Annotated in this window: 42 protein-coding genes (1 of these 42 running past the window's edge); 15 read left to right on the forward strand and 27 right to left on the reverse strand. The window is 67.8% G+C overall.

The features are described from left to right. Nucleotides 1-463 carry the 5' portion of a response regulator gene (locus H7X47_RS04905; RefSeq protein ID WP_319633531.1) on the reverse strand. Its footprint begins 200 nt before the window's first position, so the window shows 463 of its 663 coding nt (coding positions 1-463); its start codon is at nucleotides 461-463; its stop codon lies off the left edge, out of view. A gap of 139 nt (nucleotides 464-602) precedes the next feature. After that, on the reverse strand, nucleotides 603-1142 hold the full coding sequence (locus H7X47_RS04910) for a MarR family winged helix-turn-helix transcriptional regulator (RefSeq protein WP_193367453.1): 540 nt from the start codon (nucleotides 1140-1142) through the stop codon (nucleotides 603-605). 219 nt (nucleotides 1143-1361) lie between these two features. Here H7X47_RS04910 and H7X47_RS04915 point away from each other — a divergent pair, with 219 nt between their 5' ends. Together H7X47_RS04915 and H7X47_RS04920 are read left to right on the forward strand one after the other, a co-directional pair. Continuing rightward, nucleotides 1362-2255 (forward strand): branched-chain amino acid aminotransferase, encoded by an 894-nt coding sequence (locus H7X47_RS04915; protein ID WP_193367454.1) that lies wholly within the window; start codon nucleotides 1362-1364, stop codon nucleotides 2253-2255. 102 nt (nucleotides 2256-2357) lie between these two features. Beyond that, complete coding sequence (locus H7X47_RS04920; RefSeq protein WP_193367455.1) at nucleotides 2358-2858, forward strand: GreA/GreB family elongation factor; 501 nt, start codon at nucleotides 2358-2360, stop codon at nucleotides 2856-2858. 9 nt (nucleotides 2859-2867) lie between these two features. Here H7X47_RS04920 and H7X47_RS04925 read toward each other — a convergent pair whose 3' ends face one another. Then, nucleotides 2868-3305 carry an Lrp/AsnC family transcriptional regulator gene (locus H7X47_RS04925; RefSeq protein WP_319633532.1) on the reverse strand — a complete coding sequence of 146 codons (438 nt, stop codon included), beginning with the start codon at nucleotides 3303-3305 and terminating at the stop codon, nucleotides 2868-2870. 66 nt (nucleotides 3306-3371) lie between these two features. Between H7X47_RS04925 and H7X47_RS04930 the strand changes: the two genes are divergently transcribed. After that, nucleotides 3372-4610: an MFS transporter gene (locus H7X47_RS04930; protein WP_193367457.1), complete on the forward strand. Its 1239-nt coding sequence runs from the start codon at nucleotides 3372-3374 to the stop codon at nucleotides 4608-4610. Nucleotides 4611-4743: 133 nt separating this feature from the next. Here the strand turns inward: H7X47_RS04930 and H7X47_RS04935 are convergent, their stop codons facing one another. The 10 genes from H7X47_RS04935 to msrB form a co-directional block, all read right to left on the reverse strand. Then, nucleotides 4744-5367 (reverse strand): hypothetical protein, encoded by a 624-nt coding sequence (locus tag H7X47_RS04935; RefSeq protein WP_193367458.1) that lies wholly within the window; start codon nucleotides 5365-5367, stop codon nucleotides 4744-4746. Between the two features lie 3 nt (nucleotides 5368-5370). Then, nucleotides 5371-5844 (reverse strand): molybdenum cofactor biosynthesis protein MoaE, encoded by a 474-nt coding sequence (locus tag H7X47_RS04940; RefSeq protein WP_193367459.1) that lies wholly within the window; start codon nucleotides 5842-5844, stop codon nucleotides 5371-5373. A gap of 2 nt (nucleotides 5845-5846) precedes the next feature. Beyond that, nucleotides 5847-6098 carry a molybdopterin converting factor subunit 1 gene (gene moaD / locus H7X47_RS04945; protein WP_193367460.1) on the reverse strand — a complete coding sequence of 84 codons (252 nt, stop codon included), beginning with the start codon at nucleotides 6096-6098 and terminating at the stop codon, nucleotides 5847-5849. A 71-nt stretch (nucleotides 6099-6169) separates the two neighbouring features. Further along, nucleotides 6170-7426, reverse strand: a complete 1257-nt coding sequence (gene moeA, locus H7X47_RS04950; RefSeq protein WP_193367461.1) for a molybdopterin molybdotransferase MoeA — start codon at nucleotides 7424-7426, stop codon at nucleotides 6170-6172. Nucleotides 7427-7430: 4 nt separating this feature from the next. Further along, the gene (mobB, locus tag H7X47_RS04955) at nucleotides 7431-7988 is read right to left on the reverse strand and encodes a molybdopterin-guanine dinucleotide biosynthesis protein B (protein WP_437126546.1); all 558 of its coding nucleotides are present in this window, start codon (nucleotides 7986-7988) and stop codon (nucleotides 7431-7433) included. After that, on the reverse strand, nucleotides 7985-8557 hold the full coding sequence (gene pgsA, locus H7X47_RS04960) for a CDP-diacylglycerol--glycerol-3-phosphate 3-phosphatidyltransferase (RefSeq protein WP_193367462.1): 573 nt from the start codon (nucleotides 8555-8557) through the stop codon (nucleotides 7985-7987). The genes mobB and pgsA overlap by 4 nt, the downstream gene beginning before the upstream one ends. Before the next feature lie 208 nt (nucleotides 8558-8765). Continuing rightward, nucleotides 8766-10694 carry an excinuclease ABC subunit UvrC gene (gene uvrC / locus H7X47_RS04965; protein ID WP_193367573.1) on the reverse strand — a complete coding sequence of 643 codons (1929 nt, stop codon included), beginning with the start codon at nucleotides 10692-10694 and terminating at the stop codon, nucleotides 8766-8768. 559 nt (nucleotides 10695-11253) lie between these two features. Continuing rightward, on the reverse strand, nucleotides 11254-11664 hold the full coding sequence (locus tag H7X47_RS04970) for a dihydroneopterin aldolase (protein ID WP_193367463.1): 411 nt from the start codon (nucleotides 11662-11664) through the stop codon (nucleotides 11254-11256). 86 nt (nucleotides 11665-11750) lie between these two features. Continuing rightward, a complete protein-coding gene (locus H7X47_RS04975; protein ID WP_227010154.1) occupies nucleotides 11751-12770 on the reverse strand; it encodes a calcium/sodium antiporter in 1020 nt (339 codons plus the stop codon). Nucleotides 12771-12973: 203 nt separating this feature from the next. Then, complete coding sequence (msrB, locus tag H7X47_RS04980) at nucleotides 12974-13393, reverse strand: peptide-methionine (R)-S-oxide reductase MsrB (protein WP_193367465.1); 420 nt, start codon at nucleotides 13391-13393, stop codon at nucleotides 12974-12976. Between the two features lie 253 nt (nucleotides 13394-13646). On the opposite strand from msrB, the gene H7X47_RS04985 reads away from it, so the two are divergent. Then, nucleotides 13647-14582 carry a GGDEF domain-containing protein gene (locus H7X47_RS04985; RefSeq protein ID WP_193367466.1) on the forward strand — a complete coding sequence of 312 codons (936 nt, stop codon included), beginning with the start codon at nucleotides 13647-13649 and terminating at the stop codon, nucleotides 14580-14582. A gap of 12 nt (nucleotides 14583-14594) precedes the next feature. Here the strand turns inward: H7X47_RS04985 and H7X47_RS04990 are convergent, their stop codons facing one another. Both H7X47_RS04990 and uvrB read right to left on the reverse strand, forming a co-directional pair. Further along, nucleotides 14595-15062, reverse strand: a complete 468-nt coding sequence (locus tag H7X47_RS04990) for a YaiI/YqxD family protein (RefSeq protein ID WP_322096456.1) — start codon at nucleotides 15060-15062, stop codon at nucleotides 14595-14597. Nucleotides 15063-15081: 19 nt separating this feature from the next. Next, nucleotides 15082-17241 (reverse strand): excinuclease ABC subunit UvrB, encoded by a 2160-nt coding sequence (uvrB, locus tag H7X47_RS04995; protein WP_193367468.1) that lies wholly within the window; start codon nucleotides 17239-17241, stop codon nucleotides 15082-15084. A 422-nt stretch (nucleotides 17242-17663) separates the two neighbouring features. Here uvrB and H7X47_RS05000 point away from each other — a divergent pair, with 422 nt between their 5' ends. Beyond that, a complete protein-coding gene (locus H7X47_RS05000) occupies nucleotides 17664-18452 on the forward strand; it encodes a c-type cytochrome (RefSeq protein WP_193367469.1) in 789 nt (262 codons plus the stop codon). Between the two features lie 131 nt (nucleotides 18453-18583). Here H7X47_RS05000 and H7X47_RS05005 read toward each other — a convergent pair whose 3' ends face one another. From H7X47_RS05005 to H7X47_RS05015, 3 genes are read right to left on the reverse strand one after another with little or no spacing between them, the layout of a single operon-like run. Next, entirely contained in the window at nucleotides 18584-18730 is a 147-nt protein-coding gene (locus H7X47_RS05005; protein ID WP_193367470.1) for a hypothetical protein, read from the reverse strand. A 5-nt stretch (nucleotides 18731-18735) separates the two neighbouring features. Then, entirely contained in the window at nucleotides 18736-19416 is a 681-nt protein-coding gene (locus tag H7X47_RS05010) for a class GN sortase (protein WP_319633533.1), read from the reverse strand. Next, the gene (locus H7X47_RS05015) at nucleotides 19409-21790 is read right to left on the reverse strand and encodes a marine proteobacterial sortase target protein (RefSeq protein ID WP_193367471.1); all 2382 of its coding nucleotides are present in this window, start codon (nucleotides 21788-21790) and stop codon (nucleotides 19409-19411) included. Before H7X47_RS05015 ends, H7X47_RS05010 begins: the two co-directional genes overlap by 8 nt. A 319-nt stretch (nucleotides 21791-22109) precedes the next feature. On the opposite strand from H7X47_RS05015, the gene H7X47_RS05020 reads away from it, so the two are divergent. From H7X47_RS05020 to H7X47_RS05035, 4 genes are all read left to right on the forward strand, one after another. Continuing rightward, nucleotides 22110-23315: an aspartate transaminase gene (locus tag H7X47_RS05020; protein WP_193367472.1), complete on the forward strand. Its 1206-nt coding sequence runs from the start codon at nucleotides 22110-22112 to the stop codon at nucleotides 23313-23315. Between the two features lie 17 nt (nucleotides 23316-23332). Further along, a complete protein-coding gene (locus tag H7X47_RS05025) occupies nucleotides 23333-24763 on the forward strand; it encodes an amidase (RefSeq protein ID WP_319633534.1) in 1431 nt (476 codons plus the stop codon). 218 nt (nucleotides 24764-24981) lie between these two features. Then, nucleotides 24982-26706, forward strand: coding sequence for a methyl-accepting chemotaxis protein (locus tag H7X47_RS05030; RefSeq protein ID WP_193367473.1), 1725 nt, complete (start codon nucleotides 24982-24984; stop codon nucleotides 26704-26706). Nucleotides 26707-26878: 172 nt separating this feature from the next. Then, a complete protein-coding gene (locus H7X47_RS05035) occupies nucleotides 26879-27493 on the forward strand; it encodes a glutathione S-transferase family protein (protein ID WP_193367474.1) in 615 nt (204 codons plus the stop codon). Nucleotides 27494-27529: 36 nt separating this feature from the next. Here H7X47_RS05035 and argC read toward each other — a convergent pair whose 3' ends face one another. Further along, nucleotides 27530-28495 (reverse strand): N-acetyl-gamma-glutamyl-phosphate reductase, encoded by a 966-nt coding sequence (gene argC / locus H7X47_RS05040; protein WP_193367475.1) that lies wholly within the window; start codon nucleotides 28493-28495, stop codon nucleotides 27530-27532. 365 nt (nucleotides 28496-28860) lie between these two features. Here argC and H7X47_RS05045 point away from each other — a divergent pair, with 365 nt between their 5' ends. After that, nucleotides 28861-30894 carry an elongation factor G gene (locus tag H7X47_RS05045; protein WP_193367476.1) on the forward strand — a complete coding sequence of 678 codons (2034 nt, stop codon included), beginning with the start codon at nucleotides 28861-28863 and terminating at the stop codon, nucleotides 30892-30894. 68 nt (nucleotides 30895-30962) lie between these two features. Here the strand turns inward: H7X47_RS05045 and H7X47_RS05050 are convergent, their stop codons facing one another. After that, a complete protein-coding gene (locus tag H7X47_RS05050; RefSeq protein WP_193367477.1) occupies nucleotides 30963-32456 on the reverse strand; it encodes a sensor histidine kinase in 1494 nt (497 codons plus the stop codon). Between the two features lie 298 nt (nucleotides 32457-32754). Between H7X47_RS05050 and msrP the strand changes: the two genes are divergently transcribed. Beyond that, a complete protein-coding gene (gene msrP / locus H7X47_RS05055; protein WP_193367478.1) occupies nucleotides 32755-33741 on the forward strand; it encodes a protein-methionine-sulfoxide reductase catalytic subunit MsrP in 987 nt (328 codons plus the stop codon). A gap of 442 nt (nucleotides 33742-34183) precedes the next feature. Here the strand turns inward: msrP and H7X47_RS05060 are convergent, their stop codons facing one another. Together H7X47_RS05060 and trxB are read right to left on the reverse strand one after the other, a co-directional pair. Next, nucleotides 34184-35074: a LysR family transcriptional regulator gene (locus H7X47_RS05060; RefSeq protein ID WP_193367576.1), complete on the reverse strand. Its 891-nt coding sequence runs from the start codon at nucleotides 35072-35074 to the stop codon at nucleotides 34184-34186. A gap of 197 nt (nucleotides 35075-35271) precedes the next feature. Beyond that, complete coding sequence (gene trxB / locus H7X47_RS05065; protein WP_193367479.1) at nucleotides 35272-36243, reverse strand: thioredoxin-disulfide reductase; 972 nt, start codon at nucleotides 36241-36243, stop codon at nucleotides 35272-35274. 276 nt (nucleotides 36244-36519) lie between these two features. On the opposite strand from trxB, the gene H7X47_RS05070 reads away from it, so the two are divergent. After that, nucleotides 36520-38274, forward strand: coding sequence for a SulP family inorganic anion transporter (locus tag H7X47_RS05070; RefSeq protein ID WP_319633535.1), 1755 nt, complete (start codon nucleotides 36520-36522; stop codon nucleotides 38272-38274). Between the two features lie 6 nt (nucleotides 38275-38280). Here the strand turns inward: H7X47_RS05070 and H7X47_RS05075 are convergent, their stop codons facing one another. Then, nucleotides 38281-39531, reverse strand: coding sequence for an MFS transporter (locus H7X47_RS05075; RefSeq protein ID WP_193367480.1), 1251 nt, complete (start codon nucleotides 39529-39531; stop codon nucleotides 38281-38283). A gap of 258 nt (nucleotides 39532-39789) precedes the next feature. After that, nucleotides 39790-40230, reverse strand: a complete 441-nt coding sequence (gloA, locus tag H7X47_RS05080; protein WP_193367481.1) for a lactoylglutathione lyase — start codon at nucleotides 40228-40230, stop codon at nucleotides 39790-39792. A gap of 85 nt (nucleotides 40231-40315) precedes the next feature. Here gloA and H7X47_RS05085 point away from each other — a divergent pair, with 85 nt between their 5' ends. Continuing rightward, the gene (locus H7X47_RS05085; RefSeq protein ID WP_193367482.1) at nucleotides 40316-40753 is read left to right on the forward strand and encodes a DUF5412 family protein; all 438 of its coding nucleotides are present in this window, start codon (nucleotides 40316-40318) and stop codon (nucleotides 40751-40753) included. Here H7X47_RS05085 and H7X47_RS05090 read toward each other — a convergent pair. From H7X47_RS05090 to H7X47_RS05100, 3 genes are all read right to left on the reverse strand, one after another. After that, nucleotides 40750-42660 carry a hypothetical protein gene (locus H7X47_RS05090; RefSeq protein ID WP_193367483.1) on the reverse strand — a complete coding sequence of 637 codons (1911 nt, stop codon included), beginning with the start codon at nucleotides 42658-42660 and terminating at the stop codon, nucleotides 40750-40752. The two genes, H7X47_RS05085 and H7X47_RS05090, sit on opposite strands and share 4 nt — an antisense overlap. A gap of 22 nt (nucleotides 42661-42682) precedes the next feature. Next, complete coding sequence (locus H7X47_RS05095; protein ID WP_227010156.1) at nucleotides 42683-43342, reverse strand: 2OG-Fe(II) oxygenase; 660 nt, start codon at nucleotides 43340-43342, stop codon at nucleotides 42683-42685. Nucleotides 43343-43452: 110 nt separating this feature from the next. After that, on the reverse strand, nucleotides 43453-44478 hold the full coding sequence (locus H7X47_RS05100) for a mitochondrial fission ELM1 family protein (RefSeq protein ID WP_227010157.1): 1026 nt from the start codon (nucleotides 44476-44478) through the stop codon (nucleotides 43453-43455). 228 nt (nucleotides 44479-44706) lie between these two features. Between H7X47_RS05100 and H7X47_RS05105 the strand changes: the two genes are divergently transcribed. Together H7X47_RS05105 and H7X47_RS05110 are read left to right on the forward strand one after the other, a co-directional pair. Continuing rightward, nucleotides 44707-45207, forward strand: a complete 501-nt coding sequence (locus tag H7X47_RS05105) for an Lrp/AsnC family transcriptional regulator (protein WP_193367484.1) — start codon at nucleotides 44707-44709, stop codon at nucleotides 45205-45207. A gap of 214 nt (nucleotides 45208-45421) precedes the next feature. Then, nucleotides 45422-46666 carry an ABC transporter substrate-binding protein gene (locus H7X47_RS05110; protein ID WP_193367485.1) on the forward strand — a complete coding sequence of 415 codons (1245 nt, stop codon included), beginning with the start codon at nucleotides 45422-45424 and terminating at the stop codon, nucleotides 46664-46666. Nucleotides 46667-46762: the final 96 nt, after the last annotated feature.

Raw genomic sequence — 46762 nt, forward strand, 5'->3', positions numbered from 1 at the left:
AGGCCTCGGCGGTGGTCAGGCGCACGAAGGAGCCGGCCTTGGTCAACTCCTCGCGCTCCAGATCGAAGCAGAACTCGCCGAAGGTGATCTTGGTCCGCGCCGCGGCGGCGGCCGGCGGCGGCACGCGGCGCAGGATGGCGTTGATGCGCAGCACCAACTCGCGCGGCTCGAAGGGCTTCGGCAGGTAGTCGTCGGCCCCGCACTCGAAGCCGGCGATGCGGTTCTCGGTTTCGTTCATGGCGGTGAGCAGCAGGATCGGCACGGCGCTCTCGCGGCGCAGGGTCTCGGTCAGCTGCAGGCCGGTTTCGCCGGGCATCATGATGTCGAGCACCAGCAGGTCGAAGGCGATGGAGGCCAGCTTGGCCCGCGCGTCGGCGGCGTCCACCGCGGTGGTGACGCGGAAACCCTGCTCGCTGAGATAGCGCTGCAGCAGGTCGCGCAGGCGCGTATCGTCGTCCACCACCAGGATATGCGGCTGCTCGCTCAGGGGGGGCCTCGCTCAGAGTAGACTCGCTCGGGCGTCCTTGGTTATGGAGGCGGAGTATAGGCCCGGCAAAGGCCGCTCGCGAGGGTTTAAAGCGGGCCAGATCCTGTGCTCGGCGCTAGCGCCTGGCCGCCGATTTCGGGGGCGCCGCTTTGGCCCCCTGCTTGCCGGGCGCCTCGGGGCGCTCGAAGCGGCCGCGGTCGGCCTCGTCGATGATGTTGGTCAGCACGGTGCGGAAGCCCTCCACCGCCTCGGCCCCGGCGGTGCGGTAGGCGCGGGCGATGCGGATGCGCTGCTGCTCGGTCAGCTTGTTCTCCAGCTCGCGGCCCTTGTCGGTCAGCTCCAGCAGGCGCTGGCGCCGGTCGCGCAGGCCCGGGCGCTGGGTGATGAAGCCGTCGCGCACCAGCTGGCCCAGGACGCGGGAGAGGGACTGCTTGGTGATGCGCAGGATGGCCAGCAGCTCGGAGACCGTGATGCCGGGATTGCGGCCGACGAAATAGATGACCCGGTGATGGGCCCGCCCGAAGCCGTAGTCGGCCAGGATCTGGTCGGGCTCGCCGGTGAAGTCGCGGTAGGCGAAGAACAGCAGTTCCATCGCCTGGCGCAGTTCCTCCTCGCGCAGGAAGAGGGGGTTGGGACCGCCTTTTACGTCAGCCATGTTGACATATCTACCTAATCTTGTTACATAAGGCCAGCAAGATTTGATCGAAAGTATCAAATCGGAACTATTAACGGAAAAAAATCTCTGATTGGTTAGTGTTACTGACTGATCTGCCGTCAAGAGCAGGCGCTTCTGAATAAGTGGGGGCCGGACCGGCGCGGGCGCCGTTCGGGGTACCGCACCGACTAACAAGGGTTTTTAGGGACGAGACGCGAGATGTCCATACTTCCTTTCGACGACCGTGACGGCGTCATCTGGTACAACGGCGAGCTCCTGCCCTGGCGGGACGCCAAGCTGCACGTCCTCAGCCACGGCCTGCACTACGCGAGCTGCGTCTTCGAGGGCGAGCGCTCCTACGCCGGGCGCATCTTCAAGATGGAGGAGCACCACGACCGGCTGCTCAACTCCGGCAAGATCCTGGGCTTCAACGTGCCCTACAGCCGCGCGGAGATCGACGCCGCGGCCATGGCGGTGCTGGAGGCCAACGGCATTTCCGACGGCTACGTCCGCCCGGTGGCCTGGCGCGGCAGCGAGATGATGGCGGTTTCCGCCCAGCAGACGAAAATCCACGTCGCCGTCGCCGCCTGGCAGTGGCCGGCCTACTTCAGCCCGGAAGCGCGCATGAAGGGCATCCGCATGGATTTCGGCGAGTGGAAGCGTCCCTCGCCGGAGACCGCGCCCTGCCATTCCAAGGCCGCCGGCCTCTACATGATCTGCACCATGTCCAAGCACGCCGCCGAGGCCAAGGGCTATGCCGACGCCCTGATGCTCGATTACCGCGGCTTGATTGCGGAGGCGACAGGTGCCAACGTATTCCTGGTTCAGGACGGCAAGATCCACACGCCGACCCCGGACTGCTTCCTGGACGGCATTACCCGCCGCACGGTGATCGACCTGGCCAAGCGCCGCGGCTACGAGGTCATCGAGCGGGCGATCAAGCCGGAAGAACTGGCCAAGACCCAGGAAGTCTTTCTTACGGGCACGGCCGTGGAGGTGACCCCGGTGGCCGAGATCGGTGACTACAAGTTTGAGGCGGGCGAGATCACCCGCAACCTGATGAACGACTACGACGCCCTGGTGCGCAAGCACGCGGCGGCCAGCGCCGCCTAGCGCCGCTCACATCGGTCTGACGAAAGACCGGGCGGCGCGAAGGGGGCGCCGCCCGGTTTTCTTTTTTGCGGCCGCGTTTGAAAGAGATTGGAGACGCAAGAGATGTCCCGTGCCTTCGTGAAGGAAGACGACGCCGGTGCGCCGGAAGAAAAAGTCGACCTGCCGATCAGCGAGCATCCCAACTTCGTGACCCCGGCGGGCCTTCAGATGCTGAGAGACAAGGTCGCCCAGTACGAGGCCGAGCGCGCCGAGCTGAAGACCCACGACGACGAGCTCGCCAGCCAGTCGCACCTGCCGCGCGTCGAGCAGGAGGTGCGATACTGGGAGGAGCGCCTGCGCACGGCGATCCCCGTGGACCTCGCCAAGCAGCCGCGCGACAAGGTCGCCTTCGGCGCCGTGGTGACGGTGGAGGACGACGACGGCAAGACCCACGACTACCAGATCGTCGGCGAGGACGAGGCCGAGCCGCAGAACGGCAAGGTCTCCTACGTCTCGCCGCTGGCCCGCGCCCTGGACGGCGCCGAGGTCGGCGAGGTCATCATCTGGAAGCGCCCCGCCGGCGACCAGGAACTGGAAGTCATGGCGATCAAGTACGAGGGGTGACGTCTAATCCTAAACCCCGGGGCCGCGTTCCAGGTAGGTGTTGAGGACGATGTAGGACTGGGTGCGGATCACGCCCTTGATGTTGTAGAGGCGGTGGAGGATGTCCTCCAGCGCGCGCGTCGACTCGCAGCGCACCTTCAGCACCAAGCAGGTGTCGCCAGCGACGGCGTGGATCTCCTCGACGCGCGTGTCGTCGTAGATCGCCATGAGATCCAGCGTCTTGCACCAGCCTTCGGTGTCCACGTGAATGAAGGCGGAGAGCGGGCGGCCTACCGCCTCGCCGTCCAGGCGCGCCACGGTGCCGCGGATGGCACCCGACTTCTTCAGCTTCTTCACCCGCTCGTGCACCGCCGGTGCCGAGAGGTGCAGCCGCTCGCCCAATTCCTTGTAGGAGAGGGTGGCGTCCTCGGCCAGCAGGCCTAACAGCTTTCGGTCCATCGGGTCCATGGCCGATACCTTACTAGGTTCGGCAGCGAACGCCATTCGTAATTATCATGACGGGTGTACTTGCGCTTGTGCCGAACAGCATTCGGAACCATATCCTGTCTCACCCTCTTGTCCGCCGGGCAGACCCGAATGACAGACGTCGCCGTCCCGCTCCGCTTCACCCCCGCCCTCAGCCGCCGTCTGCTGTGCCTCACCCTGGCCATCGCCACGGTCGGCCTGCAGGCGCTGCTGGTGGCGCCGCTCCTGACCGACATGGCCCGCGACCTCGGGGTCGGGCCGGCGGCCATCGGCCGCGCCAACGGGCTCTACGGCGTGGGCGTGGCGGTCGCCGCGCTCCTCACCGCGCCGCGGCTGGATGCCTGGCCGCGCCGGCGCGTGCTCTCCCTCGCCCTGCTGGCACTCGGGCTGGCGCTGGCCGGCTGCGCGCTGGCGCCCGACGCGATGATGCTGGCGGCCGCCATGGCGGCCTGCGGCCTGGCCGCCGGGGTGGTGCTGCCGACCACCTACGCGCTGGCCGGCGACCTGGCGCCGCAGGAGCTGCGCTCGCGCGCGGTCGGCCGCGTCATCGTCGGCTGGTCGCTGGCCATGGTGGCGGGCGTCCCCGCCGCGGCGCTGCTGGCCGAGCAGCTCGGCTGGCGCGGCGCCTACGCCGTCGTCGCCGGGATTGCCGGCGTTGCGGGGCTGGCGGTGCTGACCCTGCCACCTGCAGCGCGGCCGGCGGGCGCCGGGCTCGTGCCGTATCGCATCGCCCTGGCGCAGCCGGGTGTGCTGCGCCTGCTCGCCATGACGCTCGCCTATATGATGGCTTTCTACGGCTGCTACACCTTCCTCACCGATCACCTCCGCGCATCAGAGGATCTTGGCCCCACGCTGGGTGGCTGGATCTCGCTCAGCTACGGCCTCGGCTTCGGCCTTGCGGTGGTCGGCAACGGGCTCATCGACCGCCGCGGCCCCTGGCGGGTGGCCGCGCCGACTTTCCTCCTGCTGGCCGGGCTCATGCTGCTGCTGGCGCTGGCGGCGAGCGAGTCGCCGTGGCTCGTGGTCGCGCTCGCGCTGCCCTGGGGCGTGGTGAACCACTTCGGTCTCAATGTCCTCGTCTCGCTGCTGTCGAGCGGCGAGGCGAAAGTACGCGGTGCCGTCCTCGGCCTCTACAGCGCCGTCACCTACGTCGCGCACTTCATCGCTGGCGCGGGGTTGGGGCTCGTCTATGCGGGGGCGGGGTTCAATGCTGTTGCGGTGGTGGTAGCGGTAGGGCTTGCGGTGGCGGCAGGAATGGCTCTGACAGCATCGCGGCGAGAAGCGTAGCCAGCTTGCTCGATGGCGCCGAGGTCGGCGACTTCATCACGTGGAGCGCCCCGCCGGCGACCAGGAACTGGAAGTCGTGGCGATCAAGTACGAGGGCTAGGAGGAGCGGCGGCCTTCCTCCCTCCTATCCCGATCAGCCTTTCTCCAGTTCCTTGAGCCAGTTCTGCAGAAATTCCGCATTGTTCGGCACACTCGCATCGGTGCCGGCTTCGCTCTCCGCAAGCAGCTTTTCGAACCACCAGATCGTGCGCTCCCTGATGTGCGGATCGGCTTCGGCGCAGAGGCCGAGCAGGTCGATGCAGCAATAGCGTTCGTGGTGCGTGCCGTTCTCCAGCAGGTGGAAGAACAGCGCGGCGCCGTAGCAAAGCTCTCGGCGGCAGGCTTCGGCAAGTCCCCTGTTGCCATGCTTCAGTTCGGCCTCGCTCGGCTGGCCGCCGCCGATCTCCACCAGGACCTCGAGCAGAAAGGGGCGCGCGACCTCGGTGCAGGCGTGCAGCGCCGCCAGGACGCAGCGCACGGTGGGCAATGCCGACTCCGCGATGACCTCGTTGAAGACGGCGTGATGATCGATCTGCCAATAGAAGCGCTCGGCCTCTTCCTTGTCTCGGGCGGCCGCCAGGGCCGCAATCCCGCCGGGGATCGACTCGGCGCTTTCCTCGCCCAAGGTGTAGTGCTTGAGGGCCCTGAGCTTCTTCCAGTCGTAACGCTGCAGTTCCTGAAGCAGGGGGCGTCTCCGAGAGAGCAGTCTGTGGAGCATGCGCTACTCCGCCGCGTCGGGGTCTTTCTTCACCCAGCGGGCGGCGGCGGTGTCGTCGCTGTCGCGGGCATCGACCCACTGGGCGCCCTGGTCGGTTTCTTCCAGCTTCCAGAACGGCGCCTTGGTCTTCAGCCAGTCCATGAGGAACTCGCAGGATTCGAAGGCGGCCTGGCGGTGCGCCGACGCGGTCGCGACCATCACGATCTGATCGCCGGGTTCGAGACGGCCGAAGCGGTGGATGATCAGTGAGGCTTCCAGCGGCCAGCGTTCTGTCGCTTCCGCCTCGATCTCGGCGAGCATCTTCTCCGTCATGGCCGGATAGTGTTCGAGGGTCATCGCGGAGATCTCGGAACCGCCTGCGAGATCGCGCACCAGGCCGACGAAAACGGCGACACCGCCGATGGCGTGATTGCCGTTCGTCAGCTGTGCGAGTTCCTTGCCGACATCGAAGTCTTCTGCCTGAACGCGAACCGCCATGCTCAGCCTCCCGTCACCGGCGGGAAGAGGGCGACCTCGTCGTTGGGGCCGACGGGATCGCCGGGCTTGGCGTAGCTCTGGTTCACCGCCACGCGGATGGCGCCGCGGTCGGAGAGCGCATCGGCGAAGTTGGCGCCGCGGCCTTCCAGCCAGGTCAGGAGTTCGCCCACGGTGGCGACGTCCTCGGGCAGCGCCACGTCCTCCTCGGCCATACCGGTTTTGGTCTTCAGCCAGGCAAAATACAGCAGTTTCACGGGTACTCGTTCCTAAGCTTCATCATCGGGCCCGGAGGCCCGTCGAAGGATGGGCAACCTCTCTAATATAGTCACTGCGCCACTTCGCTGAAGGGCAGGAATTCGACCATCGCGCCGGCCTCCAGGCGGGTCAGGTCCTCGGGCAGCTCGATGAGGCCGTCGGCGGCGACCAGGGAGGAGAGGATGCCGGCGCCCTCGCGCGGGAACTTTTCCGCCGTAAGCCCGCCGGAGGCGTCTTCCACCAGATGGGCGCGCACCCACTCGCGGCGGTCCTTCTTCTTCTTGTGGTCGAAGCCGGCGCGCACCTTGAAGGTATGCGGCGGCGTGTCGTTCCCGCCCATGAGGCGCAGGATCAGCGGGCGCACGATGGTGAGGAAGGTGACGACCACGGCCACCGGGTTGCCGGGCAGGCCGACGAAGGGCACAAGCCCGACCTGGCCGAGGGCGATGGGGCGGCCCGGCTTCACCGCCAGGCGCCAGAGGTGCAGCTTGCCCAGCGCCTCCACGGCGTCCTTCACGTGGTCCTCTTCGCCCACGGAGACGCCGCCGGAGGTGACCAGCAGGTCGTGCTTCCCTTCGGCGGCTTCCAGCGCCTGGCGGATGGTCTCCAGGTCGTCGGGCAGGATGCCCAGGTCGTCGACGGCGCAGCCCAGGCCGGTCAGCAGCGCATGGATGGTGTAGCGGTTGGAATCGTAGATCGCGCCGGGGGCCAGCTCGGCGCCCGGCTCGCGCAGTTCGTCGCCGGTGGAGAAGAGCCCGACCTTGAGGCGGGTCGAGACCTTGACCTCGCGGCGGCCCACCGCCGCCGCCTGGCCGACGTCCTGGGGTCTGAGCCGCTGGCCCTTGCGCAGCACCACGTCGCCCGCGGCCACGTCCTCCCCGGCCTTGCGGGCGTTGGCGCCCTTCTTGATGCCGGGGCGGATGACGACCGTATCGCCGTCAACTTCGCAGTCCTCCTGCATCATCACCGTGTCGGGGCCGTCGGGAAGGCGCGCGCCGGTGAAGATGCGGACCGCCGCGCCGGGCCGCGCCTGCGGCAGCTCCATCTGCCCGGCGGTGACGCGGCCGATGACCGGCAGGCGGGTTTCCTTTTCCGGGTCCAGGTCGGCGTGGAAGACCGCATAGCCGTCGACGGCGGAGTTGGGCGCCGGCGGGATGTTCACCGGGGAGACGATGTCCTCGGCCAGGATGCGGCCCAGGGCGGCGTGCAGCGGCACCGCCTCGCTCTCCGTCACCGGCGTCAGGATGTCGGCCAGCAGCCTGCGGGCCTCGTCGACCCGCATCAGCGGGCCGCCCTGGGCGAAGCAGTCGTCGCTGAGCTGAGCCATAGCGCTACTCCGCCGCGCCCTTTTGCGCTTTCTGGGGCTGCGCCCGCTCGGTCAGGCCGCAGTGGGCGACGATGAAGTCGGCGATGGCCTCGACGTCGTTGAGGTCCAGGCGCGGCACCGGCAGGCCGGGCAGCTCCTCGTCCGCGGCCACGGCGACGACCTTGGGGTCGTCGGGCTGGATCAGGGGCTTGCCGTGGGCGGGACGGTGGATCTCGATCTTCTCGTGGCCCTCGGCCTTCCAGCCCTCGATGATCAGCAGGTCCACCTGCGTCATGTGCCGCATCAGGCTGCGGCTGTCGGGCTCGGCCTCCTCGCGCAGCTCGTGCATCAGCGCCCAGCGCTTGCCCGAGCCGATCATCACCTCGGTGGCTCCGGCGGCGCGGTGCTCGTAGGAGTCCTTGCCCGGCTTGTCCACGTCGAAGGCGTGGTGGGCGTGCTTCATGGTCGAGACCTTGAGCCCGCGGCGCACCAGCGCCGGGATCAATTGGACGATGAGGGTGGTCTTGCCGCTGCCGCTCCAGCCGGCCAGGCCGATGACTTTCATTTCTTTCTCGCTGCTCATTGGCCGCCGCTTTCCTCGCTGACCATGTGCTTCAGGCCGCGCGCCATGTAGTCGTAGCCGGTGACCGCGGTCAGCACGCCGGCGATCCACAGGCCGATCTCGCCGATCAGCGAGACCGGAATGGCCTTCGGCCCGGCGTCGCCGACGATGAGGAAACCGAGGGCCAGCATCTGGATACCGGTCTTCCACTTGGCCAGCTTGGTGACCGGCACCGAGACCTGGATCTCGGCCAGGTACTCGCGCAGGCCGGAGACCAGGATCTCGCGGGCCAGGATGATGATGGCCGGGATCACCGCCAGCCCCGCGATCTCCTGGGTCGCCACCAGCATGACGATCAGGGTGGCGACCAGCAGCTTGTCGGCGATGGGGTCGAGGAAGCGGCCCAGCGGCGAGATCTGGTTCATATGGCGGGCCAGATAGCCGTCGAAGTAGTCGGTGATGCAGGCCAGCACGTAGCCGGCGAAGGCGATCCAGCGGTAGAACGGCGTGTCCACATAGATCAGCGCCAGCAGCAGCGGGATCGCGGCGATGCGCGACACGGTCAGCATGTTCGGCAGGCTGGTCAGCATGACCTCGGTTCTTCCTCCTGAAGGCAGGCCGCCTATATCCCTGGGCGCCGCTTCCGGCGGGCATCCCGTCTTCACGGCCTTTGTAGCATAGCCGCCCGGCGCGACCCAGAGGCGAGGGCGGCCCGGGGGCCCCAAAAATCGGCCGTTAACTTAAGTGCTTACCCGGGGCTGCGCGGCGCCGCCGGTCTGCCCACCGTTCCGCTGTCCGCTAGCCGTCCCGGTGAAAGTGGTCGTAGATCTTGCGGGCCACGGTCTTGGAGATGCCCTCCACCGCCTCCAGGTCGGCCAGTCCGGCCCGGGCGACGGCCTGGGCGGCGCCGAAGTGCAGCAGCAGGGCCTTCTTGCGCCGGGCGCCGATGCCCGGCACCTCGTCGAGGACGGAGCGCAGGCGCGCCTTGGTCCGTCCGGCCCGGTGGGTCCCGATGGCGAAGCGGTGGGCCTCGTCGCGCAGGCGCTGCAGGAAGTAGAGCGCCGGGTCGCGGGGCTGCAGCATGAAGGAGGGCCTGCCGGCCATGAAGATGCGCTCGCGCCCGGCATCGCGGTCCGGCCCCTTGGCGATGGCGGCGATCGGCAGGTCGCCGAGGCCGAGGTCGGCCAGGACCTCCGTCCCCACCGTGAGCTGGCCCTGGCCGCCGTCCAGCAGCACCAGGTCCGGCCAGAGGTCGCCGCTGCGCTCCGGGTCTTCCTTCAGGGCGCGCCGGAAGCGCCGGGTCAGCACCTCGCGCATCATGGCGTAGTCGTCGCCGGCCTCCGTCTCCGGGTCCTTGATCTTGAACTTGCGGTAGGCGTTCTTGCGGAAGCCCTCGGGGCCCGCGACGATCATGCAGCCGTAGGGCTCGCTGCCCTGGGTATGGCTGTTGTCGTAGACCTCGATGCGCTCGGGCGTGCCCTCCAGGGCGAAGATCTCGGCCAGCTGCTCGAGCAGCTTTCTCTGGCTGCTGCTCTCGGCCAGGCGGCGGGCCAGGGCCTCGCGGGCGTTGTGCAGGGCGTTGTCGATCAACTTGCGCTTGGCGCCGCGCTGCGGGCGCGTCAGCTCCACCTTCACCTCGGCCTTTGTGCTCAGCGCCTCGGCGATGAGGTCCTGCTCCTCCAGGCCGTGGCTCAGCAGCACCAGGCGCGGCACCGGCTTGTTCTCGTAGAACTGGGCGACGAAGGCGCCCAGTACCTCGCCGATGCCGAGGCTCTTGTCGTGGCTGGGGAAGTAGGCGCGGTTGCCGTAGTTGCGCCCGGCGCGGAAGAAGAAGACCTGGATGCAGATCTGCCCGCCTTCCTCGTGGGCGGCGATGACGTCGGCGTTGTCGACGCCGGGGATGTTGATGTCCTGGTGCGCCTGGATCTGGGAGAGGGCGCGGATGCGGTCGCGGTAGACGGCGGCGGTCTCGAAATCCAGCTTCTCGGCGGCGTCCTCCATCTTGGCGGCCAGCTGCTGCTGGACCTCCTGGGAAGACCCGGTCAGGAAGCGCCGCGCCTGGGTCACCAGGTCCAGGTAGTCGGGGGCCGAGATGCGCTCCACGCAGGGCGCCGCGCAGCGCTTGATCTGGTACATCAGGCAGGGCCGGGTGCGCGCGGCGTAGACCGCGTCGCTGCAGGAGCGCAGCAGGAAGGCGCGCTCCAGCGCGGTGATGGTGCGGTTCACCGCGCCGGCCGAGGCGAAGGGGCCGAAGTAGTCGCCCTCGCGGGTCTGGGCGCCGCGGTGCTTGGTGATCTGCGGGATGGCGTGGTCGCCGGTCAGCAGGATGTAGGGAAAGGACTTGTCGTCGCGCAGCAGCACGTTGTAGCGCGGCATGAGGCGCTTGATGAGGTTGCTCTCCAGCAGCAGCGCCTCGACCTCGGTGTGGGTCTCCACCACTTCCATGGCCACGGTCTCGGCCACCATGCGCTGCAGGCGGCGCGGCAGCTTGGCGATCTGGGTGTAGTTGGTGACCCGGCGCTTCAGGTTGCGCGCCTTGCCGACGTAGATCGCGTCGCCCTTGCGGTTCAGCATGCGGTAGACGCCGGGGCTGGCCGAGAGGGTCTTCACCGTGCCGGCGATGACCTGCACGCCCTGCGCCAAGCCTTCACCCAAGCCGGAAAGGTCGATGCCCTCGCCCTCGGCCCCGGGGTCGACGACGTAGGGTTCGGCTGGATCCTCCTCCATCCCCATGGCCGAGCGCTTGCCCCCGGCCGAGGGGTCCTTGGCCAGGCGCTTGGCCAGCAGGCGGTCGCCGGCGGTCTGCTTGGGGACCTTGGTCATCGGGTCGAGAGCTTGCGGGTCGGGTGTCGGGTCGTCATGCGGGCGTCGAAGAGGCCTATGTGGGGGCGCTCGGGGGCGCTGGGATACCATATTTGGGGCCGCCTGCCCGGCGTGCAAAGCCGGCGTGCGGGAAAGGTTGTTCCAGCCCCCCGAAGCTTAGGGGAGCGGCCCGGATTCTATCCACCAAAGCTGTGGATAAATCTGTGGCTATCCACCCCCCTCATTCGAAGCCCCTTAGGGAATTCTACATTTTTGTTAAGCTGCCTATTTTTTAGGCAAAAGAACTTAGTATGTTGATTTTCAATATGAAAAATCAAGTCAAGAATAAAGTTAACGATATCGACCTAAAAATGTCATCGACCAGAGGGCGATTTCAGCGCGTCTTCGACCCCCTGTGTAAAACTCCTTATTCGCGCGATCGGATTGGCTTCTGCGGCAATGGCTTAGCTGATTCGCCAACGGCTTAGCCGCCACTACGCCTGCGTGCAATCTCAACGCCAATGCCACCGATGTCCGCGTAGCGGTCGAGCTTCTCGATCCGCACCCGCGTTTCGCTCACCGGGTCGAAGCCGAAGCAGACTTCGGAGAGCTCTTCGGCCAGTGTCTCGAGCAGACGGAAGGTGGTTTCCAGGCAGTGGTTGCGCACCGCCTTGGCCAGGGAGCCGTAGTTCACCACCTCGTTGATGTTGTCGCGGCAGGGCGGCGGGTAGTCGACGGTCAGTTCGATGTTGATGCGCAGGCGCTGGCGCCGGGCCCGTTCCTCGTCGCTGACGCCGATACTGCAGGACAACGTCAGGTCACGGATCAGGATGCGCTGTGACAGCACCTCGGATTTGACGCGCTCGCCATCGGGGCGGGGTTGGGTGGTGGGCATCGGGCTCTCGTTCCGCCGGGCGGCCAGGACTGTTTGTGACGGGCCCTGGCCGCCGCGACTGCCAGGGAAGGTTTTCGGCAGTCATCCTAGGACTGCGTGGGCGCGGCCTCAACCGCCGGGGCCGGCGCGGCGCCGAAATGTGCCGCTTTGTGGGGATCGAACTGGATCCAGACGAAGGCCAGGTAGAGCAGCACGAAGACGGCGCCCTCCAGGCGGGTGATGTGCTTGCCGGTCAGCATCACCGGCACGGCGATCAGGGTTGCGGCGGCCAGGACCCAGATGTCGAAGTTGAGGATCTCCGGGGCCACGGTCACCGGGGTGATGACGAAGAGCGCGCCCAGGATCAGCAGGATGTTGAAGATGTTGGAGCCCAGCACGTTGCCCAGCGCCACCTCGGTATGGCCGCGGAAGGCCGCGACGATGGCGGTGGCCAGTTCCGGCAGGGAGGTGCCGAAGGCGACCAGCGTCAGGCCGATCACGGTCTCCGAGACCCCGGCGGCGCGGGCGATGGTGGAGGCCCCGCGCACCAGCAGTTCGGAGCCGCCGCCCAGGGCGACGACGCCGACGAGCACCAGGGCGAAGGCCACCCAGGCCGACTTCGGCGTGGCGCCCGCCTCCTCGATGGCCTCCAGGCCGGTCGAGGCTTCGTTGTAGCTGCGCTGCTCGACGCGGTAGCTGTAGGCGAGGTAGGCCACCAGCAGCACCAGCATCACCGCGCCGTGCACGAAGGACAGCTGCTGGGCGCAGGCCAGCAGGATGAAGACCGCGGTCGCCGCCACCATGGCCCCGGTGTCGCGCAGGATGCGCTTGGGCTCCCGCTCGATGGGGCAGAGCAGGGCGGCGAGCCCCAGGATCAGCAGGATGTTGGCAATGTTGGAGCCGACCACGTTGCCGACGCCGATGTCCGGCACGCCCTGCACGCCGGCGGTCAGGGTCACCACCAGTTCCGGCATGGAGGTCGCCAGGGCGACCACCGTCAGTCCGATGAGCAGCGGCGAAAGCCCGAAGCGCAGCGACAGGCCGACAGCCCCGCGCAGGAGGATCTCGCCACCGACGAACAGCAGGGCCAAACCACCTCCGGCTTGCAGGAATGCGAGTGCTGTCATGACCGGATGTGGGTACCAGGCTGGTTGAACGTCGATGATCTGCCGCCCGGCGTTCCGGTGAAGGGCGCGCGCCCTCGGAAAGCCGGTGGACCGCCGCGGCGGGCGGCACAATGGCCGAGCCGCCCTTAAATGTCGATCCCCGGCGGCTTTTTCAATGAGAGTCTCGGGAGGCAGACGCCCAAGAACGGGCGGCAGCGGCGCCGTCAGCCCTCCTCGCCGTCCTCCGCCTTGGCCGGGCGCAGCTTCAAAGCCGCGGAATTCATACAGTAGCGCTGGCCGGTCGGCTCCGGCCCGTCGGGAAAGACATGGCCGAGGTGGGCATCGCAGGCGGCGCAGAGCACCTCGGTGCGGCGCATCCAGAGGGTGCTGTCTTCCTTGGTTGCAACCGCCTGCTCGTCGACCGGGGCATAAAAGGACGGCCAGCCGGTGCCGGAGTCGTACTTGGTGGTCGAGGAGAACAGCGGCTCGCCGCAGACGACGCAGTGATAGGTGCCGGGCGTCTTGCAGTTGTGATAGCGCCCGGTGAAGGCGCGCTCGGTGCCGGCCTCCTGGGTGACGTAGAATTCCTCGCGGCTGAGAGCCCGGAGCAGTTCTTCGCGGCTCTTCTTCACCTTCGTGGTCATGGCCTCTGGTGTCCTTCGGCCGTCGGTCGCCGCTTGCCGGCGCCCGGCCTCGTTCGGGTTGCTGTCCTCCTACATCTCGGTCGGCGCTCCGCCTTTGGCAAGCCGTGCCGGCTCCGGGAGCCGCCCGTTAAGGCCATTTTTAGCCTTCTGCGGCAGATTTGTAATCGAAATGATTAGCGCAATGGTTGCTGAAATCCGGGGCCCGGTCGCAGGGGTTGCGGCGCGGGAGTGAGGTCGCTTTTGGGGGACGCTGTTGTTTGAGGACCTGTTGACCAATGCCCTCGACGCCATCTGGGTGATCGACGAAGAGGGCATCATCCGCTACGTGAACCCGGCCGCGGAGGCGCTCAGCGGCTATGACCGCAGCGAGCTGGTGGACCAGCCGCTGGCCAGGATTCTGCCGCCGGCCATCGCCGCCGTGCACAGCGACTACCTGCGGCGCTACCTGGAGGCCGGCCCCCAGTTCAACATCATGGGCTCGGTGCGCGAGTTCTCCATCATCGCGCGCGACGGCGAGGAGATCCCGGTCGGCCTGCGCGCCTTTGAGATTCCGCCGCCCGACGACAAGCGTTGCTTCGGCGCCATCATGCAGGACTATCGCCCGCGCCGGAAACTGGAGGCGGAGCGCGACGCCCTGCTGTCACGCCTCTCGGCGCAGGCGCTGTCCGACGAACTGACCGGGCTGCCCAACCGCCGCGCCTTCATGGACGAGTTGGACCGCGTGCTGGCCGCCATGCGCCGCCATGCCGCCCCCGCGTCGATCGCCGTGATCGACATCGACCACTTCAAGCATGTCAATGACACCTACGGGCACAGCGCCGGCGACGCGACGCTGCGGGCGCTGGCCGAGGTGCTGCGCGAGACGCTGCGCGGCGAGGATTTCCTGGCCCGCATCGGCGGCGAGGAGTTCGCCCTGGTGCTGCGCGCCGCCGACCTGGGCATCGCCGGGCGCATCGCCGAGCGCATGCGCGAGCGGGTCGCCCGGACGCCCATCGAACTGCCCGAGGGGCAGACGATCCACATCACCATCAGTATCGGCGTCGCGCCCTTTTCCTCGAACTGCAAGGACCAGGCCTGCCTCAAGGCCGCCGACAAGGCGCTCTACAAGGCCAAGAACGGCGGCCGCAACCGGGTCTGCCTCGCCTGCCGGGAGCAGGTGGCGAGCTGCGCCGCGGCGGCCGCGCTTTAGCCGCTCCCTTGCCTAGGGTCGCCGGCGCTTCAGCTTTTCAATGGTTTCGTGCAGGGCCGAAAGGAAGTCCGAGCGGTCGCGCTGGGAGAAGGGCCTGGGCCCGCCGGTCACCTGGCCGGCCTCGCGCAGCTCGGCCATGAGGTTGCGGCTGGCCAGCGCCATCCCGATGGAGCGGTCGGAGAAGCCCTTGCCGTTGGGCGCCAGCACCGCCGCCCCCGCTTTCACGCAGCGCGCCGCCAGTGGCACGTCCGAAGTAATCACCACGTCGCCCGGCCCGGCGCGCTCGGCGATCCAGTCGTCGGCGGCGTCGAAGCCGTCGCCCACCACCACCCGCTTGATCAGCGGATGGACGGGCAGGGCGATGATGTCGTTGGCCACCACCTGCACGGTCCAGCCGTGGCGCTCGGCGACCTTGTAGATCTCGGCCTTCACCGGGCAGGCGTCGGCGTCGACGAAAATCTGGCCGGAAGTTTCCTGCAGCGCGCTCAAGAAACCCCGCCTAGCGCCGCTTGCCGCGGTACTTGCCCCCGCCTCGCTTGGCGCGCGACTTGCTGGCGGCGCCGGCTTGGGCGATGCGGTCGGCGAAGCCACCTTCACCGGTCGGCATGCCCGGCTTGTCGAGGCCCAGCTCGTGGTCCTGCAGGCGCTTGATCTCGTCGCGCAGGCGCGCGGCCTCTTCGAACTCCAGGTCGGCGGCGGCCTCGCGCATGCGCTTTTCAAGATCGGCGATGTAGCTCTGCAGGTTGTGGCCGACCAGGTTCATGGCTTCGGCGTCGCCGGTCTTCACCGTCACGTGGTCGCGCTCGTAGACGCTCTCCAGGATGTCGGCGATCTGCTTCTTAATGGACTCCGGCGTGATGCCGTTGGCGGCGTTGTAGGCCTGCTGCTTCTCGCGGCGGCGGTTGGTCTCCTCCAGCGCCGCCATGAGGCTGTCGGTCATCTTGTCGGCGTAGAGCACTACGCGGCCGTCGACGTTGCGCGCCGCGCGGCCGATGGTCTGGATCAGCGAAGTGGTGGAGCGCAGGTAGCCCTCCTTGTCGGCGTCCAGGATGCAGACCAGGGCGCACTCGGGAATGTCCAAGCCCTCGCGCAGCAGGTTGATGCCGACCAGCACGTCGAAAACGCCGAGGCGCAGATCGCGGATGATCTCGATGCGCTCCAGGGTGTCCACGTCGGAGTGGATGTAGCGCACCCGCAGGCCCGCCTCGTGCAGGTATTCGGTCAGGTCCTCGGCCATGCGCTTGGTCAGCGTGGTGACCAGCGTTCGCAGGCCCTTCGCGGCCACGTCGCGGCACTCGGCGATCAGGTCGTCGACCTGGCTTTCGGTGGGGCGGATGATGCAGATCGGGTCGATCAGCCCGGTCGGGCGGATGACCTGCTCCACGAAGACGCCGCCGGTCTGCTTCAGCTCCCAGGGGCCGGGCGTCGCCGAGACGTAGACCGTCTGCGGGCGCATCTGCTCCCACTCCTCGAACTTCAGGGGACGGTTGTCGATGCACGACGGCAGGCGGAAGCCGTACTCGGCCAGGGTCGACTTGCGCGAGTAGTCGCCGCGGTACATGCCGTTCAGCTGGCCCACGGTGACGTGGCTCTCGTCGACGAACAGCAGCGCGTCTTCCGGCAGGTACTCGAAGAGGGTCGGGGGCGGCTCGCCCGGATTGCGCCCGGTGAGGTAGCGCGAGTAGTTCTCGATGCCGGCGCAGGAGCCCGTGGCCTCGATCATCTCCAGATCGAACATGGTGCGCTGCTCCAGGCGCTGGGCCTCCAGCAGCTTGCCCTGCTTGGTGAAGAGGTCGAGCTGGATCTTGAGGTCTTCTTTGATCTGCTTGGCGGCCTGCTGCAGGGTCGGGCGCGGCGTCACGTAGTGGCTGTTGGCGTAGACCTTGATGGCATCCAGGCTGTCGGTCTTGTCGCCGGTCAGCGGGTCGAACTCGTGGATCGTCTCGACCTCGTCGCCGAACAGGGTCAGGCGCCAGGCGCGGTCCTCGTAGTGGGCCGGGAAGATGTCGACGGTGTCGCCGCGCACCCGGAAGGTGCCGCGGTGGAAGGCGGTGTCGTTGCGCTTGTACTGCAGCTCGACCAGCTTCTTCAGCAGGTCGGCGCGGTTGACCTCCTGGCCCGACTTCACCTCCACCGTCATGGTGGCGTAGGTCTCCGGCGAGCCGATGCCGTAGATGCAGGACACCGAGGCGACGATGACCACGTCGCGGCGCTCGAAGATGGCGCGGGTCGCGGCGTGGCGCATGCGGTCGATCTGCTCGTTGATCGAGCTTTCCTTCTCGATGTAGGTGTCGCTGCGCGGGACGTAGGCCTCCGGCTGGTAGTAGTCGTAGTAGGAAACGAAGTATTCCACCGCGTTGTCGGGGAAGAAGGACTTCATCTCGGCGTAGAGCTGGGCGGCCAGGGTCTTGTTGGGCGCCAGCACCAGCGCCGGGCGCTGCACCTCGGTGATGACCTGGGCCGCGGTGAAGGTCTTGCCGGAGCCGGTGACCCCCAGCAGCACCTGGTCGCGCTCGCCCTCGCGCAGACCTGCGGTCAACTCCCTGATCGCCTGAGGCTGGTCGCCGGCCGGCGTATAGTCGGAGTCGATGCGAAAGGGCGTGCCCGCGGCGATATCCACAGGCTTGGCGGGAAAAGGGCTGAGAACCGGGTTCGACATGCCCCTTTATATGCGCTTCGCCCCGCCCGAGGCCAGGGGCGCGGCTTTGGTCCGGCGCAGACTTCCTGCCAACAGATGTCAGCAATGAAGGTGGTGGGATCGGATCTCGCGCGCGTCGTACCGCGATGTCGACGCCCCGGCCAGGAACACAACGCGACGACGCACCTGCAACGGCAGGCAGGGTGCATTCGCGGGACGTGCTGCGCGAAATAGTAGAGTTGCACTATTCGGCAGAAAACAGAATTCAATGATCTAAATCATTGACTTTTTAGAAAAGCTTTCAAGTACACGAAAATAAATACTTGACGAAAAGTCTATTAAGACTGGTTTTATTCCCAGCGTTTGGGGATAATGCGTAATCTTTGACTTGTCTATGCCTATGGGAAATTGAACCAATAAGCCAATTTGGGGAGGGGCTAAAGATGAGATCGTTGTCGTTTTCACCAGGAAAAATGGGAATGCTTGTCGCCGCGGTGCTGTTTCTTGCGCCGGCAGCGATCCTGGCCGCGGACAAGGAAGACGAGGAGTACCACCGGGACTACATCTACGGTGTTCCGGAAAATCCCACCGAGGCCTGGATACTTTCCTCCGGCGGGCGGCTCTACGACAATTGGATCAGTGCCTTGGATGCCGATAAGCCTGCGGGCACGCATCCGGCCTGGCCGGCGTCGAACAGCAAGGAGGGAGCCGTGACCTGGCGGTGCAAGTCCTGCCACGGATGGGACTATCGGGGTAAGGACGGCGCCTACGGCAAGGGTTCCTACAAGACCGGGATCACCGGCGTGCGGGGGTGGGCCGGGAAGGACCCAGAAGAGATTCACAAGATCCTGATGAACGGCACCCATGGCTTTACCCACGACATGATTCCGCTCGACGCCATGCAGCGGATTGCCGCTTTTGTCAGCCGTGGCCAAGTGGACTTGACCGCCTATATCGGCATGGACAAGTCGGTCAAGGGCGACGCCGCAAACGGCGCCGCCAAGTTCCAGACCATCTGCGCTTCCTGCCACGGCTTCGACGGCAGGGCGCTGGACTGGGGCGACAGCGAGAGCCCCGGTTTCGTCGGCACCGAAGCCAATGCGAATCCCTGGGAGGTTCTGCATAAGATCCGCTCCGGCCATCCAGGGGTCGAGATGGTATCGATGGCGGCTTTCCCGCTGGAAGATGCCTTGGACATTCTGGCCTACACCCAGACTCTGCCAGTGAAGTAGGTCTGCGACAGACGCTTCGGCGCAAACGTCCATCACCCGCATGGTCGCCGGGTGGTGGACGTTCGTGCCCTGCAGTGGCTGCCGGGTAAGAGCCCGCAGCAGTCAATGGCTGACCGCCACGCCGAAGTCGCTTACAGCAGCGGCGCGAAGAGCAGCAGCGCGGCGCCGAGGCCGACGGCCAGCAGCACGGCCAGGCAGGCACGCATCAGCCAGCGCCTGAGCGCCGAGCCGCGGGCCAGGGGCGCATCTCCGGCAAACTCCGCCGGATCAAACAGCATTCACGTCAGAGGCTTCCATCGGGGATACCTTCTCCGTCCTTGGTCCCCCCGAACTGGTTGATGATCAGCGCAGCCTCCCCCCGCGGCGCTGTGTCTTCTGCGGTCGCGGCGACGGCTTCCGCCGTCACCACATAGCGCAGCGGGCCGCCCGGCATGACGGCGTCAAAGGGATAGCAGGTGACCAGGCTGACCAGCGGCAGCGCCGCCGCGTGCCGCGCGAAGACCGGGTGGCGCACGTCGATCACCTCGTGGGCGCGCACGGTGAAGTCCCGCCACCGTCCCTGATCGTCCTGCAGGCGCAGGCGGCTGCCCGCGGCGAGCTCGCGCAGGAAGGCGAAGTGGGTGTCGCGGTGGCCGCTGAGGATGCGGTGGCCCAGGATCTCGGTGCCGGGCACCACGGCGGGGCCGAAGGCCAGGGTGCGCCCGCTGGCCCCGGCCAGCACGTAGAGATCGACGTCCAGCTCCGGCACCTGCAGGCGCGCCACCGGCCAGGTGTCCGCCCAGGGCCAGGGCTTCGCTTCCGCCTCGCCGGCCAGGGTCGCGGCCCAGGCCCGGTCCAGCAGGCGCTGGGCCAGCCAGGCCTTGGCGTGAATGGCGGCGGCCCCGCCCAGCTGCCACAGGCCGAGGGCCAGGGACAGCAGGGCGAGGCCCAGGAGGAAGCGATTGAGGGTGAAGGCCCTAACCACGCAGGCCGCCCTGCTTGCGGCGGCGCAGCACCAGGACGATCAGCGCCAGCGCCATGAAGAGGTAGGCGCCGCCGATGATGGCCATACGCTCGGCGGGTGTCGCCGTCTGAGGCAGCGTGACGAGCTGGCCGTCGGCGGCCTTGGCCTGCTGCAGGAAGTAGTCGGGCAGGGCGCGCGAGCGCATCTCCTGGGGCGCCTGCAGGGGTGCGCCGGCGGCCGGCTCCTCGCTGGGGGATGGGCCCTCGATGTTGCGGAGGATCGTCTCGCCGAACACCTTCTCCGCGTCCCAGCCGTGGGGCAGGTCGCGGGGGATTTCCGTGCTGTTCAGGTTCTCGTCCCGCGGCCGGGCGACGGCGTCGTCGACGGCGACCAGGGAGGTGTAGCGGGTCACCAGGCCGTGCTTCAGGGCGACGGCCAGGGCTTCGGCGCGGATCGCCGTCTGATCGACTGCCTGCCCGCCTGCATCGCGACCGCGGTAGAGGCCGTCCTCGATCTGCACCAGCTTGGCGCGGGCCCAGATCGAGGCGACGCCGGGGGCGGCCGTCAGGCCGGTGAGGGGCACGCGCTGCTGCCAGGCGCCCGTGGCGGCCTCGCCGGTGATCAGCAGCTGGCCGTCGAGCTGCGCCAGGTCGACGCCCTCCAGGCGGGCGGCGAAGGTCACCGGCTCGCCGGCGTAGAGGTCGGGCAGGGGCGTGGGATAGATCTCCAGGCGCTTGCCGGCGGAGAGCGGCCAGCCGACGCGGACGCCGGTCAGGGCCGGCTGCTCCAGCTTGGTCAGCAGGGCGTCGACGCGCTCGCCCACTTCGTCCAGGTCGCCGATATAGGTGAAGCTGCCGCGGCCCAGCTCGGCGGCCTTGCGCATGAAGTAGCTGTTGGGAGCCGAGCCGATGCCGACGGTGAAGAGACGGCTGTCGCCCAGACGTTCGGCGACCTGGGCGAAGAGCTCCGCCTCGTTGCTCACCGCCGCGTCGGTCAGGAAGACCACCTGGCGCAGATGGCCGTCTTCGGGCTGCTCGGCGAGCGCCAGCTCCAGGGCCGGGCGCATCTCGGTGCCGCCGTCGGCCTCCAGGGCGCTGACGTAGTGCCAGGCCTGGGCGACGTTGCCGACCGAGGCCGCCGCGGCGCGCGGGAAGAGGGCGTGGGTCTCGTTGTTGAACTGGATGACGTTGAAGCGGTCCTGCGGGTTCAGGCGCTTCAGGGCGGCGATGACCGCGGCCTTGGCCTGGTCGATGGAGGCGCCGTGCATGGAGCCGGAGGTGTCGATGACGAAGATCACCTCGCGCGGCCGGATGCTCTGCGGCCCCTGAATCTCCTGGGGAGCCGGCGCGGCGTCTTGTGTCGGCGGCACCATCATGACCAGCAGGTGGGTGTCGGCGCCGACCTGTTCGGCGAAGACGGCGGCCCGGGGCGCGGCGCTGGCCAGCGGCGTCCACTGCAGCACGAAGTCGCGGTCGGCGGGCACCTCTGCCTTTCCGTCGGGGCCGGGGCGCAGGGTGATGCTCTGCCGGCCGTCCTTCCCGCTCTCGACGACCACCGGGTGGTAGAGGCTCTTCACGCCTTCCAGCGGCACCCCGCCGTTGAGGTCGATGCGGAGCGACAGCGGGTTATGGGTCGTCTCGTCGATGTCCACCGGGCCGAAGAGGTCGCGCGGCTCTCCGGGGGCCGGCTGGCGCACCACGGCGGGAGAGGGCTGCGGCCCCCGCGGCGCCTCGGCGATGTCGGCCCTGGGAGCGGGGGTGTAGCGCGGCGCCACCACCATGGGGAAGCGCAGGGAGAAGACGCCGTTCTCGTAGGCGACGCTGTCCTGGAAGGCGATCTCCACGGTGATGTCCTCGCCGGGGCCGATGTTGGCGACGCTGGTGGCGAAGACGTTGGGGCGCTCGGCGCTGACTAGGCTGGCGCGCTGGCCGCTGTCCGCCGCCTCCTGGTAGACGCGCTTGGCTTCGGCCTTTTCCAGGATGCGGCCCTGGATCCGCCGCTCGCCGATGACCATGGTCAGGCGGTCGACGGCGGAGCGCTCGGGCAGCGGGAAGATATAGACGCCTTCCAGCCAGCGGTCGGTGGGGTTGTGGAAGACCTGGCGCACCGTCACCCGGTTCACCATGCCGTTGACCGCCATGTCCACGTCGGTCTTCAGGGTCGGCGCTTCCAGGGCTTTGCCCGCCTCGCCGCTGGGGAAGAAGAGGCCGGCGCGCAGTTCCTCCGGCTGGCTCTGAGCCGCTGCGGGCAGGCTGTGGACCGCCAGGGAGGCCAGCAGGACCAGGATCGCCAGGCCCAGGGTTCCGGCGATGACCAGGGCGTCGCGGAAGACGGCCCGGCCCAGCCGGGGCGGAAAGAGGCCGTGTGACGGTTGTGGCAGCAGGTCGTGTCGCATGTCTTGATCCCCCCAGGGAGGTGGCTATGTGGTGGGCTGGAGTGCCTTGTCGGATGTCTGTCCCAGGGGTATGAGGCGCGCCGAGCGTGGCGGCAGCGGACCGGGAATGAGGCGATTCCGTGATGCATTGAGATGGTTTTGGGGCAGCGGCGCGCCTCGGAGCCGCGGCCGGCCGGGAAGGGGTGGGGGATGTCCGGCGGAATCTGGGGCGAACAGGCCTGCCATGCGGCCTTGCCGGTTCCAATTGCGCCTTGAAGATTCTAAGTTGCCGCTGATCCGCCCGAGTGGCGGTTTTCTATGCAATCCGGGAGTTCATCCGATGTCCGTGATCGCGGAACGTTTGTCGCGAATCAAGCCCTCACCCACCATTGCCGTCACCACCAAGGCGGCGGAGCTGAAAGCCGCCGGTCGCGACGTGATCGGCCTCGGCGCCGGTGAGCCGGACTTCGATACCCCGGACAACATCAAGCAGGCCGCCATCAAGGCGATCGAGGCAGGCCAGACCAAGTACACCGCGGTCGACGGCACCCCGGCGCTGAAGCAGGCGATCTGCGACAAGTTCAAGCGCGAAAACGGCCTGGACTACACCCCGGCCGAGGTCACCGTGGGTACCGGCGGCAAGCAGGTGCTCTACAACGCCCTCATGGCGACCCTGAACCCGGGCGACGAGGTCATCATCCCGGCGCCCTACTGGGTGTCCTACCCGGACATGGTGCTGCTGGCCGAGGGCGAGCCGGTCAGCGTGCCCTGCGGCGCCAACCATAACTTCAAGCTGACGCCCGAGGCGCTGGAGCAGGCGATCACGCCCAAGACCCGCTGGATCATCCTCAACAGCCCCTCCAACCCGACCGGCGCGGCCTACACGGCTGAGGAGATGAAGGCGCTGACCGATGTGCTGCTGCGCCACGAGCACGTCTGGGTGATGACCGACGACATGTACGAGCACCTGGTCTACGACGGCTTCGAGTTCACGACCCCGGCCCAGGTCGAGCCCAGGCTGAAGGACCGCACCCTGACGGTGAACGGCGTCTCCAAGGCCTACGCCATGACCGGCTGGCGTATCGGCTACGCCGCCGGCCCGCAGGCCCTCATCAAGGCCATGGCCAAGATCCAGTCGCAGTCGACCTCCAATCCCTCCTCGATCAGCCAGGCCGCGGCGGTCGAGGCGCTGAACGGGACCCAGGACTTCATCGCCGAGCGGGCCGAGGCCTTCAAGGCGCGCCGCGACATGGTGGTCGAGATGCTGAACGACTGCCCGGGCATCCACTGCCACAAGCCGGAGGGCGCCTTCTACGTCTACCCCTCCTGCGCCGGCTGCATCGGCAAGAAGACGCCCGACGGCAAGGCCATCGAGAGCGACGAGGACTTCGTCACCTACCTGCTGGAGTCGGTCGGCGTCGCCGCGGTGCACGGCGAGGCCTTCGGCCTCTCGCCGCATTTCCGCGTCTCCTACGCCACCTCGACCGAGGCGCTGAAGGAAGCCTGCAGCCGCATCAAGCAGGCCTGCGAAGCCCTCACCGACTGATCAGGAGGGGCGTGCCCGTGCCGCTGGACGCCCTGCTCGACGACCACGACGGCCTGGCCCTGGCGGAACTGATCCGCCGGGGCGAGGTCTCTCCCCTGGAACTGCTGGAAGCCGTCATCGCCCGCATCGAGGCGCGCGACCCGGCGCTGGGCGCGGTGGTCCACCGCTTCTACGACGACGCGCGGGCGGAACTCGCGGCCCAGGTCCAGGAAGGGGGAACGCCGGAAGGCCCCTTCGCCGGGCTGCCCTTCCTGCTGAAGGACCTCTACAGCTTCCAGAAGGGCCGGCCCTGCGGCAACGGCAGCCGCTGGCTGAAGGACTACCGCGCCCCCTTCGACGACCCCATGGCGGCGCGCTGGCGCGCGGCGGGGCTGACCGTCGTGGGCAAGACCGCGACCGCCGAATTCGGCCTCAACGTCACCACCGAGACCCGCCAGCACGGCGCGACACGCAACCCCTGGAACCCCGACTATTCGTCTGGCGGCTCCAGCGGCGGCGCTGGCGCGGCGGTCGCCGCCGGCATGGTTCCGCTGGCCCATGCCTCCGACGGCGGCGGCTCGATCCGCATCCCGGCCTCCTGCTGTGGTCTCTTCGGCCTGAAGCCCAGCCGCGGGCGCAACTTCACCAGCGACGCCTGGGCGGGCCTGGGCGTTTTTCACGCCATCACCCGCAGCGTGCGGGATTCGGCGGCGCTGCTGGACGCGACCTGCGGTCCGCCGCGCCACCACCCCTATTGCCTGCCGAAACCGGAGACGCCCTTCCTGGCGTCGCTCAAGGGCGATCCCGGCCGCCTGCGTATCGCCTGGAGCGCCAGGACCCCGGCGGACGTCGACCTGCATCCGCAGTGCCGTGCGGCGGTGGACGCGGCCGCGGCCCTGGCGGCTGACTTCGGCCATGCGGTTGAGGAGGCGGCGCCGGAGGTCGACCATGCGAAGCTGCGCGAGGCCATGGTGACCATCGTCGCCGCCAACATGGCCGACACCCTGTCGCCGGGAAATCCGTGGCGCCCCGAAGGCGCGCGCCGCGAGGACGTCGAGACGCAGACCTGGATCTTCGCGGAACGCGGCAGGCAGGTGAGCTCGGCCCAGTACCTGCGGGCCGTAACCGCCGTCCGTGAGATCGGCTTCGGTCTGGCCCGCTTCTTCCAGCGCTTTGACGTGTTGCTGACGCCGACCATGGCGGCCCCGCCGCCCCGCATCGGGCTGCTCGACACCATGGTCGACGACTTTGATGCCTTCGGCCGCAAGGTGCAGCCCTATGTGGCCTTCACCCAGATGTTCAACATGTCGGGCCAGCCGGCGGCCTCCCTGCCGCTGCACTGGACCCCGGAGGGCCTGCCGGTCGGGGTCCAGATCGCCGGGCGGGTCGGGGAAGAGGCCACGCTGCTGGCCCTGGCGGCCCAGTTCGAGCAGGCCCGGCCCTGGTTCGACCGCCGGCCGCCGCTCTAGACGGACCGGTTTCTACCCATCCGCGATCGCCCCTGGAACGATACCTGCCCCAGGTTTCTAAAACCGGAGCGGGTGCCACAGTGGCCTTTTCCACCTAAAGGGATGATCGCTTATGGATTTTTACTATTTTCTAAGGGGATTTGGCGAGGATCGCGCTAACCAAGACCGCCTCTTTTCCTACCGGCGGTGACAAACAACGCTGTCAGCGAGAGTGAGCAATGAACCCCTTTGCTGCCGTCAAGAGCGTCAAGCTCACGACGAAGACGATGGTCCTGACCATCGCCCTCATCATCGTGGCCGCCGCCGCCTGCGCAACCGCCGCCGTTTTCGCCATCCAGGGCGAGATCCGCCAGCAGGTGGTCGAGCGCCAGTCCGCCAGCCTGCGCATCGCCGCGGACATCTTCGCCCAGAATCACAGCTCGCTGGAGGTGACCAGGAAGGGCCAGGAGATCGAGCGTCTCGTCATCCAGAAAATTCCGATCTTCCTGAGCCACGACATGATCGACCGCATCGGTTATCTGACCGGTGAGACCGCGACGGTCTTCATCTGGGACGAGGAGAGCAAGGATTTCTGGCGGCGCACCACCAACATCAAGAAGGACGGCGGCAGCCGTGCCGTGGGCACGCCGCTGGGCCAGAAGGGCGCGGTCTACCCGGTCATCATGAAGGGCGAGACCTTCCGCGGCGAGGCCATCATCCTGGGCAAGGCCTACTACACCATCTACGAGCCGATCTTTGACACCAACGGCAAGGTCATCGGCATCCTCTACGCCGGCGTGCTGAAGTCCAACGTCAACGCGATCCTCGACAAGCTGACCAACCGGCTGGCCATCACCGCCGGCATCACCATCCTGGTGACCGCGCTGATCGCCTTCTTCATGTTCCGCATGCTGCTGCGTCCGCTGCCGCGCCTCTCCGAGGTGATGAACCGCCTGGCCCACGACGACACCAACGTCGAGGTGGCCTACCAGAAGCAGGGCGACGAGATCGGCGACATGGCCCGCGCGGTCCAGGTGTTCAAGGAGAACGCCCTGGAGAAGCGCCGCCTGGAGCAGGAGCGGGCTGAGCAGGAGAAGCGGGCCGCCGCGGAGAAGCGCGAGGCCATGAACGCCCTGGCCAACGAGTTCGAACAGTCGGTCGCCCACAAGGTGACCTCGGTGCTGGACGCCGCCGAGCATCTCGACGCCTCCACCGCGCAGGTGCGCAACCTCGCCAGCCAGACCAGTGAGAAGAGCACCCAGGTTAGCGGAGCCGCCGAGGGCGCCAGCGGCAACGTCGACAGTGTTGCCGCCGCGGCCGAGGAGATGTCGGCCTCGATCTCGGAGATCGCCCGCCGCGCCAGCGAGTCGGCCAAGATCGCCGCCGGGGCGGTGAAGGAAGCCGATTCCACCAACGAGACGGTGCAGTCGCTCGACACCGCCGCGCAGAAGATCGGTGACGTGGTGAAGCTGATCAACGAGATCGCCGAGCAGACCAACCTGCTGGCCCTCAACGCCACCATCGAGGCGGCGCGCGCCGGGGAAGCCGGCAAGGGCTTCGCCGTGGTGGCCAACGAGGTCAAGACCCTGGCCTCCCAGACCACCAAGGCGACGGAGGAGATTTCCGGTCAGATCAACGCCATGCAGCAGGCGACCTCGGAGGCGGTTTCCGCCATCGCCGGCATCCGCGGCGTGATCGGCCAGGTCAACGAGTCGACCACCGCCATCGCTTCCGCGGTGGAGCAGCAGAACGCGGCCACGCAGGAGATCGGCCGCAACGTGGAATCGGCGGCCAGCGACACCTCGCGGGTGTCGACGACCATTGCCGAGGTTCGCTCCGCCTCGGAGCAGACCATGACCGCCATCCAGCAGGCCGTCAGCGCCATCGAGGGCCTGAACGGCGACGCCAACGACCTGAAGCAGCAGGTCGGGGCCTTCCTGGAGAAGGTGCGCCAAAGTGCCTAGGGGCAGTGCCTGACCGGCACGCCTGAAGCTTAAGTCCTGGCGTGACAGACGAAGGGGCGGCTCCCAGGAGCCGCCCCTTCTTGCTGCTGGGGAGCCGGCCAGAACAATGTCCGTGGTTTGACAGGAGAGCTTTGCCCTAGAGTGCCGCCCGGAACTGCCGGCGGAGAGAGTGATGTACAGGCTTTATTGGGCGCCCAGCACCGGCGCCTTCGCGCCCGATGTGGTGCTGACGCTGACCGGGGCGCCCTTCGAACGCCAAAGGGTCGACTACGACGGCAAGGAGCATCAGGGCGCGGCCTATCGGAAGCTGAATCCGATGGGCCAGATTCCGCTGCTGCAGCTGCCCGACGGCGCGGCGATCACCGAGTCGGCGGCCATGGTGCTGCACCTCGTCGAGCGCTTTCCCGAGGCGAAGCTGGCGCCCGCCGCCGGCAGCACGGCGCGGGCGGTCTTCGACCGCTGGCTGGTGTTCCTGGCGGTGAACGTCTACGGCGCCATCCTGCGCTGGTACTATTCCGAACGCTTTACCACCGATCCCGCCGGCGCCGAGGGAGTCCGGCAGGCGGCCGATCGCGATCTGGAGCGCCTCTTCGCGATCCTCGAGGCGCAGCTCGATCCCGGCCCCTTCCTGCTCGGCGAGGCCTTCGGCGCCGCCGACATCTACCTGATGATGCTGGTCGACTGGTATCCGCCGGCCCGGGCGTTGCCGCGCGTCGGACGACTCTGCGCGGGCCTGAAGGAAGAACCGCGCATCGCCGAGGTGCGGAAGCTGTATCAGTTGGACTGAGGGCCGGGCGGGGCCGCCTATCGCAGCCGTCCGACCTCAGGCGGCCAGGCGCTCGGAAAGGCCCGCCTGGGGGTCGAGCCCCAGCATGAGGTTCATGTTCTGCACCGCCGCGCCGGAGGCGCCCTTGCCCAGGTTGTCCAGCACCGCGGCCAGCAGCGCCTGGTCGCCGGCGGCGTTGCCGAAGACGTGCAGGCGCATGTCGTTGGTGCCGTTCAGACCCTCCGGGTCCAGGCCCTCCTGGCTCGCGCTTTCCTCGGCTGGGGCGACGCTGACGAAGTCCGTGCCGGCGTAGTGCCCGGCCAGCAGGGCGCGCAGGTCGTCAGGGGAGGGCTTGCCGGGCAGCGCCCAGAGCTGCAGCGGCACCTGCACCAGCATGCCCTTGTAGTAGTTGCCCACGGCCGGCACGAAGAGCGGCGCCTGCGCCAGCCCGGCGTGCGCCTGCATCTCCGGCAGGTGCTTGTGGGCGAGGCTCAGGGCATAGGCGCGGTAGGCGTTGGCCAGGTGGTCGGGCGCGCCGGCTTCCTCGTAGCGCCGGATCAGGTTCTTGCCGCCGCCGGAATAGCCGGAGACCGCGTTGACGGTGACCGGGAAATCCCGGGGCAGCACGCCGGCGTCGATCAGCGGGCGCAGCACGGCGACGGCGCCGGTGGGATAGCAGCCGGGGTTGCTGACCCGCTTGGAGGCGGCCACCTTGGCGGCCTGCGCCGCGTCCAGCTCCGGAAAGCCGTAGATCCAGTCGGGATCGGTGCGGTAGGCGGTGCTGGCGTCGATGACCCGGGTTTCCGGGTTGTCGATCAGGCGGACAGCTTCGCGCGCCGCGTCGTCGGGCAGGCAGAGAATGGCCAGGTCGGCGGCGTTGAGGGCGCGCGCGCGGGCGGCCGGGTCCTTGCGCTCGTCATCGGCCAGGCGGATCAGGCGCACGTCGGCACGCGCCTCCAGGCGCGCCCGGATCTGAAGTCCCGTGGTGCCTGCTTCGCCGTCGATGAATACCTGCGCGGTCATGTCCCTGGTCCCGTCATGTCCTACTCGCGGTTGACTTCAATCCAGCCACACCAAAACGGCCCCACCGCCCATCGCGGAGGGCACCGTCTCGAAGGCTCGATTGCCAAGCCATATTATTCGGCCTTGTGGTCGGGAAGTCACTGAAATTCCGTGACACCGGCCACCGCCGCCCGGAATTGCCCCGCTTTTTGGTTGCCAGCTTGGCGCCTTCTTTGAAACCATAGGCCTACATAAGGTCTGAAATGGGTCCAGGCGGGCCCCTTTAGCCCATCCACAACAAGGACAGTTCGCCCCAGGTCTCACATGGGGAAACGCATGGTCCGGTCCCTCATGGAGCCACCCCCCGGGGCGACGGGGAGGAAACCATGACGTCCAGATCGGTATCGGCGGCGCGCTGCGCCGCCATCGTGGGACCCTATACCAGCGGCAAGACCACCCTGCTGGAAGCCCTGCTCCTGCAAACCGGAGCCATCCACCGCAAGGGCTCCGTCATCGAAGGCAACAGCGTCGGGGATTCCGTCCCCGAAGCTCGCGACCGCCAGATGACCACCGAGCCCAACTTCGCGCACTGCAGCTACCTCGACGAAACCTGGTCCTTCATCGACTGCCCCGGCTCCATCGAACTGGCGCAGGACACCCACTCCGTCCTCATGGGTGTCGACGTCGCCGTGGTCGTGGCCTCGCCGGAACCCGAGCGCGCCCTGACCCTGGCGCCGATCTTCAAGTTTCTCGATGACTACCAGATCCCGCACATCCTCTTCGTCAACAAGATGGACAAGGCGACGCTGCGTGTGCGCGACTTGCTGGAGTCCCTGCAGTCGGTCTCCGACCGGCCGCTGGTGCTGCGCCAGGTGCCGATCCGCGAGGGCGAGGAGGTCACCGGCTTCGTCGACCTGGTGAGCGAGCGGGCCTGGCGCTACAACCTCGACAAGCAGTCCGACCTGATCGAGATGCCCGAGCAGGTGAAGGACCGCGAGGCCGAGGCGCGTCAGGAACTGCTGGAGTCCCTGGCCGACTACGACGACGGCCTGCTTGAGCAGCTGCTCGAGGACAAGGTGCCGCCCTCCGACGAGATCTACGACCAGATCGCCAAGGACCTGGCGGGCGACCTCATCGTGCCGGTGCTCTTCGGCTCCGCCGAGCAGGGCCACGGCATCACCCGCCTGCTCAAGGCGCTGCGCCACGAGACGCCCGACCCGGCGCTGACCGCCGCGCGCCTCGGCGTGCCGGAAGGCTCCACCCTGGCGGCCAGCGTGATCCGCACCTACCACCAGTCGCATACCGGCAAGATGTCGGTGGCGCGCATCTGGCGCGGCGGCGTGAAGGACGGCGACACCCTGGGCGACGACCGTCTCTCCGGCCTCTACCACCTGATGGGCGGCGAAACGCGGAAGATCGACAGCGCCGGTCTCGGCGAGCTGGTTGCCCTGGGCCGCATGGAGAGCCTGCAGACGGGCGATCTCCTGACCGAGAACGGCCGCCAGCCCGATGCCGGGCTGCTGTGGCCGGAGGTGCCCAAGCCGGTCTTCAGCCTCGCCATCCGTCCGCACAACCGCCAGGACGAAGTGAAACTGACGGCCAGCCTCGCCAAGCTGATCGAGGAGGACCCCTCGCTGGTGCTGGAGCACAACGACGACACCAACGAGATGCTGCTGCGCGGCCAGGGCGACATCCACCTGAAGCTGGCGGTCGACCGCCTGAAGAACCGCTACAACGTGGAGGTCGACGCGGCGCGTCCGCAGACCGCCTACAAGGAGACCATCCGCAAGGGCACCAAGCAGCACTCGCGCTTCAAGCGCCAGACCGGCGGCCACGGCCAGTTCGGCGACGTGCAGGTGGAGATCAATCCCCTGCCGCGCGGCAAGGGTTTCGAGTTCGTCGACAAGGTGGTCGGCGGCTCGGTCCCGCGCCAGTACATCGGCGCCGTCGAGCACGGGGCCAAGGAGTACCTTTCGCGCGGTCCGCTGGGCTTCCCCGTGGTCGACGTCTCGGTGACGCTTTTCGACGGCCAGCATCACTCGGTCGACTCCTCCGATCAGGCCTTCAAGACCGTCGGCCGCCTGGCCATGGCCGAGGGCATGCCGAACTGCGAGCCGGTGCTGCTGGAGCCGATCTACGAGGTCACCATCTCGGTGCCCAACGAGTTCACCAACAAGGTGCACTCGCTGGTCTCGGGACGGCGCGGCCAGATCCTCGGCTTCGAGATGCAGGCCGACTGGAAAGGCTGGGACGCCCTGAAGTGCCACCTGCCCGAGGCCGAGTTGCAGGACCTCATCATCGAGCTGCGCTCGCTCACCGTGGGGGTCGGCAGTTTCGACTGGCGCTTTGACCACCTGCAGGAACTGACCGGCAAGCTGGCCGAGCAGGTCATCGCCCAGCGCCAGGACGGCGGGGCCTGACGGGGTGAAAGAACCCGCCCCGCGGCGCCTTCCCAGGGCCCGCGGGGCGGGTTGTCTTTTCGAGAGGGTTAAGCCGGGACCGCCAGCGGCGTGCCGACGGCCACCGCTTTCTCGGCCACCGCGGCGTCCTTCACGGCGCCCTTGGGCGGCAGGGTGAAGCTGACCTTGGTGCCTTCGCCGAGGATGCTCTCCAGGATGAAGCTGCCGCCGTGCATCTCGACCAGCGACTTGGCGATGGGCAGGCCCAGCCCGGTGCCGCCGAAGCGGCGGGCATAGGTGGTCTCCACCTGGCCGAAGGGGGTCAGCACCTTCTCGATATCTCCCGGCTGGATGCCGATGCCGGTGTCGGCGACGGTGAACTGCAAGGCGCCCTCGGCCGTGACGCCCAGCCACACGCTGATGCGGCCGCCCTGGGGGGTGAACTTCACGGCGTTGGAGAGCAGGTTAAGGAGCACTTGCTTGATGCGGCGCTCGTCGCCGAAAGCGGGCGGCAGGTCGCTGGCGATGTTGGAGATCAACTCCACGTCGTCGCCTTCCGCCTGCTTCTCGACCAGGCGCAGGCAGCTTTCCAGCAGGTGGACGGCGTCGAATTCCCCGCGGTCCAGGGGCATCTCACCGGCTTCGACCTTCGACATGTCGAGCACGTCGTCGACGATGTTCAGCAGGTGGCGGCCGGAAGACCAGATGCTGTCGGCGTACTCGCGCCGGGTTTCGTCGCTGTTGGTGCCGGGCATCTGCGACTTGAGAATCTCGGAGAATCCGAGGATTGCGTTCAGGGGCGTGCGCAGCTCGTGGCTCATGGTGGCCAGGAACTCCGACTTCAGCCGGTTGGATTCCTCGGCGCGGGCGGCGGCGCGGGCCAGGTCCAGGTTCTTCACGTAGTGCCGCTTGGTCTGCCGCTCGCTGCGCCAGACGCCCAGGATCAGCAGCAGGTAGAGCAGCAGGAAGGTGCCGCCGACCACGACCTGCAGGACGAACTGGCGACGATGGATCGTGGCCAGCAGGTCGGTGACGTCGTAGTAGACCTCGAAGACGCCTTCGATGCTGCCGGAGGCGGAGATGATCGGCACATAGCTGGCCAGCACGTCGCGGTTCTCGACCGTCCGCTCTAAGCCGCTGAAGCTGTCGCGGTGGGTCAGCTCGCTGGCCCGGTGGCCGGTGCGCGCCGAGAGGAACCCGTCGTTGGAGCTCTTGTCCTCGCCGATCTGCGCCAGCTCGGTGGAGAAGACGGTGAGGCCGTTCTGGTCGTAGATCTTGATCTTCAGGATCGACAGCCCGCGCATTCTCGTCAGCAGGCTCTTTTGAATGGCCAGGGTCTCCGGGTGCCGGCGGATCGCTTCCGGGGTGAGGAAGTGCGCCGTGGTCAAGAAGCCGGCATGGGCGTCCCAGACCACGTTGGAGAAGATCTGTGCCACCGCGATGTTGCTGCGCTCGGCCATGGCGTTCAGGTCGTCGCTCGCAATCTGCTTGTACATGCTGATCAGCAGCATGCTGGCGGCGATCACGACGAGCCCGGCAAAGAGCGCGAATCGCTTAGTGAGAGAAAGAGACAGATCCGCCATGGCGGTTGGTGGCCCCCGAGAGCTCCCAGTAACAAAATTACACGAAAATCCACTGCTCCTTCATTGCTGGATAGCAAACGGCTCTTTCGAATTCATTAACCGTGACGAGAATCCTGGGGGCGATATTCGCGCGCCCTCGGGGGCTCGGGCGGAACCGGCTCGTCAGGTGCGGTTTTCCGGGCCTGGCGGCCCCGCCCACGGCGGCCTCGCGTTTAGTTGAATTGTCGCCTTCCCGCGGTCGCGCTACCTCCTTTGTCAGTGTCGCAGACCCGAGGCAGCTGAAGGGAGCGGTCATCGCATGCTGATTCGCATAAAGCAGGGGTGGGAAATCCCCGAATCCCAGGTGACCCCTGAGAGCGTGTTCCACGATCGCCGGCGCCTGCTGAAGGCCGCGGCGGCGGGCCCCGTTCTGCTGGGCGCCGCCGGCCTGCTGGCGGCTTGTGACGACACGCCGGCCCAGGCCGCCGCCGGCGAGGACCCCTCGGCCAAGCTCTACCCCGTGGGCCGCAATCCCGAATACATGCTGGACCGGCCGATCACCGACGAGAGCCTGGCCACGACCTACAACAACTACTACGAGTTCGGCTCCTCCAAGAACATCTGGCAGAAGGCCCAGGAACTGCCGATCCGGCCCTGGACCGTCGCTCTGGACGGCATGGTCGAGCAGCCCATGGAGATCGGCATCGACGACCTCTTGGCCAAGATGCCGCTGGAAGAGCGGGTCTACCGCCACCGCTGCGTCGAGGCCTGGTCCATGGCGGTGCCCTACAGCGGCTTCCCCCTGAAGGCGCTGATCGATCTCGCGAAGCCGCTGTCCTCGGCCAAGTACGTGAAGATGACCACCTTCCAGGACCCGGACACGGCCGGCGGCCAGCGCGCCGCCTGGTACCCCTGGCCCTACGTGGAGGGCCTGACCATGGCCGAGGCGCGCCACCACCTGGCCTTCATCGCCACCGGCCTCTACGGCAAGCCGATCCCCAAGCAGAACGGCGCGCCGCTGCGCCTGGCGGTGCCCTGGAAGTACGGCTTCAAGCACATCAAGGGCATCGTGCGCTTCGAGTTCACCGACGAGCGGCCGAAGTCCTTCTGGGAAGTCATCCAGGGCAGCGAGTACGGCTTCTGGGCCAACGTGAACCCGGAGGTGCCGCATCCGCGCTGGAGCCAGGCGACCGAGCGGGTGCTGGGCCTCAACGAGCGGGTGCCGACCCTGCTCTACAACGGCTACGCCGAATACGTGGCCGACCTCTACAAGGGCATGGAAGATAAAGAGAACATCTTCATGTAGGGCCCGGCCTCATATCGGGGCCCGCCCTCGGAGTTCCTCCAGCACGCCTTTTCGAGGCCCGTGATCCCGCGTCAGCGGGGCCACGGGCTTTTTTGCCGGCCGCCGCGGCGGCCAAAAAAAAACCGGGCCACGAAGGCCCGGCAAGTTGAACAGGGAGGCTTCACGTCTGGGAGACGTAGGACCTAAAGAGGCCCTTCTCCGAGCGGGGGGCGCTCGGAACAGTCGTCCGGCGGGGGGCCGGAGAACTCGCGGGATGCTGCGTCGCAACATCCGATGACCTGAAGATAAGGATTTGAGTTTCTTTTACTACATACATTCGGGCAGTGGTGATATGCGGGGGCTGCATAGCTGGTTAAGTATATGATGTTTATATGAAAAATGCCTCCGCGACCCCCCTCGAATTAGCCCTTAAGTATGACACCGGGGTGGTGTGGAATAACACTCAGAAGTTGGATTCGGCAACCTTACGTAGCAGGAAGTCCCGGAAAACCGAGATCCGCTTGGAGCGCCGCATCTCTTCCGCATAGACGAAATAGGCGTCGAACTGCGGGCCGGAAAGCTCCGGCAGTACCTGCACCAGGTCCGGATTGGCCGCGGCCATGAACTCCGGCAGGGCGCCGATGCCGGCCCCCGACTGCACCGCCTTCATGACGCCGTAGACGTTGTTCACGGTCATCGCCGGGCGGCGCAGCTGGCCATCCTTGTAGCCGACGCGCAGCAGCCAGTTCACGTCCGGCACCGGCGGGCGCACGTCCTCGCCGTAGACCACGATGCGGTGGTTATCCAGGTCCTTGGCGGCCTGCGGCACGCCGTGCTTCTTGATGTAGCCGGCCGCCGCGTAGACGTGCATGTGCACCGTCATGAGGTGACGCTGGATCAGGTCGGCCTGCCGGGGCGGCGAGAAGCGCACCGCCAGGTCCGCCTCGCGCATGGAGAGGTCGACCTCGCGGTCGAGCAGCAGCAGGTGGCACTCGATCTCCGGATAGACCTCGATGAACTCGTGCATGCGCGCCGCCAGCCAGTGGGAGCCGAAGGCCACGGTGGTGGTGATCTTCAGCGGCCCCTTGGGGCGGTCCTTGCTCTCGGTGAGCTGGGCCTCGGTCATGGCCAGCTTGCCGAAGACCTCGTGGGCGGTGCGGTACAGCAGCTCGCCCTGCTCGGTGAGGATCAGGCCGCGGGCGTGGCGGTGGAACAGCGGCACCTTGAGGCTGTCCTCCAGGGCCGAGATCTGCCGGCTCACCGCCGACTGGCTGAGATTCAGCAGTTCGCCGGCATGGGTGAAGCTGCCGGCCTCCGCCACCGCGTGGAAGATGCGCAGCTTGTCCCAATCCATAATGGTGGCCCCGAGGCCCCGCTTCTGGGGCAGGCCAACATCGTCCAACATGATCGCCTCCTGGGGCGGGTCGGCGGCGGGCGAAGCCGCGCCCGATTCCCGCCACTGCGGCGGGGTTTATGAAGAAATACTGCTCTTGCGGCCGGGAAAACCCCCGAGATACCGCGAATCAGTATAGGTCAGTGGGGTTAAGGAGGCTATTCCGCAGCTTTACTGGCGGAATCCTCCTGTTCGGCGAGGAATTTTTCCGCTTCCAGGGCCGCCATGCAACCCATTCCGGCGGCGGTGATGGCCTGGCGGAAGATCTTGTCGACGCAGTCGCCGGCGGCATAGACGCCGGGAACCGAGGTGCGGGTGCCGCCGGCCTGGGCCAGGATGTAGCCCTCGTCGTCCAGATCCACCGCGCCGCGAAACACCTTGGTCGCCGGGTCGTGGCCGATGGCGATGAAGACGCCTTCGCAAGATACCTCGCTGGTCTCGCCGGTCTGGGTGTTCTTCAGGCGCACCCCCTCGACCCCGTCCAGGGGGCCGTCGCCGCCCAGGATGTCGTCGATGACGGCGTTCCAGCGCACCTCGATCTTGGGGTGCCGGAACAGCCGGTCCTGGCCGATCTTCTCGGCGCGCAGGGCGTCGCGGCGGTGGACCAGGGTCACCTTGGAGCAGATATTGGCCAAGTAGAGCGCCTCCTCCACGGCGGTGTTGCCGCCGCCGACCACCACCACTTCCTTGTCGCGGTAGAAGAAACCGTCGCAGGTGGCGCAGGCGGAAACGCCGCGGCCGTTGAACTTCTGCTCGCCGGGGATGCCCAGCCAGCGCGCCTGGGCGCCGGTGGCGATGACCACGGCGTCGGCGGTGTAGGTGGTGCCGCTGTCGCCCTTCATGACGAAGGGGCGGCGCGAGAAATCCACCTCGTTGATGATGTCGGAGACGATCTCCGTGCCGACGTGCTCGGCCTGCTTCTGCATCTGCTCCATCAGCCAGGGGCCCTGGATGACGTCGGCGAAGCCCGGGTAGTTCTCCACGTCGGTGGTGATGGTCATCTGCCCGCCCGGCTGCAGCCCCTGGACCAGCAAGGGTTTCAGGTTGGCGCGCGCGGTGTAGATCGCGGCGGTCAGGCCGGCGGCGCCGGAACCGATGATGAAGACCTTGCTGTGGCGGGTGTCGGCCATGTCGGGGGGACTCCAGACTCGAGTTTGTCTTTGGAAAATAGAGACGCCGGCAGGGGGTCGCAAGGCGGCGAAACGTCGCTTTCTGTGGATGATCCGTCCGGCGGAGCGAGGGCGCGGGCGGGGGCCCCGCGCGGCGCGCAGGGCAGGGTTCGACATAAAACAAATGTAGAATGTGGTCCTTGTGTATAATCTGGGCTCTGCGGCAACCCCACCACACGGATTTGACCCCATGTTCCCTGCAGGACGGCGCGGCCCCGGCCGGGCGCGCGCATAACGGTGACCGACGGTTCTCCGGCGCCCGGGAGCCTGCCTCCCGACCCGCCCGCGAGCGGTCCGGCCTGGCGGCTTTTCAAGCCCAAGCTCATCACCGTCCTGAAGGAGGGCTACGGCTGGGGGCACCTGCGCGCCGACGCCGTGGCCGGCCTGACGGTGGCGGTGGTGGCCCTGCCGCTGGCCATGGCGCTGGCCATCGCGTCGGGCGCGCCGCCGGACAAGGGCCTGGTGACGGCGGTGGTCGCCGGCTTCCTGATTTCCCTGCTGGGCGGCAGCCGCTTCCAGATCGGCGGGCCGACCGGCGCCTTCGTGGTGGTGGTCTTCAACGTCATCGCCCAGCACGGCTACGACGGCCTGCTGCTGGCCACCCTCATGGCCGGGGCCATGCTGGTGGTGGCCGGCCTGCTGCGCTTCGGCACCTGGATCAAGTACATCCCGGAACCGGTGGTGACCGGCTTCACCGCCGGCATCGCCGTCATCATCTTCTCCAGCCAGCTGAAGGACCTCTTCGGCCTGTCGCTCGCCGAGGTGCCGGCCGAGTTCCTGCCCAAGCTGAAGGCGCTCTGGGCGGCGCGCGACACCCTCGACCCGGCGACCTTCGCCGTGGCCGCGACGGCGCTGGCCGCCATCCTGCTGCTGCGGCGCTATGCCCCCAAGGTGCCGGCCCTGCTGGTGGCGGTGGTCGGCGCCTCGCTCGCGGTTTGGGGCCTGGGCCTGCCGGTGGAGACCATCGGCTCGCGCTTCGGGGAGATCTCCTCCAGCCTGCCGCTGCCGCAGCTGCCGGCCTTCAGCCTGCGCCAGGCCGTCGAGGTGCTGCCTTCCGCCTTCACCATCGCCTTCCTGGCCGGTATCGAGAGCCTGCTCTCGGCCATGGTGGCCGACGGCATGACCGGGGCGCGCCACCGCTCCAACTGCGAGCTGGTGGCCCAGGGCGTGGCCAACGCCGCCTCGGCCTGCTTTGCCGGCCTGCCGGCCACCGGCGCCATCGCGCGCACGGCCACCAACATCCGCTCGGGCGCGCGCTCGCCGATCTCCGGCATGCTGCACGCGGTCTTCCTGCTGGTCTTCATGCTGGTCGCCGCGCCGCTGGCCGCCTACGTGCCGCTGGCCAGCCTCGCCGCGGTGCTGGTCATCGTCGCCTGGAACATGAGCGAGATCGACAAGTTCCGCCACCTGATGAGCGCGCCGCCGGGCGACGCCGTGGTGCTGCTGGTGACTTTTTCGCTGACCGTCATGGTCGACCTGACCGTGGCCATCGAGGTCGGCGTGGTCATGGCCGCGGTGCTCTTCATGCACCGCATGGCCCAGGTGGTGCAGGTGGAGAAGGGTGTCGGCTTCCTGCAGGGCGACGTCGACGACGCGCAGATCCCGGCCCTCGACTACGCCTTCCAGACGCTGCCGGCGGGGGTGGAGATGTTCAGCTTGCGCGGGCCGCTGTTCTTCGGTGCCGCGCGCAGCCTGCGTGACGCGCTGGAGGCCATGCCGGTGCCGCCCAAGGTCTTCATCCTGCGCATGCGCAACGTGCCGATGATCGACTCCTCCGGCGTCGCCGCCCTCTCCGACTTCATGCGCCGCTGCCGCGACCGCGGCGTCGCCGTCATCGTCTCGGGCATCCGCCCGCAGCCCAAGGACGTGCTGTCGCGCATGGGATTCGGCACGGAAGCCGGGGGGCGGCACGACAACCTGAGTTTCGCCGCGAACTTCGCCGAGGCCCGCGAGATGGCCGCCGCCATGATCGAGGAACGGGCGGCGGAGTAGGCCGGCTCAGTCTTCCTGCAGCACTTCCTGCGCCTCGGGATTGAGGCGGCTGGCGACCGGCGTGGCGGCGTGGCCGACGGGCAGGGCGGTGCCGGTCTCGGTGGCGCGCTTCCCGCCGGTGACCAGGCGGGTGACCGCCAGCAGGGCCGTCGCGCCCTGCAGCAGCGCCAGGCAGCCGAAGAGGGCCGGCGCCCCCAGGTGGGTGATGGCCAGGCCGCCGGCCGGCGGGCCCAGCACGATGCCCACGTTCATCACCAGCACCAGCCCGCCGGAGGCCGCGACCATCTGCTCGGGGGCCAGGCGGTCGTTGGTGTGGGCCACGCCCAGGGAATAGAGCGGCAGCACGAAGGCGCCGACCAGGGCGACGGCGGCGTAGAGCCAAATCGTCCCCGCCAGCATCGGCGCCGAGAGGACGATGACGAGACAGGCGGCCAGCCCCGCGGCGGCGGCCCCGGCGATGACCAGGCGGCGGTCCAGGCGGTCGGAGAGCGCGCCCAGGGGGAACTGCCCCAGCACGCCGCCCAGGGTGCCCGCGGCGACCAGCAGGCCGATGTCGCCGACCGGCAGGCCGAGGGCCACGCCGAAGAGACCCAGACCCACGTAGAAGGCGCCCTGGGAGATGCCGTTCAGGAAACCGACGGAAAGGCCCAGCGGCGAGATGGCGAAGAGCGCGCGCACCGAAAGCCGCGCCGGCGCCTCGAAGGACTGACTCTGACGGGCCGAGAGCAGCATGGGCACCAGCGAGAGGGAGATCAGCACCGAGGTGATGACGAAAAGCAGGTTCCCGTCGCTGTCCGGCAGGTAGAGCAGGAACTGGCCCAGCGCCGCGCCGCCGGTCTGGGTGATGAAGTAAATGGAGAGCAGGGCGGCGCGGGTCTGGTTGTCGGCGCGCCCGTTCAGCCAGCTCTCCGCCACCACGTAGAGCCCCGGAAAGCAGAAGCCGGCGAGGCCCCGCATGGCCGCCCAGCTCCAGGGGTCGGCCGTCACCATGTGGATCAAGGCCGCGGTGGAGCAGAGCGAGGCCAGCGCGCCGAAGCTGCGGATGTGGCCCACCGCGGCGACGATGCGCGGGGCGACCAGGCAGCCGAAGACGGCGGCCAGCGGATAGGCCGCCTGCATGAAGGCGATCTGCGTCTGTGAAAAGCCCAGCTCGGTCGCCCGGGTCGTCAGCAGCGTGACCAGCAGCCCGTTGCTGATCATCAACAGCAGCATGCCGAGGAACAGCGGCCAGGAGTCGTAGATGCGCCGGGCGAGCATGGGCGGTCAGGGGTCCTTCATCGAGGCAGGGCGGCGAAAAACCGTTCCTGCTCCCCTAACCGAGAACGCGGCGTCTAACAAGTTCAGTGAAAGGGGGGCGGTGTTCCCCCCTCACCCTCCTGCTGACGCGGGCCCCTCCCTCTCCCGCCAGGGGAGAGGGCACAAAAAGCAAACCCTCTCCCCTCCGTGGGAGAGGGTTGTGGAGCGTTAGCGAAGCGCTTGCGCGAGCTTACGCGGAGCTGGGTGAGGGGGCTTTTGTTACCAGCTCCCAGTGTTTTCCATGGAGGCCCAGGGTTCTTTCGGCTCCTGGGCGTCGCCTTCCTGCAGCAGCTCCACGGAGATGCCGTCGGGCGAGCGCACGAAGGCCATGCGGCCGTCGCGCGGCGGACGGTTGATGGTGACGCCCGCATCCATCAGGTGCTGGCAGGTCGCGTAGATGTCGTCGACCTTGTAGGCCAGGTGGCCGAAGTTGCGCCCGCCGCTGTAGTCCTCCGGGTCCCAGTTGTAGGTCAGTTCGACCAGCGGCGCCTGGGTCTCCTTGGCTTCCTCCGCATCCTTCGGCGCGGCCAGGAAGACCAGGGTGAAGCGGCCCTTGTCGTTCTCCATGCGGCGGACCTCCTGCAGGCCCAGCTTGTTGCAATAGAAGTCGAGGGACTCGTCGAGGTCCTTCACGCGGACCATGGTGTGGAGGTATCGCATCGGAAACTCTCTCTGATCGTGGGGTTATTCTGGGCGTGTCTTCGCCACAATCTAGGGCCATTCCCGCCGAATTTGTAGGGGCATCATGGCCAGTTGTAGCGAAGGTAGTCCCGGAAAGGAAAAGATCGTCATGGTGCGGCGGTTCATGCTGCTGGCTGCGCTCTTTGTCGGTGCGGTCCTTCTGTTCGTGGTCTGGTTGTTTCTCGCTCTGCCTCCCCTCTGCGGCAAGGAGGTGTTGCAGGAGGCCGTCTCACCCGATGGCCGTTATAAAGCTTCAGTCTATGAGGGCAGTTGTGGCTCTACCACAGGGGTGGCGACCTACATCGCTGTTGAGCGAAACTTTGATACCTTGCTCGCGAAAGAAGCCGACGTCCTGATCGCCAATGGTGATCGCATGAGCGTTGGAGTGCGCGTTCGTTGGTCAGGCCCTAGGGCGCTCGTCGTTTCTTGGAGAGGCTCGGAGCGGGTTTTTCTTGCGGAAAGCCAAGTGCTCGGTATCAGCGTTGACTACGTCGACCGCTAAAACCCGAACATGTGGTCGAAGGAGAAGGCCTTCTCGCCGTTCATCAGGCCGTGGTAGCCGAAGAGGCGGCAGGTCATGTCGCGGATGATGACGTAGCCGGCCGGGCCCGCCTTCCTCATGTCGGCGGCGGAGAAGAAGTCCGCCGGCTGCCATAGCAGGGAGCCGCCGCAGGCGATCTGCACTTCATGCTCGGCGATCTGCTGGCCGTCCTGGTCGTAGAGCATCAGGTGGGTCTCGCTCCTGGCGTGCCAGGGCGTCGAGGCCGGATAGATCAGGTGGCAGACCGGCGCGTAGGGCTCGGGTCCGAAGGAGAGGAAGAGGCGGGTCGAGAGGCCCGGCGCGCGCCCGGCGTAGGACTGCGGCTCGCTCTTGTAGGTCAGCACCGCGTTGAAGACGTGGGCGCCGAAGGAGGTTTCGGCGATGTGGCCCGAGGCCTTGTCCTCGTAGCGGAAGAGGCCGTGCAGCCAGCCGTCGGCCTCGCCGCCCTCGGCGAAGTCGTAGACCAGTTCCATGTGGCCCCAGTCGGTTTCGGCACCATCCACGAGATCGTCGATGTCGACCAGGGTGGCGTGGTTGCGCGGCAGCTTGCCCAGCGACTTGCCGCCGATCTCCTTGCCTTCCGGGTCGTAGGCGTAGAGCGCCAGCGGCAGGTTGGCCTGGCAGGTCGACATGGGCGTCGGCAGGGCCAGCGAGCGGAAGCGCCCGCGCGGCAGGATCGGCGCCGGCAGGATGAAGCCCTTGCCCAGCAGGTTGGAAAGCTCGGGGATGCGCGGATCGGGCTTCAGGTCGACGCGCTCCACGTTGGCGTGGGCGATGCGCTGGCGCGGCGGGTTCATGGCGCCGTTGGCCAGAACCTCGTAGCGCGGGCGCACGAAGTGCTTGCCGGCCTGCACCTCGATCTGCTGCGGCCAGCGCGCCGCGGGCAGGAGGTCGGCGGTGTCGATGGCCAGGGTGCCGAAGGGCGGGATCTCGCGGTCCAGCCAGGAAATCTCCGGCTCGCCCATGAGGTTCAGGCCGACGCTGCCGGCGGGCACCGGCGCAGGGTGGCTGTTCTGCACCCAGAGCAGCACCCGCTCGTCTTCCTTGGGCGCCGGCAGGCCGCCGTAGAGGTCGGCGGGCCAGGAATTGGCGTCGTGGGTGCAGGACAGCACCTCGTCGCTGTCGCCGTAGGTGTCGAGGGCGTACTTGACGATGTCGTGCCCGGCGATGCCGCAGATGTGGAGGAAGAGGCTGCCGCAGAAGTCGCCGAGGCCGAAACGCTCCCGCACCTCCTTCGAGTCGATCACCACGCTGGCGCCCGCGCCCGGCAGCGGATCGTCCCATTCGGCCAGCGGCTGGCCGTTCTCGTCCATCAGGCAGCACCAGGCACTCGGCGCCTTGGCGCCGTAGCCCGACCAGTAGTTGGCGGTGGCCAGACGCGTATGGTGGCCGCCGCCCTCGCGGAAGAACACCAGGTTGGTGGCGAAGTTCAGGCTGTCCAGGTAGTTGCGGCTGTTGGTCAGCATGGCCTCGGGCAGGCGCAGCGCGTCCAGGCTCACCACCTCAGCGCCTTGGGGCAGCAGGTGGCGGATGTGGTCGATCAGGCGCCCGGCGTCGAAGGCGGTGACGAAGACCTTGGGGGCGGAGGAGCCCGGCAGGTCGGTGACCGGCTGGGCCTGGCGGCCGAGAATCTCGCTGCCGATGTCCTCCAGGTCCTGCACGTAGACCGCGGCGATGTCGAGGTTCGAGAGGTCGTAGATCTCGGCGAAGGCCTTGGCGAAGCCCAGCGGGTCATAGACCACGAGGGGACCGGCGCTCAGATCCCGCAGCAGCCTTGCCGCCTCGCGCGCGGCCAGGGGATGGCCGATGGCCTTGAAGAAGGCGTTGCCGCCCTTGGCGTTGCTGAAGGTCTCGATGTTGAGGGCCATAACAGTCTTTCGTGAGTCTTCGCTACGCGCCGAAGCGCAGCAGCTTCTTCGTCCAGGCGGAAAAGGCGTGGCGCTTCAACTCGCGCTTCAGCACGCCTTCGTCGGTCAGCCAGTTGAGCTGGATGGAGCGGCGCTGGCCGATGAAGGGCTTGTGGCCGTGCCAGGCCTCCGGCGAGCAGCGGAAGGCGACCAGGGTGCCCGCCTCCGGCGGCACCTCGGCGGCGTAGTCCTCCAGGTCGTCGGGGCCGTTCAGCATGCGCAGGCGCCCGCCGTCGGATTCCCAGTCGCTGTTCAGGTAGATGAGGGCCGTCACCAGCTTCGTGCGCGAGTCCGTGTGGATGGCGCCGTCCTTGGCGCGCGACTGGCCGCGCAGGGTGATCATGGTGGGCCGCCCGGAGAGGTCGATGCCGAACTTGGCCTGGAAGGCGGCCGTCACCGCCGGGCCCTGCAGTTCGTCCAGCAGCTCCTTGAAGGCCGGGCCGCAGTTCAGGCTGGACGACGGAAAGCTGCCGCCGCTGGTGATCTCGGGGAAGTCGCGTTCGACCGCGGACAGGGCCTCGGGCTTCAGGAAGCCGGGGACGATGAGGAAGTCGAAGGGCGCGCGCTGCAGCGCCGTCGCCTCGAAACGGGCCATGTCGAGGCGCGGGGAGGTCGGAACGGTTTCGGCGGCAAGGCTCGACAAGCGGTGGATTCCCCGGATTCGGCGGTCGACGGGTCTGTCTGCAGACTTATTTATAGGTGGGGCCGGGAAAGATCAAATGAGCCAGATCAAGCCGTTCGGCCGGCGTCCGCTCATCCGGTCGCGGCGAGCCGCGCCCGGAGGCGCCGGCGGATCTCGTCGGCGACGCGGTGGGTCTCGTCCAGCGGCGTGTAGGACCATTGCTCCAGGGCGCCGGTGAAGGGGCGGGTGATCCCGGCCGCCTGCATGGCCTGGTGGAAGCGGCGGAACTTGGCCGAACCGCCCTCCAGCTGGACGATGTGCACGGGTTTGCCGGTGCTGGCCGATTCCGAGACCATGTTCACCGAGTCGCCGGTGCAGACGATGGCGTCGGCCAGGCCCAGCATGCCGAAATAGGGGTTCTCGCCGTTGCCGTCCCAGATGTGGGCCGGCAGGCCCTCCAGGCCGCGGCGCAGGATCTCCTCGTTGCGCGCGCCGGTGCGCCGCGAGGGGGTGACCATCAGGCCGACGCCTTCCTCGCGCACCAGGCGGGCGAGCTGCCCGGTCAGCTTGGTCATGAGGTCCGCGGTCATGCGGAAGACCTTGTTGTTGCCGCCGATCAGCACGGCGACGCGGCGCGCCGGCAGCTGGGCATAGAGCGGCTCGAAGTGCTCGGCGGCGGCGGCCAGGCGTTCGGCGGTGATCCGGCCCAGGGCGCCGCGCGTGGTCAGCACGTTCTCCGCGCGCAGGCGATCATGCTCCGGCGTGACGATCAGGTCGAAGGCGGCGGGATCGATGGCCGGATTCTGCACCTGTACGGTGAAGGTCTTGCCGCCGCTCAGGCGCTTCATGTCGCGGGTCAGGGGCACGGTCTGGCGGCCGCTGGCGATCCACAGGTCCGGCCAGGGCGGGCTCAGGCTGTCGCCCTTGGGCCCGAGGGTCTCGAGGGGCGTCTTGAAGGGCTTGCGCAGCAGGGCCGCCGGCATCCAGCGCCAGGGCTTGCCGACGGAGACGCGCTTGACCACCGGAACGCAGCCCATGGCCTCGGCCAGGCCCAGGCACTGGATCTCCATGCCGGCCTTGCCGTCGGTAACGACCCAGCAGGTGAGGCCGTGCAGGCTCTGGGAGGCGGGGGACTCGGGACTCTCGAGACGGCTCATGGCGGCGGACTATGGGCTGGCCTCCGGCGCTGTGCAAGACCGAAGCATTCCCGAAGCTTTCCGGGGGCGCCGGCGCTTTCCCGCGCTTTGCCCGGGCGGTGAAGAAGACTGCGCCGGGAGGTTTTACACAGGCCTCGGGGCTTGAACGAAAGGGGCTGCCGGGTAATATTGTTACTCAGCGGTCGTGCAGACGGGCGCGATCTTTTCTTTGCGCAACCGAGGATGCCCATGCGGCGGGTCAAATTGGACCGAATCGACCTGCAGATCCTGCAGGACCTCCAGGAAGACGGGCGGATCACGAACGTGGAGCTGGCGCGGCGCGCCGGCATCTCGGCGCCGCCCTGCCTCAGGCGCGTCCGGGCCCTCGAGGAATCCGGCTTCATCAAGGGCTATCACGCCGATCTGGACGCCGAGGCCCTGGGCTTCGAAGTGATCTTCTTCGCGCTGGTCGGCCTCGACAGCCAGTCCGAGACGGTGCTGAACGACTTTGAGACCCTGGCCGGCAGCTGGCCGGAGGTGCGCGAGTGCCACATGGCGCGCGGGCCCGACGACTTCGTGCTGCGCCTGGTGGCGCGCAACACCGCGCACGAGAACGAGCTGACCCAGCGCCTCACCTCGGCCCCGCACGTGGTCACGGTGAAGACCATCCAGGTCATCCGCACCGCCAAGTCGACGCCGGGCGTGCCCATCGACATCGCCCAGGGCGCCGAGCCGGCGAGCCAGGACTGAACCTTCCGAAAAATCTGCGCGGCGGTTGAAACCGCCCTTCGTTCCGTTGCGTAGCTTTGCTTGCCGGGCGACGCGCGGCCGGCGAGGGGACGCGCCTTTCCGGGTTTGGGAATGCCCCCTAAGGGTCCCTGGACTTGGGCATCCCCCTCCTCTATAAAGCCGCCTCTCGCCGCAGGACTAGTCGCCGCAGGACTAGAACTCGAAAGGTGATTTCATGACATCGTTACGCTTCGCGACGGCGGCCCGGGCGGCCGCAAAGTCGAAGTACGCCTTCGCCGCCCTCGCGGCCTTGCTGGGCGCGGCCGAAGCCGGCCCCGCCCTGGCCGAGGACGTGAAGGTCGCCGTGATCAGCGGCATCTCCGGGCCCATCGCGGCCCTGGCCCCCCCGATCATCGACGCCTCCCGCCTGGCCATCGCCCAGGTCAACGACCAGGGCGGCATCCTGGGCGGCCGCAAGCTCATGGCCGTGGTGGGCGATTCCTCCTGCAGCCCGCAGGGCGGCACCGACGCGGCCACCAAGGCGGTGAACGTCGAGGGCGTCGTCGCCATCGTCGGCCCCGGCTGCTCCGGCGCTACCCTGGCGGCGGCCAACTCGGTGGCCATCCCGGCCGGCGTCGTGCTGGTCTCGCCGACCGCCACCTCGCCGGAGGTGACCCGCCTGGAGGACAAGGACCTGGTGTTCCGCACCGCGCCCTCGGACAGCTACCAGGGCCAGGCCCTGGCCCGCAGCCTCCTGGCCCGCGGCGTGAAGAAGGTGGCCGTGGCCTACATCAACAACGACTACGGCAAGGGCTTCGCCGAGGCCTTCCGCGCTGAGTACGAAAACAAGGGCGGCATCGTCGCCGGCTATGCGGCGCACGAGGAAGGCAAGGCCTCCTACCGCGCCGAGCTGGCGTCCCTGGCCGAGAGCAAGGCCGACACCCTGGTGCTGCTCGACTACGGCGACGGCACCGGCCTGACCATCCTGCGCCAGGCCCTGGAGAACGGCTTCTTCGAGAAGTTCGTCGGCGGCGACGGCATGAAGTCGGAGTCGCTCATCGAGGCGCTGGGCGCCGAGAACCTGGAGGGCTTCATGGCCTCGGCCCCGATGGGCGCCGAGTCCGAGGCGCTGCGCCGCTTCGAGGAGGCGTTCCGCGCGGCCGATGGTGATCCCAGCGCGGTCTTCACCTCCAGCGCCTACGACGCCGCCTTCCTGGTGGCGCTGGCCATCGAGAAGGCGGGCTCGACCGAGCGCGGCAAGATCTCCAAGGCGCTGCGCGAGGTGGCGACGGCGCCGGGCGAGGTGATCCTGCCGGGTGAGTGGGAGAAGGCCCGCAAGCTCATCGCCGAAGGCCGTGACATCAACTACCAGGGCGCGGCCGGCGAGCACGAGTTCGACGGCAACGGCGACGTGCCGGGCGCCTACGGCCTGTTCGGCGTCGAGGGCAAGAGCCTGAAGATGGTGAGCGCCATCAACTAGGTCGCGGAGGGGTCTTTCCTTCCACGCCGGCGGGGGGGGGGGGGGGCGGCCCCCCCCCCCCGCTTCTTTGTGGGCTTGCCCGCGCGGCTTTTGGGG

The sequence above is a fragment of the Pelagibius marinus genome, assembly GCF_014925385.1.
GTDB lineage: Bacteria > Pseudomonadota > Alphaproteobacteria > Kiloniellales > Kiloniellaceae > Pelagibius > Pelagibius marinus.

Bases quoted from the DNA above. Each gene is read 5' to 3' on its own strand.
- H7X47_RS04910 (WP_193367453.1), bottom strand. From the start codon at position 1,142: ATGGCTGACGTAAAAGGCGGTCCCAACCCCCTCTTCCTGCGCGAGGAG.
- H7X47_RS04915 (WP_193367454.1), top strand. From the start codon at position 1,362: ATGTCCATACTTCCTTTCGACGACCGTGACGGCGTCATCTGGTACAAC.
- H7X47_RS04920 (WP_193367455.1), top strand. From the start codon at position 2,358: ATGTCCCGTGCCTTCGTGAAGGAAGACGACGCCGGTGCGCCGGAAGAA.
- H7X47_RS04925 (WP_319633532.1), bottom strand. From the start codon at position 3,305: ATGGACCCGATGGACCGAAAGCTGTTAGGCCTGCTGGCCGAGGACGCC.
- H7X47_RS04935 (WP_193367458.1), bottom strand. From the start codon at position 5,367: ATGCTCCACAGACTGCTCTCTCGGAGACGCCCCCTGCTTCAGGAACTG.
- H7X47_RS04940 (WP_193367459.1), bottom strand. From the start codon at position 5,844: ATGGCGGTTCGCGTTCAGGCAGAAGACTTCGATGTCGGCAAGGAACTC.
- moeA (WP_193367461.1), bottom strand. From the start codon at position 7,426: ATGGCTCAGCTCAGCGACGACTGCTTCGCCCAGGGCGGCCCGCTGATG.
- mobB (WP_437126546.1), bottom strand. From the start codon at position 7,988: ATGAGCAGCGAGAAAGAAATGAAAGTCATCGGCCTGGCCGGCTGGAGC.
- pgsA (WP_193367462.1), bottom strand. From the start codon at position 8,557: ATGCTGACCAGCCTGCCGAACATGCTGACCGTGTCGCGCATCGCCGCG.
- uvrC (WP_193367573.1), bottom strand. From the start codon at position 10,694: ATGGAGGAGGATCCAGCCGAACCCTACGTCGTCGACCCCGGGGCCGAG.
- H7X47_RS04970 (WP_193367463.1), bottom strand. From the start codon at position 11,664: ATGCCCACCACCCAACCCCGCCCCGATGGCGAGCGCGTCAAATCCGAG.
- H7X47_RS04975 (WP_227010154.1), bottom strand. From the start codon at position 12,770: ATGACAGCACTCGCATTCCTGCAAGCCGGAGGTGGTTTGGCCCTGCTG.
- msrB (WP_193367465.1), bottom strand. From the start codon at position 13,393: ATGACCACGAAGGTGAAGAAGAGCCGCGAAGAACTGCTCCGGGCTCTC.
- uvrB (WP_193367468.1), bottom strand. From the start codon at position 17,241: ATGTCGAACCCGGTTCTCAGCCCTTTTCCCGCCAAGCCTGTGGATATC.
- H7X47_RS05000 (WP_193367469.1), top strand. From the start codon at position 17,664: ATGAGATCGTTGTCGTTTTCACCAGGAAAAATGGGAATGCTTGTCGCC.
- H7X47_RS05005 (WP_193367470.1), bottom strand. From the start codon at position 18,730: ATGCTGTTTGATCCGGCGGAGTTTGCCGGAGATGCGCCCCTGGCCCGC.
- H7X47_RS05015 (WP_193367471.1), bottom strand. From the start codon at position 21,790: ATGCGACACGACCTGCTGCCACAACCGTCACACGGCCTCTTTCCGCCC.
- H7X47_RS05020 (WP_193367472.1), top strand. From the start codon at position 22,110: ATGTCCGTGATCGCGGAACGTTTGTCGCGAATCAAGCCCTCACCCACC.
- H7X47_RS05030 (WP_193367473.1), top strand. From the start codon at position 24,982: ATGAACCCCTTTGCTGCCGTCAAGAGCGTCAAGCTCACGACGAAGACG.
- H7X47_RS05035 (WP_193367474.1), top strand. From the start codon at position 26,879: ATGTACAGGCTTTATTGGGCGCCCAGCACCGGCGCCTTCGCGCCCGAT.
- argC (WP_193367475.1), bottom strand. From the start codon at position 28,495: ATGACCGCGCAGGTATTCATCGACGGCGAAGCAGGCACCACGGGACTT.
- H7X47_RS05045 (WP_193367476.1), top strand. From the start codon at position 28,861: ATGACGTCCAGATCGGTATCGGCGGCGCGCTGCGCCGCCATCGTGGGA.
- H7X47_RS05050 (WP_193367477.1), bottom strand. From the start codon at position 32,456: ATGGCGGATCTGTCTCTTTCTCTCACTAAGCGATTCGCGCTCTTTGCC.
- msrP (WP_193367478.1), top strand. From the start codon at position 32,755: ATGCTGATTCGCATAAAGCAGGGGTGGGAAATCCCCGAATCCCAGGTG.
- H7X47_RS05060 (WP_193367576.1), bottom strand. From the start codon at position 35,074: ATGGATTGGGACAAGCTGCGCATCTTCCACGCGGTGGCGGAGGCCGGC.
- trxB (WP_193367479.1), bottom strand. From the start codon at position 36,243: ATGGCCGACACCCGCCACAGCAAGGTCTTCATCATCGGTTCCGGCGCC.
- H7X47_RS05075 (WP_193367480.1), bottom strand. From the start codon at position 39,531: ATGCTCGCCCGGCGCATCTACGACTCCTGGCCGCTGTTCCTCGGCATG.
- gloA (WP_193367481.1), bottom strand. From the start codon at position 40,230: ATGCGATACCTCCACACCATGGTCCGCGTGAAGGACCTCGACGAGTCC.
- H7X47_RS05085 (WP_193367482.1), top strand. From the start codon at position 40,316: ATGGCCAGTTGTAGCGAAGGTAGTCCCGGAAAGGAAAAGATCGTCATG.
- H7X47_RS05090 (WP_193367483.1), bottom strand. From the start codon at position 42,660: ATGGCCCTCAACATCGAGACCTTCAGCAACGCCAAGGGCGGCAACGCC.
- H7X47_RS05100 (WP_227010157.1), bottom strand. From the start codon at position 44,478: ATGAGCCGTCTCGAGAGTCCCGAGTCCCCCGCCTCCCAGAGCCTGCAC.
- H7X47_RS05105 (WP_193367484.1), top strand. From the start codon at position 44,707: ATGCGGCGGGTCAAATTGGACCGAATCGACCTGCAGATCCTGCAGGAC.
- H7X47_RS05110 (WP_193367485.1), top strand. From the start codon at position 45,422: ATGACATCGTTACGCTTCGCGACGGCGGCCCGGGCGGCCGCAAAGTCG.